Origin of the sequence: Amycolatopsis decaplanina DSM 44594 (assembly GCF_000342005.1) — a bacterium.
Taxonomy (GTDB): domain Bacteria; phylum Actinomycetota; class Actinomycetes; order Mycobacteriales; family Pseudonocardiaceae; genus Amycolatopsis; species Amycolatopsis decaplanina.
The window spans coordinates 171,789-229,459 of the sequence record NZ_AOHO01000074.1 but is presented as its reverse complement, the minus strand read 5'-3'; the positions used below and the strand labels follow the sequence as shown (position 1 = coordinate 229,459).

General features: G+C 69.0%; 43 protein-coding genes and 1 pseudogene (1 of these 44 only partly in view). 26 read left to right on the top strand and 18 right to left on the bottom strand.

Annotation, left to right across the window (positions count from 1 at the left end; genetic code table 11):
- Nucleotides 1-51 precede the first annotated feature (51 nt).
- From H074_RS41745 to H074_RS31215, 3 genes are read right to left on the bottom strand one after another with little or no spacing between them, the layout of a single operon-like run.
- Complete coding sequence (locus tag H074_RS41745) at nt 52-189, bottom strand: hypothetical protein (protein WP_235096916.1); 138 nt, start codon at nt 187-189, stop codon at nt 52-54.
- Complete coding sequence (locus H074_RS31220) at nt 179-2,530, bottom strand: helix-turn-helix transcriptional regulator (protein ID WP_007034076.1); 2,352 nt, start codon at nt 2,528-2,530, stop codon at nt 179-181. The genes H074_RS41745 and H074_RS31220 overlap by 11 nt, the downstream gene beginning before the upstream one ends.
- Nucleotides 2,527-3,669, bottom strand: coding sequence for an Hsp70 family protein (locus tag H074_RS31215; RefSeq protein ID WP_007034075.1), 1,143 nt, complete (start codon nt 3,667-3,669; stop codon nt 2,527-2,529). Before H074_RS31215 ends, H074_RS31220 begins: the two co-directional genes overlap by 4 nt.
- Nucleotides 3,670-3,964: 295 nt before the next feature.
- On the opposite strand from H074_RS31215, the gene H074_RS31210 reads away from it, so the two are divergent.
- The 3 genes from H074_RS31210 to H074_RS31200 all read left to right on the top strand — a co-directional run bounded on the left by H074_RS31210 (nt 3,965) and on the right by H074_RS31200 (nt 8,105).
- Nucleotides 3,965-5,020: an IniB N-terminal domain-containing protein gene (locus tag H074_RS31210; RefSeq protein WP_007034074.1), complete on the top strand. Its 1,056-nt coding sequence runs from the start codon at nt 3,965-3,967 to the stop codon at nt 5,018-5,020.
- 116 nt (nt 5,021-5,136) lie between these two features.
- Nucleotides 5,137-6,903, top strand: coding sequence for a dynamin family protein (locus H074_RS31205; protein ID WP_007034073.1), 1,767 nt, complete (start codon nt 5,137-5,139; stop codon nt 6,901-6,903).
- Nucleotides 6,900-8,105 carry a GTPase gene (locus H074_RS31200; protein ID WP_007034072.1) on the top strand — a complete coding sequence of 402 codons (1,206 nt, stop codon included), beginning with the start codon at nt 6,900-6,902 and terminating at the stop codon, nt 8,103-8,105. Before H074_RS31205 ends, H074_RS31200 begins: the two co-directional genes overlap by 4 nt.
- 65 nt (nt 8,106-8,170) lie before the next feature.
- Here H074_RS31200 and H074_RS31195 read toward each other — a convergent pair whose 3' ends face one another.
- A complete protein-coding gene (locus tag H074_RS31195) occupies nt 8,171-8,572 on the bottom strand; it encodes a PPOX class F420-dependent oxidoreductase (protein WP_007034071.1) in 402 nt (133 codons plus the stop codon).
- Between the two features lie 141 nt (nt 8,573-8,713).
- On the opposite strand from H074_RS31195, the gene H074_RS31190 reads away from it, so the two are divergent.
- The 5 genes from H074_RS31190 to H074_RS31170 all read left to right on the top strand — a co-directional run bounded on the left by H074_RS31190 (nt 8,714) and on the right by H074_RS31170 (nt 14,436).
- Nucleotides 8,714-9,931 carry a family 8 glycosyl hydrolase gene (locus H074_RS31190; protein WP_039923817.1) on the top strand — a complete coding sequence of 406 codons (1,218 nt, stop codon included), beginning with the start codon at nt 8,714-8,716 and terminating at the stop codon, nt 9,929-9,931.
- A gap of 148 nt (nt 9,932-10,079) precedes the next feature.
- Nucleotides 10,080-11,048, top strand: a complete 969-nt coding sequence (locus H074_RS31185; protein WP_007034069.1) for an ABC transporter substrate-binding protein — start codon at nt 10,080-10,082, stop codon at nt 11,046-11,048.
- A complete protein-coding gene (locus H074_RS31180) occupies nt 11,035-11,949 on the top strand; it encodes an amino acid ABC transporter permease (RefSeq protein ID WP_007034068.1) in 915 nt (304 codons plus the stop codon). The genes H074_RS31185 and H074_RS31180 overlap by 14 nt, the downstream gene beginning before the upstream one ends.
- Nucleotides 11,942-12,709: an amino acid ABC transporter ATP-binding protein gene (locus H074_RS31175; protein WP_007034067.1), complete on the top strand. Its 768-nt coding sequence runs from the start codon at nt 11,942-11,944 to the stop codon at nt 12,707-12,709. The genes H074_RS31180 and H074_RS31175 overlap by 8 nt, the downstream gene beginning before the upstream one ends.
- On the top strand, nt 12,706-14,436 hold the full coding sequence (locus tag H074_RS31170; protein ID WP_007034066.1) for an aminotransferase class V-fold PLP-dependent enzyme: 1,731 nt from the start codon (nt 12,706-12,708) through the stop codon (nt 14,434-14,436). The genes H074_RS31175 and H074_RS31170 overlap by 4 nt, the downstream gene beginning before the upstream one ends.
- Before the next feature lie 76 nt (nt 14,437-14,512).
- Here H074_RS31170 and H074_RS31165 read toward each other — a convergent pair whose 3' ends face one another.
- The gene (locus tag H074_RS31165; RefSeq protein ID WP_007034065.1) at nt 14,513-15,685 is read right to left on the bottom strand and encodes a macrolide family glycosyltransferase; all 1,173 of its coding nucleotides are present in this window, start codon (nt 15,683-15,685) and stop codon (nt 14,513-14,515) included.
- A gap of 290 nt (nt 15,686-15,975) precedes the next feature.
- On the opposite strand from H074_RS31165, the gene H074_RS31160 reads away from it, so the two are divergent.
- The 4 genes from H074_RS31160 (at nt 15,976) to H074_RS31150 (ending at nt 20,397) form a co-directional block, all read left to right on the top strand.
- Entirely contained in the window at nt 15,976-17,520 is a 1,545-nt protein-coding gene (locus tag H074_RS31160) for an alpha/beta hydrolase (protein WP_007034064.1), read from the top strand.
- 165 nt (nt 17,521-17,685) lie between these two features.
- Complete coding sequence (locus tag H074_RS39625) at nt 17,686-17,838, top strand: hypothetical protein (protein ID WP_476692308.1); 153 nt, start codon at nt 17,686-17,688, stop codon at nt 17,836-17,838.
- Nucleotides 17,825-19,141, top strand: coding sequence for a DNA polymerase IV (locus H074_RS31155; RefSeq protein WP_007034062.1), 1,317 nt, complete (start codon nt 17,825-17,827; stop codon nt 19,139-19,141). The genes H074_RS39625 and H074_RS31155 overlap by 14 nt, the downstream gene beginning before the upstream one ends.
- 125 nt (nt 19,142-19,266) lie before the next feature.
- Nucleotides 19,267-20,397: a CapA family protein gene (locus tag H074_RS31150; RefSeq protein ID WP_007034061.1), complete on the top strand. Its 1,131-nt coding sequence runs from the start codon at nt 19,267-19,269 to the stop codon at nt 20,395-20,397.
- Between the two features lie 75 nt (nt 20,398-20,472).
- Here the strand turns inward: H074_RS31150 and H074_RS31145 are convergent, their stop codons facing one another.
- On the bottom strand, nt 20,473-21,498 hold the full coding sequence (locus H074_RS31145; protein WP_007034060.1) for a family 2 encapsulin nanocompartment cargo protein polyprenyl transferase: 1,026 nt from the start codon (nt 21,496-21,498) through the stop codon (nt 20,473-20,475).
- A gap of 452 nt (nt 21,499-21,950) precedes the next feature.
- On the opposite strand from H074_RS31145, the gene H074_RS31140 reads away from it, so the two are divergent.
- Complete coding sequence (locus tag H074_RS31140) at nt 21,951-22,715, top strand: bestrophin-like domain (RefSeq protein WP_007034059.1); 765 nt, start codon at nt 21,951-21,953, stop codon at nt 22,713-22,715.
- Nucleotides 22,716-22,719: 4 nt separating this feature from the next.
- Nucleotides 22,720-23,916 (top strand): DUF6923 family protein, encoded by a 1,197-nt coding sequence (locus H074_RS31135; protein ID WP_007034058.1) that lies wholly within the window; start codon nt 22,720-22,722, stop codon nt 23,914-23,916.
- A 1-nt stretch (nt 23,917) separates the two neighbouring features.
- On the opposite strand, the gene H074_RS31130 is transcribed toward H074_RS31135, so the two are convergent.
- Nucleotides 23,918-24,934, bottom strand: a complete 1,017-nt coding sequence (locus tag H074_RS31130; protein WP_420805403.1) for an autoinducer 2 ABC transporter substrate-binding protein — start codon at nt 24,932-24,934, stop codon at nt 23,918-23,920.
- Between the two features lie 270 nt (nt 24,935-25,204).
- Here H074_RS31130 and H074_RS31125 point away from each other — a divergent pair.
- Nucleotides 25,205-25,621, top strand: a pseudogene (locus H074_RS31125) (DUF4396 domain-containing protein); the annotation flags it as partial.
- A 320-nt stretch (nt 25,622-25,941) separates the two neighbouring features.
- Here H074_RS31125 and H074_RS31120 read toward each other — a convergent pair.
- From H074_RS31120 to H074_RS31110, 3 genes are all read right to left on the bottom strand, one after another.
- Complete coding sequence (locus H074_RS31120; RefSeq protein WP_007034055.1) at nt 25,942-27,162, bottom strand: glycoside hydrolase family 88 protein; 1,221 nt, start codon at nt 27,160-27,162, stop codon at nt 25,942-25,944.
- 221 nt (nt 27,163-27,383) lie between these two features.
- Entirely contained in the window at nt 27,384-28,610 is a 1,227-nt protein-coding gene (locus H074_RS31115; protein ID WP_007034054.1) for a hypothetical protein, read from the bottom strand.
- A 133-nt stretch (nt 28,611-28,743) separates the two neighbouring features.
- Entirely contained in the window at nt 28,744-31,695 is a 2,952-nt protein-coding gene (locus H074_RS31110; RefSeq protein WP_085941043.1) for a BTAD domain-containing putative transcriptional regulator, read from the bottom strand.
- Between the two features lie 144 nt (nt 31,696-31,839).
- Here H074_RS31110 and H074_RS31105 point away from each other — a divergent pair, with 144 nt between their 5' ends.
- Entirely contained in the window at nt 31,840-32,496 is a 657-nt protein-coding gene (locus tag H074_RS31105) for an SH3 domain-containing protein (RefSeq protein ID WP_007034052.1), read from the top strand.
- 43 nt (nt 32,497-32,539) lie between these two features.
- Entirely contained in the window at nt 32,540-34,111 is a 1,572-nt protein-coding gene (locus H074_RS31100; protein ID WP_007034051.1) for an alkaline phosphatase D family protein, read from the top strand.
- A 49-nt stretch (nt 34,112-34,160) separates the two neighbouring features.
- On the opposite strand, the gene H074_RS31095 is transcribed toward H074_RS31100, so the two are convergent.
- On the bottom strand, nt 34,161-35,165 hold the full coding sequence (locus H074_RS31095; protein WP_007034050.1) for a winged helix-turn-helix domain-containing protein: 1,005 nt from the start codon (nt 35,163-35,165) through the stop codon (nt 34,161-34,163).
- A gap of 144 nt (nt 35,166-35,309) precedes the next feature.
- A complete protein-coding gene (locus tag H074_RS31090; protein WP_007034049.1) occupies nt 35,310-36,470 on the bottom strand; it encodes a glycoside hydrolase family 88/105 protein in 1,161 nt (386 codons plus the stop codon).
- 278 nt (nt 36,471-36,748) lie between these two features.
- Between H074_RS31090 and folP the strand changes: the two genes are divergently transcribed.
- Nucleotides 36,749-37,615 carry a dihydropteroate synthase gene (gene folP, locus H074_RS31085; protein ID WP_007034048.1) on the top strand — a complete coding sequence of 289 codons (867 nt, stop codon included), beginning with the start codon at nt 36,749-36,751 and terminating at the stop codon, nt 37,613-37,615.
- A gap of 66 nt (nt 37,616-37,681) precedes the next feature.
- Here folP and H074_RS31080 read toward each other — a convergent pair whose 3' ends face one another.
- Nucleotides 37,682-39,202: a sensor histidine kinase gene (locus H074_RS31080; protein WP_085941049.1), complete on the bottom strand. Its 1,521-nt coding sequence runs from the start codon at nt 39,200-39,202 to the stop codon at nt 37,682-37,684.
- A gap of 255 nt (nt 39,203-39,457) precedes the next feature.
- Between H074_RS31080 and H074_RS31075 the strand changes: the two genes are divergently transcribed.
- The 4 genes from H074_RS31075 to H074_RS31060 all read left to right on the top strand — a co-directional run bounded on the left by H074_RS31075 (nt 39,458) and on the right by H074_RS31060 (nt 43,645).
- Complete coding sequence (locus tag H074_RS31075; protein WP_007034046.1) at nt 39,458-40,516, top strand: ABC transporter substrate-binding protein; 1,059 nt, start codon at nt 39,458-39,460, stop codon at nt 40,514-40,516.
- A 16-nt stretch (nt 40,517-40,532) separates the two neighbouring features.
- Nucleotides 40,533-41,315: an ABC transporter ATP-binding protein gene (locus H074_RS31070; protein ID WP_007034045.1), complete on the top strand. Its 783-nt coding sequence runs from the start codon at nt 40,533-40,535 to the stop codon at nt 41,313-41,315.
- Nucleotides 41,302-42,213, top strand: a complete 912-nt coding sequence (locus tag H074_RS31065; protein WP_039923722.1) for an ABC transporter permease — start codon at nt 41,302-41,304, stop codon at nt 42,211-42,213. The genes H074_RS31070 and H074_RS31065 overlap by 14 nt, the downstream gene beginning before the upstream one ends.
- A gap of 499 nt (nt 42,214-42,712) precedes the next feature.
- Nucleotides 42,713-43,645 carry an acyl-ACP desaturase gene (locus tag H074_RS31060; protein ID WP_007034043.1) on the top strand — a complete coding sequence of 311 codons (933 nt, stop codon included), beginning with the start codon at nt 42,713-42,715 and terminating at the stop codon, nt 43,643-43,645.
- Between the two features lie 99 nt (nt 43,646-43,744).
- On the opposite strand, the gene H074_RS31055 is transcribed toward H074_RS31060, so the two are convergent.
- Entirely contained in the window at nt 43,745-45,400 is a 1,656-nt protein-coding gene (locus tag H074_RS31055) for a DEAD/DEAH box helicase (protein ID WP_007034042.1), read from the bottom strand.
- 313 nt (nt 45,401-45,713) lie between these two features.
- Here H074_RS31055 and H074_RS31050 point away from each other — a divergent pair, with 313 nt between their 5' ends.
- Together H074_RS31050 and H074_RS31045 are read left to right on the top strand one after the other, a co-directional pair.
- Nucleotides 45,714-47,051, top strand: coding sequence for a serine hydrolase domain-containing protein (locus H074_RS31050; protein WP_007034041.1), 1,338 nt, complete (start codon nt 45,714-45,716; stop codon nt 47,049-47,051).
- 25 nt (nt 47,052-47,076) lie between these two features.
- The gene (locus tag H074_RS31045) at nt 47,077-48,807 is read left to right on the top strand and encodes an acyl-CoA dehydrogenase family protein (protein ID WP_007034040.1); all 1,731 of its coding nucleotides are present in this window, start codon (nt 47,077-47,079) and stop codon (nt 48,805-48,807) included.
- A 69-nt stretch (nt 48,808-48,876) separates the two neighbouring features.
- Here the strand turns inward: H074_RS31045 and H074_RS31040 are convergent, their stop codons facing one another.
- Nucleotides 48,877-51,258 carry a Tex family protein gene (locus H074_RS31040; protein WP_007034039.1) on the bottom strand — a complete coding sequence of 794 codons (2,382 nt, stop codon included), beginning with the start codon at nt 51,256-51,258 and terminating at the stop codon, nt 48,877-48,879.
- 161 nt (nt 51,259-51,419) lie between these two features.
- On the opposite strand from H074_RS31040, the gene H074_RS31035 reads away from it, so the two are divergent.
- Nucleotides 51,420-52,928 carry a chitinase gene (locus H074_RS31035; RefSeq protein WP_007034038.1) on the top strand — a complete coding sequence of 503 codons (1,509 nt, stop codon included), beginning with the start codon at nt 51,420-51,422 and terminating at the stop codon, nt 52,926-52,928.
- A gap of 134 nt (nt 52,929-53,062) precedes the next feature.
- Here H074_RS31035 and H074_RS31030 read toward each other — a convergent pair whose 3' ends face one another.
- The 3 genes from H074_RS31030 to H074_RS31020 all read right to left on the bottom strand — a co-directional run bounded on the left by H074_RS31030 (nt 53,063) and on the right by H074_RS31020 (nt 57,417).
- The gene (locus H074_RS31030; protein ID WP_007034037.1) at nt 53,063-54,730 is read right to left on the bottom strand and encodes a GMC oxidoreductase; all 1,668 of its coding nucleotides are present in this window, start codon (nt 54,728-54,730) and stop codon (nt 53,063-53,065) included.
- Nucleotides 54,727-56,184 (bottom strand): flavin-containing monooxygenase, encoded by a 1,458-nt coding sequence (locus H074_RS31025; RefSeq protein ID WP_007034036.1) that lies wholly within the window; start codon nt 56,182-56,184, stop codon nt 54,727-54,729. Before H074_RS31025 ends, H074_RS31030 begins: the two co-directional genes overlap by 4 nt.
- A 129-nt stretch (nt 56,185-56,313) precedes the next feature.
- Nucleotides 56,314-57,417: a winged helix DNA-binding domain-containing protein gene (locus H074_RS31020; protein ID WP_007034035.1), complete on the bottom strand. Its 1,104-nt coding sequence runs from the start codon at nt 57,415-57,417 to the stop codon at nt 56,314-56,316.
- 78 nt (nt 57,418-57,495) lie between these two features.
- Here H074_RS31020 and H074_RS31015 point away from each other — a divergent pair, with 78 nt between their 5' ends.
- Nucleotides 57,496-57,671 carry the 5' end (the start) of an AraC family transcriptional regulator gene (locus H074_RS31015; protein ID WP_007034034.1) on the top strand. 853 nt of this gene lie beyond the right edge of the window, so 176 of the gene's 1,029 nt are visible here — the first part of the coding sequence; its start codon is at nt 57,496-57,498; the stop codon falls past the right edge of the window.

Genomic DNA, 57,671 nt, shown 5'->3' with positions numbered 1-57,671 from the left:
TTCCCGGCCGCGCGCACACCGAAGAACACGTTGTCCTTCGACAGATCCACTTTAGCCCTCGGTCGTGTCGCCGACCCCGACCGCGTGCGTCCAGTCGGCCGCCGCCGAACACGTCCTGCTCGACAGCGGCACCCGGTCACGGTCTGCGGCCGTCCAGTAGCCGAGGTGCGCACGCTGCTCAACCCTCACCAGAGGGAAGCAACTCCCGCAGCATGGCCAACAGTTCCCGCCGGTCACCGGCGCCCAGTTTCCCCCGGATCCGCGCCATATGGTGCTCCACGGTCTTCCCCGAGATGAACAGTTCGCTCCCGGCCTGTTTGTACGTCAGCCCGTCGACGACCAGCCGGGCGACTTCCAGCTCCCGTTCGCTCAAGGCGCTCAACCCGGTGGCCGCGACGGGTTCCGGGGCCCGCCCTTGGAACTGCCGGGCCGCTTCGAGCAGCTGGACCATCGCCTTCCGGTCCGAGGTCCGGATCGCCGCTTGCCCGGCCAGCCGGGAAGCGTCCCAGCAGAGCCCGAGTTCGTGCAGTTCCGACGAAGACGCGGTGATCGCCTCGGGGTCGACGGTCCCGGTCAAGACCGCGAGCCAGCCGCTCGCGGCGGCGGCGAGGGCCGCCGGATAGCGTCCGCACGGCGCGAAATCGTTCAGCGCGGCCAGATGTTCTCCCGCCGACGCGTGATCCTCGACGGTGATGGCGGCGTGCAGTTCGTGCCAGCGCAGTGTGGCTGTCCACAGTGGAGGGTTGCCCAGCTCGTCGAGCACGGCGTGCGCCCGTTCCAGCTGGCCTGCCAGCTTGGCGCCGGCACCGCCCCGTGCGGCCGCGATCGCGAGTTCTCCCAGCGGCAGCAGCGAATACAGGTCCGGCTGCTGCCGCATCGACGCCTGGTACGCCCGGTCCCAGGAACGTTGCAGGCCGGGAAGGTCGCTCGCGCGCCGTGCCAGGCCCAATTGCAGTGTGGCGGCGAAAAGTTCGTCGCGCGCTTCGAGGCCGTCCGGTGGCATCGAGGCCTCGGCGGCCGTCTTGAGATCGCCCGCGGTCATCGCGACCCAGCCGAGCAGCAGCCGGTGCCGTTTCGCGAGCAGGTCGCCGCCGATCCGCCCGTTCACCGCGCGGCTCAGCACCGACTCGGCCAGCGCGAGTTCGCCGGAATGCAGGCCCACCAACGCCGCGAGGGCCGCAGGGCTGTCCGGAAGAGGTGCGGGCGCGCCCGCCGATTCCAGCATCGAAGCCGCCCCCAGCAGGGCCGACAGCGTCTCCGCGCCGCAGCCCGACACGGAGTCGGTGATCGCCCGCGCCATCCGCGAGGCGGCGCCAGCGAACAGGGTCGGGACTTCCGGGGTCTCCAGTACGCCTCGGGCGGCTTCGAGCTTTCCTGTGCCCAGCAACGCGATCGCGGCGAACGCCTTCGATCCGGCCCGGCCGGACCACTGATAGAGCTCCGCGCTGTGCTCCAGTTCGCCGCGATGCGCCAGCACGGTCGCGGCCACTTCGGCGCCCGCGGCTCTGGCGTCCGTGTCCGACGTGCCGCCGAGCATGCCGTCGCCGAGCCGGAGCGCGGTGTCGAGATCCCCGGCCAGTGCCGCGGCGTGCGCCCAGCCGACGGTGAGCGCCGCGCCGCGCCCACCGGCCTCGGACGCGGCTTCGTAGAACCGCGCCGCGAGTTTCGTGTCGTCGGACATCGCCTCGCGTGCGGCCGCCTCGAAGGCCGCCGCCGCGCTCGCGCCCGAACTTCCCGTTCCGAGCAGGGATCGAGCGAGGTCCAGCACCGGAAGTCCGTCCCGCAACTGGAGTTCCACCAGCCGTTGCAGCACCGTCAGCCGTCGCCCTGGCGAACTCCAGGTCCGGATGGCTTCGGCGGCGATCGGCAGCAGGACGTCGTCCTCGCCGAGAAGACCTGTCGCCCTGGCACTGTCGAAAACCTCGGGCAGACCTTCGCGATCGCGGTTCAGCAGCGCCGCCAGGAGATCGAGATTCCGGCCCGCGCCCGCCTCCGCCGCGATCAGGTAGCGGTGCACGTCGTCGTCCAGTTGCTCCAGCTCACCGCGGAAGTCCGCGAGCCGGCCGGTGACCGCCCGCAGCACGAGCCCCGGCACACCACCGGTCCTGGCGTGGACATCCGCCGCGGTGGCCGCGTCACCGCCCGCGTGCTCGACGAGCCGCCGGACGTCGTCGACACCGAACGCGCCCAAAACCACCGATCTGCCGAAGGAATCGGCGAGCGTACGCAGCGTTTTCGTCCGCGCCGCCGGACGGAAGGCCAGGACGACGGGCGCCGTCGTTTCCTCCGCCCGAGCTTTGATCTTCGTGATCTCGTCATCGTCGAGCTGGTCGGCGTCGTCGACCAGCAGCGCCTCGATTCCGGCGTCCGAGTAGTGACGTCCGAGCAGGCCGAGCAGATGGGTCTTGCCGTGCCCGCCGGGGGCGACGACGGTGACCCGCACCGGGAGCTCCGGGGCGGTCGTCACCTCGTCGAGCAGGCGCCGGGCACCCGGATGGATGATGCCGGGCTTGTCGAGCAGTGCGTTCAACAGCGACCTTCGGGGGATGAGTGGGCACCGGGGGTGGGCGGCGCGCACGAGCTCGATGTGGTGGGAGGGGCTTCGGGACCCTTGTCCGCGGTGGCTTCTCGGGTGGTCAGGGTGAGCAGCAGGGTGGTCGCGGCCAGCACCACGACCGCGGCTCCGGCGACGAGGGGCTTGCGCCGGCTGAGCAGTTTCGCCCCCCCGGTGCGTTCTGGCAAGGGGAACGGGGTGATGTCGACCGGCGGCCGTTCGGGCCGCTCGGTGAGCTCTTCGGGCATGTCGACCCGGGGGAGCAGGGTGGTTTCGACGGTCGCGACGGCGTTCGATCCCGCGCCGCCGGGTTGCGGAAGGTCACGTCTCGCGGCGATGTTGGCAGCGCCGGTCGCCACCGTCAGCACCGGGTCGCTCGAAGCGAAGACGGGGCACGGTGTCCGGCCGGGAACCGGTGGTGCCTCGCCGCAGAGCACGATGCCCGCCAGCACCTGTGGCGGGACCCCCGCGCCGTGCGCGAGTTCGAAAACCTTGCCGACGGCCTCACCGGGGTCGACGCCTTCCACCGTTTTGACCGGCTGCCAGCCGTTGACCCCGGCGGCGGCGATCGTGACGACCGCGCCGTCCGGGCCGAATTCGCAGACGCCGGCGGTGACGTCGCCCTGCGGGGCGAGGTACGCGTGCAGTGCCGCGACGGGTGACGCCACCAGCGCGGCACGGGGGAATCCGGCTTCGGCCAGCGCCCGGCGCAGCAGGTCCCGGCGGAACGAACCCCAGCCGACGGGGTGCGTGAGCACGATGTGGCGGGGTTTCTCGCCGAAGCGTTCGGCCGCTTGATCCACCGCGGCGTCCACGAGGACCGCGCTGAGGGATTCGGCCGGGAACCGCTCGCCGCCGACGATCACGGGGACGTCGTCGCCGACCCGCTCGTGGAACCCGGTGAGCAGGCGGGCGGGCGCGGACCGGCCCGCTTCGACCGCGGCGTCCCCGGTGAGCAGGTAGCCGTCGTCGTCGAGGAACACCGCGGACGCCGCCGCCGGGCCGCGCGCGCCGAGCCACGACGGCTCGGGCACGCCCCAGCCGTCGCCGGAGTCCACGCAGGTTGCGGCGGTGGTGCGGGTCGAGGCGATATCGATGCCGAGGACGTAGGGCAACGAGCATCCTCCTTCGCTTGACCAGCCCCTAAGGACCAAATAGGGCCACTCACCTGAACGGCTTGACCCATCCGGGTGAGGGTTGGCATTAAACCCAACCTGATGCGTCTCGGTTAAGCCCCTAACGCCCTAACGATGTCATACCGATCCCCTATTGGCTGAGTGAGCGACGACCAGGAGTGATCCCCGATGTGCCCAGAGGCACCGGCTCACTAGCTTCGGTGACCTGCGCTCAGCCGTGCCCTCCGGCCGCTGAGCCAGCCCCACCGACCTAGACCCCCAGGAGAGTCCTTTCATGGGTTCCGTCCAGACCCTGCACGACTTCACGCTGAACCTGCTGAACGACACCGCGGCCCGCGCGGCGTTCGCCAACGACCCGCAGCAGGTCCTGGCCGACGCCGGCCTCGGTGACATCAACGCCGCCGACGTGCACGAGGTCGTCCCGCTGGTGCTCGACTTCGTCCCGGTCGACACCGCCACCGACCTCACCGGAACCACCGCGGCCACCGCCGACAACCTGGCGGGTTTCGGCGGCGTCACGAACGTCGTCAACGGCACCGACGGCGAGTGCGCCGACGGCGTCCAGGGCGCGATCGACCAGCTCACCGCGCTGACCGCGGGCCTGCCGGTCGCCGTCCCCGGTGCCGACGCACTGCCGGGGCTGCCCGAGGCCGGTCTCCCGGGTGTCCCGGCCGTGCCCGCCCTGGGCGACCTGCCGGTCGACGTCCCGGGTCTGCCCGCCGTCCCGGCCGTCTCCGACGTGACCGACGTGTCGAACGCCGCCGCCGGCGTGACCGCCCTCGCGCAGAACACCGTCGGCGGCTTCGGGCTGACCGACGACCTTTCGCGTGGCCTCGACGCCGCTTCCGTCGGCCAGGCCGGTGACCTCGCCACCGGTGCCGTCGACACCGCGACCGACCTCGCCCACGACGTCCCCGCCGTGGACGCCGCCGGTCTGCCCGCCGTCGACTCGGTTCCGGCCGTCGGTGACCTGTCCAGCGACCTGCCGCGCGCCGACGGTGTCGCGGGCGGTGCCCCCGACTTCCTGTCCACGGTCGGCGACCTGACCAGCGTCATCGGTCAGACGACGGGCGTCGCGGACGTCACCACCAAGGTGCACGACATCGCGGGCAAGGCGCACGACATCGGCAACGGCAACGTCGCGAACGACGTGACCGACAACGTCGCGACCGATGTCACCGACAACGTCGTGAACGACGTCGCGAACCACGCGGGCGTCAACGACGTGCACGACGTCGTCTCCGGGGTGGCCAACAACATCGGCCACGTGGGCGACCTCAACCTCGGTGCCGGCGACATCGCGTCGAACAACGACATCCACATCGGCTGACCTGAACGTCGCATCTGTGCCAGGGCCCCGCAACCGCACCAGGTCGCGGGGCCCGCACGGCATGTTGGCCCATGCCACATTGATTCCGCGCTTGGTTAAGGGAACACTGCATCCCCGTGACACCCCCCGCCTGGCTCGACGTGCTCAACGAGACCTTGGACGCCTGTGCCGCCCACGGTCGCGCCGACCTGGCCGAACGCCTCCGGCGCAGACGAGACCAGCGGACGCCGGGCACCCGGATCGCGGTGGTCGGTTTTCCCAAGCAGGGCAAGGGTTACCTGCTCAACGCGCTGCTGAACGCACCGGTCTGCGCGGTCGGGGACGCGAGCACGCCCGCCGTTCCCACGGAGATCGGGTACGCCGCCGATCCCGCCGCCACCCTGGTCGGGCACGCCAGGGAAAACGTGCCGGTCGGTCACCTCGCCAAGGAACTCGAGGTCCGGCCGCCCGGTTCACTGCGCCGGGTCGAAGTCGGCCTGCCGCGCGAACTGCTCGGCACGGGGCTGGTGCTGGTGGACACCCCGGCGATAGGGGATCCCCGGTCCCCGCGCACGGCGGCCACCCTCGACGTCGTCGCCGACGCGCACGCGGTGATCCTCGTCTCCGACGCGACGCAGGAACTCCAGCCCGCCGAACTCGCGCTGGCGAGGCACATCCGGACCTGGTGCCCGGCATTGGTGCTGGCGCTGACCAAGATCGACGTGAGCCCGGACTGGCGGGAACTCGCCGCCCGCAATCGCACCGCGCTCTCCGAGACCGGTGTCGTCGCCGACGTCTTCCCCGTGTCCGCGACCGTGCGTCAAGCCGCCGCGAAGGCCGGTGACGCCGTCCTCAACGGACGGTCCGGTTTCCCGGAACTCCTGAACTGGGTGGGAGAACAGGCCGCGCGCCCGATCGAACGCACCCGTGCGCTCGCCGCCGCCGTGAGTGTGCGGGCGGCGGCGGTCGAACTGGTCGAGACGCTGCAGACGCGGCTCAACGCCGTCTCGGAGGACAACGGGATCGACCAGGTCACCCTGCTGCACCAGGCGCAACGGCGCACCGAGGAACTGCGGCGGCAGAACGTCCGCTGGCAGAACATGTTGTCGGACGAGATCACCGATCTGATCTCCGACGCCGAATACGACCTGCGCGAGCGGACCCGGGTGATCGTGCGGCATATCGACCGCACCTTCGACGAAGGCGACCCGGTGCGGATCTGGCCGGATTTCCAGACCTGGCTGGAAGAGAACCTCGCCGAGGCCGTCGAGACGAACTACAACTGGGTGTCCGACCGGTCGACGTGGATCGCGCAAGCGGTCGCCTCGAGTTTCGGGCCGCACTACGGCCAGGCCCCGGAACTCCCGTTGACCGGGTCCGGAGTGGACTCGATCCCCGAGGTCGGTGCCCCCAGGATCGAGCGGTTCAAGATCGGGCAGAAACTCTTCACCGGATTGCGCGGTTCTTACGGCGGCGTGCTGATGTTCGGCCTGGTCACCAGTCTCGCCGGGCTGCCGCTGATCAACCCGGTGTCGCTCGGCGCCGGTGTCGCGTTCGCCACCAAGAGCGTGCGCGACGAAGGCGGGATGCGGCTGCAGCGGCGTCAAGCGCTGGCGAAGGCCGCGGCGCAGCGCCACGTCGACGACGTGTTCATCCGGTTCAGCAAGGAGATCAAGGACGAGATCCGTCAGGTGCAGCGGCGCCTGCGTGACCATTTCGCCGCGCTGTCCGACCGGCTCTCGGAAGAGCTGACACGGCAACGGGAACTCATCATCGCCGGATCCGCCGAACGGGACCGGCGCACCCAGCGGGTCAAGAAGGAGATCGACCGGCTGGCCGCCCTGCACCGCAAGGCCGGGGCGCTCGGCACCGGCGCCACGCCGCGCCGGGAGCTTTCGGCGTGACCGCCCTTGACGTCCGGGAACTGCTGAACGAGGCCGCGGCGCATTACCGGGACCGCCCGCGAGCGGTGGCGATGTTGCGGGAATGCCTGGAGCGGCTGGAAGAACCGCTGCGCGTCGGCTTCGTCGGCACGCCGGGCACCGGGAAGTCCACTTTGGTCTCCGCGCTGGCGGAATGGCCGACGCGGGCCTTGCGCGAACTCGATCTGTTCGACACCCCGGCACCCGCCGAACACGTCGACGCGACGGTGCGTCTGGTGCGCCATCTCGAGCCCGACGAGCTCGCCGGAACCCGGCCGGTGGGCGGTTCGGCGTTCGCACGGCAGACGGCGGTGAATTCGGTGCTGGTGCTCGGCAGGGCCGACGAGGTCGGCGCGGGCCGGATCGACGCCTTGCTCACCGCGAAACAGCTGGCGCGGCGGGCTTGGCGCGAGGACCCGGATTGCGCGGGTTTCCAGGGAGTCATCGCGGTCGCCGGGCAACTGGGCTATGCGGGACGTGCCCTGCGGGACGACGAATTCGAGGTGCTGCGCGCGCTGGCGTCGGTCTCCCGGCCGGAGCTGGAGCGGTATCTCCTGTCCGTGGATTCCTTCGTGGACGATCCATTCCCGGTGCGGGTCCCGCCGGAATCGAGGAAACACCTGGTGTCGCGGTTCGGGCTCTACGGGGTCCGGCTGGCGATCACCCTGATCCGCACCGGCTGCGCGAGCAGGCTGAAACTTTCGGCGGAACTCGTGCACCGCAGCGGCCTCGGCGACCTGAGGGACACGCTCGCGGGGTGCTTCGTCGCGAGGGCCGAAGCGTTGAAGGCGCGCACGGCGGTGCTGCGGCTGGAAGGTCTTCTCGCCGCGGAACCACTCCCGCATGGTGACCGGCTGGCCGCACGCGTGGAGCGGTTCGCCGCGGCCGCGCACGACTTCCGGGAACTGCGGCTCATCGCCGGCATCCGCGGTGGCCGTACGGCGTTGTCCGGGGAGGCCGCCGAGGAGGCCGTCCGGTTGCTCGGTGCGCAGGGGACGGCGCCCACCGAGCGGCTCGGCCTCGAACCCGACGCGGATCCGGCCGAGATCCACGCGGGCGCCGAAAGCGCGCTCGTCCGCTGGCGGCACGAGGCGGAACGGACCGACGCCGCGCACGCCGAACGCGCCGCCGCCCGGGTGATCGTGCGCTCAATCGAGGGACTGCTCAGCCTTTTCGTCGCGTGAGCGAGGTGGGCTGAAAGGGCCCTTCGCCGCGTGAGATGAGGGGAAAGTCCCCTTCAGCCCCCCGGTCAGGCGTTGCCGAGCACCCGGGTCACGGTGATCTCGATGACCACGCGTTCCGGGTTCGGCTTGGGCTGGCGGTAGCGCGCGGCGTAGCGGTTCTCGGCGTCGCGCACCGACTCCGGGTCTTCGCGCAGCACCGCGCGTCCCTCCAAAGTAGACCACCGGGGCCCGTCTATCTGGCACGCGGCGACCGGAATGCCCTTTTCGCCCGCTTCCTTGATCATGCGGGCCTTCTTGGACGAGCGGAACGTGATCACCCTGGCGATCCCGGTCGCGAAGTCCACCGTGACCCCGACCGCGACGACGTGCGGGGTCCCGTCGGGGCGGACGGTGGTCAGGGTGGCCAGATGTCGCTCGGTCCAGAATTCCCGGAAGGTTTCGCCGCGCTCGCTCAGGTCGCTCTTCATGGTGTCAACGCTAGGGCACCGTTCACATAGGCGTCATTTGAGGTAATAGTAAGGAAACTTTCTTAACTCTCTTGTTTTTGGCCGACCCGGGTGTCACTCTCGAAACGCGCCGCCGCCACCAACGACGTTTCCGGAGGAGCCATGAGAAAGACCGTTCGGACAGTGCTGGCCGCGGCCGCGCTGACCGCCGGGCTGGTCGCCACGACCGCCCCCGCCACCGCGGCCACCGCTCAAGGAACCCCTTACCTGCCGGGCGTTCTGCGCCCGTCGGTGTCGCAGGCGACGCAGGACGCGGCGCTCGCCAAGTACTACGACTTCTGGAAGAAGAACTTCCTGACCACCAAGTGCGGGACGGGCACCTACGCGGTCAAGGCGCCGGATGCCGACCACGCCTTCGTGGCCGAGGGCCAGGGCTACGGGATGACCATCGCCGCCATGATGGGCGACAAGGATTCGCAGGCTCGCGCCATCTTCGACGGCATCCTGAAGTTCGTGAAGGCGCACCCGTCGTCGATCGACAAGGACTTGCACGCCGCCGAGCAGGACGAGAGCTGCAAGAGCGTCAACGGAGTCGACTCGGCGACCGACGGCGACCTCGAAATCGCCTACGGCCTGCTCATCGCCGACAAGGTCTGGGGCAGCTCCGGTTCGGTGAACTACAAGTCCGAGGCGCTGCGGATCATCAAGGCGATCAAGCGCAGCGAGGTCAACTCCACCACCAAGTTCATGCGCCTCGCCGACTGGGCGAACGACGCCGAGTACACCAACAGCTCGCGCTCGTCCGACTGGATGCCGGGCCACCTTCGCGCGTTCGAGAAGGTCACTGGCGATTCGTTCTGGGGTCAGGTCCGTACCCGCCAGGAGCAGGCCGTCAGCCAGCTCCAGCAGCAGTACTCCCCGAAGACCGGGCTGATCCCGGACTTCGTCGTCAACACCAACTCCACGCCGAAGCCCGCTCCGGACGGCTTCCTCGAGGACCACGACCCGCACTACGCGTGGAACGCTTGCCGTGACCCGTGGCGGCTCGGCGTCGACGGCATCACCGTCTCCGGCAGCCCGGCGCAGGGTCAGGTGCGGAAGATGAACACCTGGATCCAGCAGTCGACCGGCGGCGACCCGGCCAAGATCACCACCGGCTACACGCTGTCGGGTTCCAAGCTCTCGGGCGAAACCGGCCAGCACCCCTGCTTCACCGCGTCGTTCGCCATCGCGGCGATGAACGACCCGGGCAGTCAGGCCTGGCTGGACAAGCTGTGGACCCGCGTCACCACCTGGACGCCGAACGCCACCGACTACTACGGCACCGGCATCACCGTGCAGGTCCTGCTGATCCTCTCGGGGAACTACATCGCGGTCTGACCGCTCTCGATCAAGGGCCGTTCCGGGCGAGGTTTGTCCGGAACGGCCCTTTTCTGTCGGTGATCGGACAAGATTTCAACTGTGTGTTGACCTCTTCAACAGCCAGTTGTAGCGTCGGCGACCACCCGAGGCACCGTGGAGGTCCGTCATGCCGTCGACGCCGCTCACCCTGACCCGAACCTGGCGCTTGGCCGTGCTCACCGGCGTGGCCGCGCTCGTCACCGCGGCCTGCGGAGGCGGGCCCGACGGCGCCGGCGGCCAGGAACCCGCGGCGTCGGGGGCGCCGTCCGCGATCCCGGACACGACCGCGTTGATCGAGTCCGTCCAGAAGGACGCCGCCGTCGCCGGCACCCTGCCCGCGAAGTACGCGCAGGCCGGGATGCTGCACCTGGCGTCGAACCTGCAATCCGCGCCCAACAACTTCTACGCCGCCGACGGCAAGACCCCGATCGGCTACGAGGTCGACCTCGCCAAGGCCATCGGCAAGAAGCTGGGCGTCACCGTGCACCACCAGGACATGGCGTTCGGTTCGCTGATCACGAGCCTCCAGTCCGGCCGCGTCGATCTCACGATGGCCGCGATGAACGACACCAAGACCCGCCAGGCGCAGATCGACTTCGTCGACTACTTCTCCTCCGGCATCACGATCATGGTCCGCAAGGGCAACCCCGATCAGATCTCCGGCCCGGACACGTTGTGCGGCAAGAACGTCGCGGTGGTGCAGGGGACGAGCCACCAGAAGTTCGCCGAAGAGCAGAACGGCGAATGCACGCGGGCGGGCAAGCCCGCGCTGACCGTGACCGCGACCGATTCCGACACCCAGAACCAGAACCAGCTCCGCACCGGCCGGGTCGCCGCCATCCTCAACGACCTGCCCAGTGCGGTCTACATCTCGCGGACCGCGGGTGAGGGCAAGTTCTTCGAGGTCGTCCCGGGCGAGCCGATCAACGGCGGACCGTACGGGATCGGCGTGAACAAGGAGAACAAGCCGCTCGCGGAGTCGATCCAGAAGGCACTGCAGTCCCTGATCGCCGACGGTGGCTACGGCAAGATCCTGCAGGCCTGGGGCGTCGAACAGGGCGCGCTCAAGGAGGCGAAGCTCAATGGCGGAAGCTAGGCGGTCAACCACCGAGCCGCTGCCGATCGTCCGGCTCAAGCACTGGGGCCGGTGGGTCAGCGCCGTCGTCATCCTCGCGCTGCTGGTCCTGCTCGGGATCGCGCTCGGGAACGCCCAGATCCAGTGGGACTCCGTCCCGGAATTCCTGTGGTACCGGGTGATGGCGGTCGGCCTGCTCAACACCGTGCTGCTCGCGGTGATCGCGCAGGGTTCGGCGATCGTCATCGGGATCGTGATCGCCCTGATGCGCCGTTCGGAGAATCCGGTGGCGCGCTGGTTCGCGGCGGGCTACATCTGGCTGTTCCGCGGGCTTCCGGTGCTGCTGCAGATCCTGATCTGGTACAACCTGGCGCTGGTCTTCGAGTTCATCTCGATCCCCTTGCCGTTCGGCGGCTACCTGCTGCACGAACAGACCAACGTGCTGATCACCGCGTTCACCGCCGCACTGCTCGGCTTGGCGCTCAACGAGAGCGCGTACATGGCGGAGATCGTCCGCGCCGGGCTGAACAGTGTCGACAGTGGACAGACGGAGGCGGCGAAGTCGATCGGGATGTCGCCGGGCGCGACACTGCGCCGTGTGGTGCTGCCGCAGGCGATGCGGGTGATCATCCCGCCGACCGGCAACGACTTCATCAACATGCTCAAGGGGACGTCGATGGCGTCGGTGATCGGCGTGACCGAACTGATCCACGCCGCCAACAACATCTCGTCGAACAACCTGCTGGTGATGGAGACGCTGCTGGCGGCCGCCGTCTGGTACATGGTCGTGGTGACCGTCGCCGGGGTCGGGCAGCACTATCTGGAGCGTGCCTTCGACGCCGAAGACCGGTCGCGCAGCCCGCTCTCCCGCGCCGCCAAGGCCTTGCGCACCGCGCCGCTGGTGAGGAGTGAACGTGTCTGAGCCACTGCTCAAGGCCGTCGGCGTCCGCAAGAGCTACGGTCACACCGAAGTGCTGGGCGGGATCGACCTCGAGGTCCACAAAGGACAGGTGGTCTGCCTGCTCGGTCCGTCGGGAGCCGGGAAGAGCACCTTCCTGCGCTGTGTCAACCATCTGGAGACGATCGACGCCGGACAGGTCTGGGTCGACGGCGAACCGATCGGGTTCCGGCTGCGCAACGGCAAGCTGTACGAACTCAAGGAACGCGAGGTCGCCCGGCAGCGGCGCGACATCGGCATGGTGTTCCAGCGGTTCAACCTGTTCGGGCACCGGACGGCGCTGCAGAACGTCGTCGAAGGGCCGGTGCGGGTGCTCGGGCTGGATCCCGAGGAGGCGCGCGTCCAGGCGCTCGATCTGCTCGACCGGGTCGGCCTCGCGCACCGGGCCGACGCCTATCCGGCGCAGCTGTCGGGCGGCCAGCAGCAGCGGGTCGCGATCGCCCGGTCGCTCGCGATGAAACCGAAGCTGATGCTGTTCGACGAGCCGACGTCGGCGCTCGACCCGGAACTCGTGGGCGAGGTGCTGGCGGTGATGGGTACGTTGGCCGCGGAGGGGATGACGATGGTCGTGGTGACGCACGAGATGGGGTTCGCGGCCGAGGCCGCGGACGAGGTGGTGTTCATGGCCGACGGCACGGTCGTCGAGACCGGCCCGCCGGGGGAGATCCTGAGTTCCCCGAAGCACGAGCGGACCAAGCAGTTCCTGGCACGGGTCCTCGCATGACGCGGATCTCCCCGCGGTACCTGCTGCAGTTCGGCGAACCGGCCGGGTACCTCGACTTCGCCCGGTTCGGTCCGCCGTCGCACGCCGTGCTCGACACGACGGCGAGCCTGCTCGACGCCTCGACCAAGGCAGGCCCGTCCACTGTGGACGATCTGATGCGGCAGGAGACCAGGGCCAAGGCCGCCGCCGCGCGACTTTCCGGCAGCGACACCGACCACACGGTGTTGCTGCCGCACACCAGTCTCGGGCTGTTCCAGGCGGCGTTCAACGCTCCCGGCGGTGAGGCGCTGGTGTCGGTGGCGGAGTTCCCGGCCAACACCTACCCGTGGGCGCGCGCGGAACAGGCGGGACGGCTGACCGTGCGGCGGCTGCCGCTGGGAAACGTCACCGCGGACGCGGTCAAGGCGGCGCTGACGCCGGAGACGTCGATGGTGAGCGTGAGCGCGGTCGACTTCCGCACCGGGTACCGCGCCGATCTGGCGGCCATCCGCGAGGTGGTGGGGGACAGGCTGCTCGTGGTCGACGGGATCCAGGGCTTCGGGGTGACCGAGGCGCCATGGGAGGTCGCGGACGTGCTCGTCGTCGGCGGGCAGAAGTGGCTGCGGGCGGGCTGGGGCACCGGCTTCGCAGTCCTGTCCGACCGCGCGCTGGAACGGATGGAACCGATCCTGTCCGGCTGGACCGGCGCCCGTGACCCGGGACTGTTCGACGACGAGATCCATCCGGCCGACGACACCGCGGCCGCGTGGTCGATCTCGAATCTGAGCCCGATCACCTCGGGCGCGTTCGCGGCCGCACTGGAACTGGTCGAGGAGGCGGGCGTCGGGGCCATCGCCGGGCGCGTCGCCGAACGCGTCGGTGAACTCGAAGAGGTCGTGAAGTCCGTCGGTGGAGAAGTGGTTTCGGCCGTCGACCGGCGGGCCGGGATCCTCGCCTTCACGCTGCCGGGGCACGCGGCCGAACAGGTGGGTTCCGCACTGGCGAACGCCGGGATCGCCGCGACCGTGCGGCCGGAACACGTCCGCCTGTCGCCGCACGCGTCCACTCCGGCGAGCGCGGCGGAACAGGTGCGGACGGCGTTGGAACGGCTGAAGAAACCGGTCGCCGTGGTCGCTTCCGGCGTTCCCGCCGTCGAAGTGGCGTCGACCGACCTGCTCACCGCGCTCGTCCCGGCGGTGCACGCGCTCGCGGCGATGCTGGGGCCGGGCAACGAAGTCCTGCTGCACGATCTGAGCAGGCTGCCGGACTCGATCGTCGCCATCGCGGGCGACCTCACCGGCCGGACGGTCGGCGGTCCGATGACGGATCTGCTGCTGGGCCTGGTCCGTCGCGGCACCACACAGGATCTGACGAACTACGAGACCCACGGTCCCGACGGGCGCGCGATCCGGTCCTCGACACTGTTCCTGCGGGACGCCGACGGCGTCGCGATCGGCTGCCTGTGCGTCAACCGGCTGACCGACGGCACGCCGAAGGCCGACGGGCACGAACCCGAGACGTTCCCGCCGGACGTCGACAGCCTGCAACGGTTCCTGATCGGGCGCGCGGTGACGAAGGCCGGGATCCCGGTGGACCTGATGAAGAAGCGGCACAAGGCGGCCGTGGTCCGGGAACTGGACGAGGCGGGGTTCTTCCTCATCAAGGACTCGGTGGACCACCTCGCCGGGGAACTCGACGTCACGCGGTACACGATCTACAACTACCTGAACGAGATCCGGGGCACCTGAAAGGCGGCGGTGACGGGATGGGTCAAGTCTCGTGAGTGGTGAGGACGGTTAGAACCGTCCTCACCACTCACGAGAGTCACGCGAGGAAGGACTCCACGGCATCGGCGGCCCGGTCGATCCCACCGTTCCCGCGCGTCTCGGCCCGCACCTCGGCGAGGCGCGCGGCCACCGAGGGTGACCCGGCCACCCGCTCGACCGCGGCCCGCAACGTCGAGGCCGTCACCTCGTCGGCCGGAAGCTGCTCACCGACGCCGAGTTCCGCCAGTTTCGCGGCGTTGCCGAAACCGTCGGTGGCCAGCGGGATCGCGACGGTCGGCACGCCGTACCACAGCGATTCCGTGCTGCCGCCCATGCCGGCGTGCGTGATGAACGCCGACGCGGCCTCCAGCACCGCGAGTTGCGGGACGAACGCGTGCACCTCGATGTGCTCGGGCAGCGGCCCGAGTGCGGCCGGATCGGTCTGGCCGACCGAGATGACCACGTGCCAGTCCGAGTCGCGGAACCCGTCCACGCAAGCGCGGAACAGGTCGAGCTGGTCGGTGAACGCCGTGCCGAGCGACATCAGCAGGACCTTCTTGCCGCCTCCCGGCGGGGTCCAGCTCCGGTCGGCGAGACGTTCCGGGTCCAGTGCCGGGCCGACGAACCGGACCGACGAGGGCACCCGTTCGACGTTCGGCTGCATCGCCCTCGGCAGCAGCGCCAGCACCTGCTTCGGGTGGGAGATCCAGTCCCAGGCGTCCGCCTCGATCCCGTTCTCGGTCAGCCACCTGGTGAACGTGGCGAAATAGTCCTTTCCGGAGGGTGAGGTCCGGATTTCGGTCAGGATCTCGCCCATGTCCTCTTCGTAGCCTTCCCAGGCGACGTAGGTCGGGGACAGCTGGACGGCAGGCACGTCGTAGCGCCTGGCCAGCAGCGGGGCCGGCAGCCCGCCGATGTCGTACAGCAGCAGGTCCGGGCGGTTCTCGTCGTAGAAATCGGTCAGCACCGGCATCGCCTGGATGCCCTCGTCGAGGAACACCCGCATCTGCGACGCCGGATCCTCCGGCCACGCCGACTGATCGCCGAGCGGAAGGATCGACGGGTGCGAGACGACCTCGGCCCCGGTCGGTTCGATCAACCCGGTGAGTGGTTCGCCCACGACGTAGCTGACCCGGTGCCCGCGAGCGACCAGCTCACGGATGATCGCCAGCGAGGGATAGATGTGGCTCGGCGCGGTGCAGCCGATCATGGCGATGTGCTTGTTCTGCATGATGTCCTGTCCGGATCCGTGAAGGGACGTCAGACGGCGCGCAGAAAAGGGGCCTCCCGGTCGCGGGCGGCCCTGCGGTCACGCCGTCTCAGGCGGTGCGCATGCGGATGTGGCAGATCATGATCGAGATCCTAGCGCGCCCCGCGAGGCCTCCCAACCGATTAACCTGTTGCCCGGTTTGCCGCGATCGGGACCCGCCGTTGGTAGGACCCTTCGCCGGAAGGCTTCCGCAGGTCACGGATGTGGATAGGGTTTCGGGGCTTTCACCTTTGGAGGGAAAGGGAGAAACCTTGAGACGTGTTCTCATCACCGCGCTGACCGTGGCCACGCTCGCGTCGGTCGCGGTGACTACTCCGGCCTTCGCCGCGGAAGAGGCGCAACCCGCGGAGACGATCACCTGGGGAGCGTGCACCGACCCGGCGTTGATCAACGCCGGCGCCGAATGCGGCTACCTGCCGGTTCCGCTGGACTATGCGAAACCGCGCGGCGAGAAGATCCAGCTCGCGCTCAGCCGCGTCAAGCACAAGACGCCCGAGGCGCAGTACCAGGGCGTCATGCTCACCAACCCCGGCGGTCCCGGTGGTTCCGGGCTGCTGCTCGCCACCCGCGGTACACGCGTGCCGAACCACGCCGGCGACGCCTACGACTGGGTCGGTTTCGACCCGCGCGGTGTCGGCTCCAGCAAGCCCGCGCTGTCGTGCATCCCGGACTACATGGACTACAACCGGCCGAACTACGTGCCGACGACGCGACAGCTGGAGAAGACCTGGCTGCGGCGCTCCAAGTCCTACGCCGACGCGTGCGCGGAGAAGAACAGCCGTGCGCTGCTGGAGAACATCAAGACGACCGACACGGTCAAGGACATGGACAGTATCCGCCAGGCGCTCCGCGTGGAGCAGCTGAACTTCTACGGGTACTCCTACGGCACCTATCTCGGCCAGGTCTACGGGACGCTGTTCCCGCAGCACGTCCGCCGGATGGTCCTCGATTCCACCGTGGACCCCCGCAACGTCTGGTACCAGGCCAATCTGAACCAGGACGTGGCCTTCGACGTCAACCTGAACATCTGGTTCGGCTGGGTCGCGCAGCACGACGACGTCTATCACCTCGGCAAGACGCAGGCCGCGGTGAAGCAGGTCTTCGACGAACAGTTGAAGAAGCTGGCCGCGGTCCCGGCCGGTGGCTACATCGGGCCGGACGAGTTCATCGACGTCTTCCAGCAGGCGTCGTACTACCAGCTGCGCTGGACACTGCTCGGTGACGCGCTCGCGAAGTTCGTCAACAAGGGCGACTGGCAGACGATGAAGGGCCTGTTCGAGGCCTTCGGCGGACGGGGCGACGACAACGGGTACGCCGTCTACCTCGCCGTCCAGTGCACGGACGTGAAGTGGCCGCAGAGCTGGCAGCAGTGGAAGCATGACAACTGGCGGACGTATGAGAAGGCGCCGTATTTCACGTGGCAGAACGCCTGGTTCAACGCGCCCTGCCTGTACTGGCCCGCGAAGCCGGGCAAGCCGGTCAAGGTCGACGGCGCGAAGGTGCCGAGTGTGCTGATGATCGGGGAGACGCTCGACGCGGCGACGCCGTACGAAGGCAGCCTCGAGGTGCGTAGCCGGTTCCCCGGTGCTCGCCTGATCGGTGAGCCGGGTGGCACGAGCCACGCCATCACCCCGCGCGGCAACGCGTGCGTCGACAACCGGATCGCCGACTACCTGGCGACCGGGGCCCTGCCCGATCGCAAGCCCGGGCGGACGGCCGACGTCGAATGCGCGCCGCTGCCGCTCCCGGTGCCTGCCCCGGCACCCGCCGCGGCTCTCTCCCGGGTGCCCGCCTAATCGAAGTACACGAAGGCCCCCTTCCTTGCGCCTAGGTACAGGAAGGGGGCCTTCATGTACTTCCGCGCCGGTGCTCGCGGCGTGGCTGGTGTTGCTTGCGATCGTGGCGATGGCGAGGTTCCGGCTTGACACGGCGGGACTGTGATCGCGTGTTAGCTTTCCGAGGTGCGGGAGGATCAGCGGGCGGTGCCTGAGCGGGACGACGACGAGCGGCCGGTGACGCTGGTCGAGCTGACCACCCGGGGTCGTGCCGCGTTCGAGGAGTACACGAAGGCCCTGCACCGTCTTCTCGAGGTGCCGGGCGATGGGCGGGTATGACCGGTGGGTCATCCACCTCGACATGGACGCGTTCTACGCCTCTTGTGAGCAGCTGACCCGGCCGACCCTGGCCCACCGTCCCGTCCTGGTCGGCGGCGCGGGCCCGCGCGGCGTGGTCGCCGGGGCGAGTTACCAGGCGCGCGAACACGGGATCAAATCGGCGATGCCGATGTCGCAGGCCCGGCGGCTGCTGCCGCCCAACGGGGTCATCCTGCCGCCGCGGTTCAAACTGTACGAACTGCTGAGCACCCAGGTGTTCGACCTCGTCGCCCAGTACGCGCCCGTGCTGGAACGGATCTCCCTCGATGAGGCCTTCGCGGAGCCACCTTCGCTGGCCAGGGCCTCGTCGGACGAGGTACGGGAGTTCGGTGCGCGTCTGCGGGAGCACATCCGGACCGAAATCGGCCTGGTGGCGTCGATCGGGGCGGCGTCCGGGAAGCAGGTGGCGAAGGTCGCGTCGGATCTGGCGAAACCGGACGGGCTGCTCGTCGTCGACCAGGGCACCGAACGCGACTTCCTCGCGCCGCTGCCGACCAGGGTGCTGTGGGGGATCGGCCCGGTGGCGGAAGGGAAACTGCGGGCGATCGGCGTCCGGACATTGGGCCAGCTGACCGCGCTCTCCGACGCCGACGCGGTGTCCACTTTGGGCAGTGTGGTCGGGCGGGACCTGCGTCGGCTGGCCACGGGCGTCGACGACCGGCCGGTGTCCGACCGCGCGGAACTCAAGCAGGTCAGCGCGGAGACGACCTTCGACCGGGACCTGATCGACCTGCCGAGCCTGCGGCGCGAGGTCCGCGACCTCGCCGTGCACGCGCACCGGCGGCTCGTCAACGCCGGCCGGGTGGCGCGGACGGTCGTGGTGAAACTGCGGCACACCGACTTCAGCACGGTGACGCGTTCGGAGACGATGGCCTCGCCCACCGACGAATTCGACCAGCTCGCCGCGATGGCGGAACGGCTGCTGATCGACCCGACCGAGTTCGGCGGGGTGCGGCTGGCCGGGGTCGCGTTCTCCGGGCTTTCGGTGCCGCATCAGGATCCGCTGTTCACGCTTTCCGTTCCGGCCGCCGATGTGCCCGCCCTCGAGCGAGCGCCGGCGCCGGTGGCCGTGGTCTCGTCGAGCTGGCGGCCCGGGGACGACGTCGTGCACGATTCGTTCGGAACCGGCTGGGTGCAGGGGGCGGGGCACGGGCGGGTGACCGTCCGGTTCGAGACGCGGTCCAGCGGGCCGGGTGTGGCGCGGACCTTCCAGCAGGAGGATCCGGCACTGCGCCGGGGAGAACCCGGTGACTGCCTGGCCTGACGGTGACGCCCCCTCGGACGGCGACAGGCCCCGGTGCCCAGGTGTCCTCGGTGACTTCGGTTGAGTGTCGCGTCTACTCGGCGTAAGGCAGGATGGAGCGGACTGTCACCCGATCGAGGGAACCGATGTTCAGCTCCCGTGCCCGTCAGACCACCGCCCTCGTCGGCATCGCCGTCCTGCTCGCCGCGTGCGGGGGCGCCCCTGAACAGCAGCGGCCACCGTCCGCCGCTTCCGAGGCGCCGCGGGAGAGCCAGGCGCCGGACGGGTCGTTCACCGTGGTCGCGACCGGCGACGTGCTGATCCACCCCGCGCTGACCGATCAGGCGAAGGAGGACGGCAACGGCAAGATCGACTACCGGCCGCTGCTGGCCGGGATCAAGCCGCTGATCTCCGGGGCCGACCTCGGCATCTGCCACCTCGAGACCCCGCTCGCGCCGAAGGGTGGGCCGTACAGCGGTTACCCGTCGTTCTCCGCGCCGCCCGAGATCGTCGACGCGCTCAAGGACACCGGGTACGACAACTGCTCGACGGCGTCCAACCACACGATCGACCAGGGCGTGGACGGCGCGACCCGGACCCTCGACAAACTCGACGAGGCGGGGATCAAGCACACCGGATCGGCGCGTTCGGCCGAAGAGGCGGAGAAGCCGCTGATCGTCGACGTCAACGGCGTCAAGGTCGCCCAGATCTCCTTCGCCTACGGATTCAACGGGATCAAGGTGCCCGCGGGCAAACCCTGGTTGGTCAACCAGATCGACGCCGAAGACGTGATCGCCGAGGCCAAGGCCGCGCGGAAGGCCGGCGCCCAGGTCGTCCTCGCGAGTCTGCACTGGGGCACCGAATACCAGCACGAGCCGACCGCCGAACAGCGCTCACTGGCGAAGAAACTCCTCGGCGACGACTCGATCGACCTGATCATCGGCCACCACGCGCATGTCGTGCAGCCTTTCGAGCAGATCAACGGCAAGTGGGTCGCCTACGGCCTCGGCAACAGCGTCGCACGGCATTCGGAGCCGAAGGGCTCGACCGAACAGGGTGCGGCCGCGCGGTTCCGGTTCGTGCGGGACGGCGAACGCTGGAAGGTCGGCAAGGCCGAATACGTCCCGACGCTGGTCCGGCTCGGCCCGCCGATCCGGCTGCTCGACCTGACCGCGGGGCAGGCCGGGAACGCCGGCGCGGAAGCACTCAAGGCCACCGACGAGGTCGTCCTCAGCCGCGGCGCCGGCGACCGGGGATTGACCCGTCCCGGACGCTGATTCCCTCTTCGGCCGACAGAGGTGGGCCGGGCTCTTCCCCTCCCCCGGCCCACCTCTGCCTTACCGCGCCCGCCTTCAATATCGTCGCCGCACCACCAGTTTCGCGAGGGCCGCGAGCTCGGCGCCCGGGCGGGGCGCCGGGTTCGCGACGGCGAGATGGTGCAGCGCGCCGGTCAGGAGCGCGTCGGCCTGCTCCTGACTCCAAGCCCGGCCGCCCGCTCGTTCCACCAGCTCCGCCGCGTGGGGCAACTCCGCGGCGTCGAGGTTTTCCTTGCGGTACAAGGCATCCAGTTGTCGCCCGGCATCCGTCCCCGAGTGGAGCGCGGCCACCACCGGCAGGGACTTCTTCCGGTTGGAAAGATCCGAGTGGATCGGTTTCCCGGTCACTTCCGGATCACCCCAGATCCCGAGTAGATCGTCGATGTGCTGGAACGCCAGCCCGAGTGCCCTCCCGTACTCGGTCAGCCGGTCGACTTGATCCTGCCTCCCTTCTCCGGCCAGGGCGCCGAGCGTGCACGACGCCCCGAGCAACGCCCCGGTCTTCCCCTCGGCCATGCGTACGCATTCGGCGGTGTCGACGTCACCGCGTTCTTCGAATTTCAGATCAGCGCTCTGCCCCTCCAGAAGATCGATCACGGCGGCGCTGAGCACCCGCAGCGCGGTCTGCCCGAACGGGGACAGCACCTCGAAGGCCCGGCAGAGCAGGGCGTCCCCGGCGAGGATCGCCGCGCCGGTGCCGAAAACGGTCCAGGCCGTCGGGCGGTGCCGCCGGGTGGTGTCGGAGTCCATGACGTCGTCGTGCAGCAGGGAGAAGTTGTGCACCATCTCCACCGCGACTCCCACCGGGACGGCGATCTCGGCGTCGCCGCCGACCGCCTGCGCCGACAGCAGCGCCAGCGCGGGCCGCAGGGCCTTTCCACTGTCCGAAGTGGACGGACGGCCGTGCTCGTCCCACCAGCCGAAGTGGTAGCCGGCGATGAGCCGCATCGATTCGGGCAGTCCGTCGACGGCGTCGCGCAGCGCCGGGTCGAGCAGATTCCGGCTCCAGGTCAGTACTTCGCCGGCGGGCCGGGCGCCGGTATGGGTCTCGATGGTCGTCAACGGACTCCCTTTCAGTCGACCCGGTGAACTGCTGTTTCGCAATTCGCGGATACCCATTCGAGCGGGGCGGGCGCAAAGTCAACATAGCAAGGGGCAATGCTCGGACAAACAACTCGATCGGGTCTCCGGAGAGGTTCACCTGTTTGCCGGACGGAGCCGGACGCGCGAACCGAGGCGGCCGTTCGGGTGCCGAAGCGGCGTGAAATTTCGGTATACGGTGTGGTCGGTGACGTCTCGTGGTGACTGCTCACTCGGTCGTGAAGCCGCGCTCTCCGACCGGTGATGGGCCTTTCCGGCGCGTATCGGAAATCGTTTCGCGGTATGAGAAATTGGGCCGAGCCGGTGATGATCGACTTGTGATTCGTCCGCCGCTGGTATGAATTGATTCATTCGGTCTTTTCCGCTTGTCGAAGCGTGAACTAGTTTCAGCAGTCTCCACGGGAAGGACTCGAATGGGCATTTACCTGACCGGCATCGCCTGGGTCGTCGGCGCGGCGGCCCTCGCGGGATTCGTCGGCTACCTCGTCCGCAAGTTCGGCTGGGACGAGGGACGACCCGACAACAACGACGCCGCCGGACAGGTGTTCACCATCGTCGGCGGGCTGCACGCCGTCCTGGTCGCGTTCGTCCTGATCTCCCTCTTCGACTCCGCGAGTGCGGCGCGCGAGGGCTCGTACCACGAGGCGGACAGTCTGGTCGCCGCCGTCTGGGCCGCCGATTCGCTGGGGACCGAGGTGAAGGCCGAGGTGCGGAAACTGAGCGCGGAGTACATCACCACGGTCGAGCAGAACGAGTGGCCGCGGATGGCAGGCGGTAAGGAGACCATTCCCGACACCGGCTGGACGCAGCTCGACCGGTTGCGCAAGGCGGTGGACAAGGCCTCCTCCGACGACGACTGGGTCCGCGAGCGCAAGGCCGAGGCATCCGCCCAGCTTTGGCAGGTCTACGAGGCCAGGCAGGAGAGGCTCAACGCGGTCGAAGGCGGCCGGGTCGGCGGCGTCGTCTGGTTCGCGCTGATCCTCGGCAGCCTCATCTCGGTGCTGCTGCCCAACCTGTTCGGCGGTACCCGGCTGGCCGCGCACCTGGTCATCGTGTCCACTCTGGCCGGCACGGTCACGTTGCTGCTGTTCGCGATCTACCAGCTGCAGAACCCGTTCGGTGGCGGCGTTCGGATCCCGCCGGACGCGTTCACCGCCGCGCTCGCGAGGGTCTCCTGAGCCGGTGACCGCTGTGGACCTGGTGACCCGGACGGCGGCGACGGCTGCCGTCGCGGGACTGGTGGGGGCGTCGGCGCTGCTGGCCCCGATGGCCGCGCGCGCCGCCGAATCCTGCCTGGTGGTGCAGGCGGAGACAGGGGCGTACGAAAAGTCGAAGCTGCGCTGGCTCGACGTCGGCTCGGGGACCACTTCGCGAGTGACCGATCCGGGCTATCGGCTCAACGCGCTCGGTTACTCCGCGACGCGGGACCTGGTCTTCGGCGTCGCCGAAGGACTCGGCCGGGGCGCGCACGCGGTGACGATCGACCGTGACGGGAACACCCAGGACCTCGGCCCGATCGCACGTGCCGGGAACCGGCTGCCGGTATGGAGCCCCGTCGCGGGGGTGACCGCCGGTGCGATCGGCGGGAATTCCTGGTACCTGCTCAGGAACGGCACACTTTACACAGTGGACTTGACGCCGGGGGAGCGGTACCTGCGGGTGATCGGGACGGTGTTCCTGCGGCCGATCACACTCGCCCACGACGTCAACGATTTCGCATACCACAACGGATTGCTCTACGGCGTTTCCACCACCTGGCGCGGAAAGGGCGCCGTGATCACCATCGACCCGGCGTCCGGCAAGGTCCTCGAAGCCGAAGACGCGCGTTTCCCGCCCGCCGACGTCTACGGCTCCGTCGTGCTCGGCCGCGACGGTGCCATGTACGCCACGGCGAACCGGATCGGCGGGCGCAGCGTGCTTTACCGCCTGGATCGAAGCGGGCAGGTGAGCGAGGTGCGTTCGGGGCCGCCGCTGGCGGGATCGGACGCCGCCGGCTGCCTCACCGCACCCGAGGTTCCCGAGCCGCCGAAGCCGAAACCGCCCAAGCCGACACCGACACCCACGCCTACGCCTACGCGGTCTCCCTCTCCGACGCCGTCGCCCACCCCTGCGCCCAGTCCGTCGTCTTCACCGAGCCCGGCACCGACTCCCTCTCCGGCACCGTCGTCGAGTCCGGTGCCCACTCCCGCTCCTCAGGTGATCCCGCCGCCCGTTCCCGCGCCGAAGCCGTCTCGTTCGGCCGCGCCCAAGGAACGGAAGGCGGCGGCGGAGACCGATTCCCATGCCCGCACCAAGGAGAAGCGGCGGTGGGGGCTGACCGCGCTGGTCCTCATCCTCGGCGGCGGCGCGGCGGCGGGTGCCGTCCGGCGGGCCCGGTGAATCAGTACTTGAACTGGTCGACGTTCTCGCGCGTGATCAGCAGCGGGTCGCCGAGCAGCACGGTCTTCGTGCCTTCCTCGTACTTGATCGCGGGGAGTTCGAGGTTGACCTTGTTCGACGGGCCGAGCCGTTTGCCCTCGGCGATCTGCTTGCCGGCCCAAGCGGTGAGGTAGCCGAGCGATTCGACGTTCCACAGCACCGAAAGCGACGCGGAACCGTCCAGCAGGTACGGCTTGATCGCCTGCGGCGTCCCGACTCCGACGGTGAAGACGCGGCCGATCTTCTGCTGCGACCGGACCGCCTCGGCGACGCCGGGCGCGGACGTCGTGCATTCGCCGACCAGACCGGTGAGGTCCGGGTACTTGGTCATCAGCTCTTTCGCCAGCGCGGTGGCGTTGTCCTTGTCCTCGCCGGCGTAGACCGTCTCGACGAGCTGTGCATGGGGGTACTCCGTAGCCGTATAGGCACGCTGAACGGCGATCCACGCGTTGAGGTTCTCGGCGGTCTCGCCGCAGGAGACGATCGCGTACTTGCCCGCGTTCCCCATCTTCTTCATCAGGGCGTCGGTGAGTGCCTTGCCGATGCCCTCCGGGGTCGCCTGGTTGACGAAGAGTTCGCGATCGGTGCCGGGCGCGTCGGTGTCCGAAGTGATCACATGGACGCCCTTGGCTCGCGCGTCGGTGATCGCGGGCGCGATGGCCCTGGGATCGTTCGGGGCGATCGCGATGACGTCCACCTGCTGGTCGACGAGGCCGCGCACGATCGAGACCTGCGCCGCGGGGTCCACCGTGAGCGGACCGGTCGAGGTCCATTCGATACCGAGCTGCTTGGCCGCGGCCTGCCCGCCGGTGTTCATCGCCTCGAAGTACGGGATGCCCGCGACCTTCGGCACGAACGCGATCCGGATCGGCTTGGCCGCCGTCTCCGCCGGTTCTTCGCTTCCGCAGCCGGTCAGCCCGAACACCATGCCCAAAGCGAGCACAGTGGCAACGACGAGCGTTTTCGTCGGCCCTCGCATCCCCACCCCATAGTCACGAACTACCTGAACCAGCCGATCGGTCTACGCACGGTGGAGACCTCCGGCGAAACTAGGGTCTCCGGTTACCCCGGTCAACCGGATGAGCGCAAAGGGTTACGAAAGTGAGTTGATCGAGCTGGGCCGATTACCAAGTCGGCCGGTGGATGTGACGCTGAGTCATCGAGAGAGATGGGGATCACTGCGCGATCTATACGGGTGGGGGGTATGGTTCCCCGCATGAACGAGACACGGCATGGAGCAAGCTGGTCGATGGCGGCGTCGGCGACCCTGCACTGCCTCACCGGCTGTGCGATCGGTGAGATCCTCGGCATGGTGATCGGCACGGCGCTCGGCCTCGGCAACCTGGCGACGATCATCCTCGCGGTGGCGCTCGCTTTCGTCTTCGGCTACGCGCTGACCATGCGCGGTGTCCTGAAGTCGGGCCTGCCGTTCGGCACCGCGCTCAAGGTGGCGCTTGCCGCCGACACCGTGTCGATCGCGGTCATGGAGATCGTCGACAACGGGGTCATGCTGGTGGTGCCGGGCGCCATGGAAGCCGGTCTCACGAGTCTGCTGTTCTGGGGCGCGCTGGCGTTCTCGCTGGCCGTCGCGTTCGTGCTGACGGTGCCGGTGAACAAGTGGATGATCGGACGCGGTCTTGGACACGCGAAGGTCCACGCGCACCACGGTGGACACGGTGGACATGAGGGGCACGAAGGTCACGGTGGACACGAGGGGCACGGTGGACATGAGGGGCACCACGCGCATTGAGTGCGGTCTCGTGAGTGGTAAGGACGGTTCTAACCGTCCTTACCACTCACGAGACCCACCACGGTCCGCCGCTCAGGTCGCCTGAAGTACGTGAAGGCCACCGCCAACGTCGCGAAAGCCACTTTCAGGACATCCAACGTCGCGAAAGTGGCTTTCGCGACACGCCCCGACACCACGAAGCCACCTTTGCCTTACCCCTCAATAGAACCGTCCTTACCACTCGCGACCGGCTCGAATCAGGCGCTCGACAGGTCGATGGCCTTGTCGATCTCCTTCGGCATCAGCACCCGCAGAATGCCCTCCAGCAGGTAATAGTCGGCGTAGGGCAACGAAACCTCGACGCCGTCCTCGGCCGGACGGTTTCGCGTGCCCCGCGCCACGATCGCCTCGGCGCGGGTGGATTTCGTGGTCAAGCAGGTGTCGCACAGCGCGGTGAGGATCCGGATCGCCGCCTCGCGGTACTGGGGCCGGTTCGCGACCTTCGCCAGGTCGAGCAGGCCGCACGCCATCACGGCGCCGGCGGAGGAGTCCTTGATGTCGTACGGTGCCTGCGGCGCGAGGTAGTCCCACACCGGCACGTTGTCCGGGGTGAGGGCATGCAGCGCGAAATCGGCCAGGCGTTGCGCGGTCCGCAGGAACAGCGGGTCGCCGGAGCGCCGGTACATCGTGGTGAATCCGTAGATCGCCCAGGCCTGGCCGCGGGACCAGCAGGACGTCGGGCTGTAACCCTGCACGGTGTTCGGGCCGATCTCGGCGCCCGTGGCCGGGTCGAAGTCGAACACGTGCGGGGTCGAACCGTCCGGGCGCAGGAAGACCCGCTCGGTGGTCTTCGCGTGTGAGACGGCGATGTCGAGGTACTTCCGGTCACCGGTCTGCTCGCTCGCGAAGGTCAGCAGGTCCAGGTTCATCATCGTGTCGACGATGACCCGGCCGGCGTTGTCCGGGGTGCCGAGTGCGCCCCATGCCCGGATGAACTTCCCTTTTTCGTTGTAGCGCTGGATGAGCGACGCGGCCGCGTTGAGCGCGCCGTCGCGCCACTTCTCGTCGCCGGTGAGCCGCCAGCCGGTCACCCACGACGGGTAGAACAGGAATCCGAGGTCGTGATCGCTCGTTTCGTACTGGCGTGGCGCGAGCTTTTCCGCCGACGCCGTCGCCAGGGTCCGGAATCGCGGATCGCCGCTGTAGATCGAGGCGAGCCACAATGTGCCCGGCCAGAAACCGCCGATCCAGCCGCCCTTGGCGGAATAGGTCCATTTCTCGAAACGGGTGATCTCCGGAAAGGAAGTCACGCCGGGCGCGACGGCGCGCAGCTTGGTCACCGCGTAGTCGGCCGTCCGGCGGAAAGTCCTAAGCCCGTCGGCTTCTTTCTCGGCCGCGCCGGCGGCCGGGGTGATCGTCGTCGCCGCGACGGCGGCACCGGCGGCGGTCGTCAACAGGGTTCGCCGGGAAACGCTCACAATGCCCGCCATTCGTCAGTGGGAAATGCGTCACGGGAGTTTCGCATGACGGTCGCGGGATTGTGAAGAACATTCATGGTTGTGAATAAAAGCCTCGCTCAGCGGGACGGATGTTCCCGTTGTGGTGAAACACGTTGTCCGGGTCGAGCGGAAGAACGGCGGCAGAAAAGGCGAAGGCCCGGCGCCGTGGGGTGCGCCGGGCCTTCGGGTTCAGTGTTCGCTCACGAGCACTTGGGTGCCACCGGCAGGTCCGAGCCGGTCTGCAGGTAGGTGTCGGAGACGTAGTGCCCCGGGCCGATCCGGTCCCAGATGTTGCTGGTGCCGAACTTGCCGGTGACGGTCTCGCCCTCGACGTAGCATTCGATGTTGACCTTCGCGTAGTTCGCCGCGAGACCCTTGATCGCCGCGGTGGTGCTCGCCGAGGCCCGGACGTTCATCGGGTCGCCGGCGGTGCTGATGACGCCGGTCGGGCCGGAGCCGGTCCACAGGTAGGAGACGTTGACCCAGCCGTTGTCCGTCATCTTGAGGCCGTCCCAGAAGGTGCCGTCCGCGAGGTCGATACCCGCCGGGTTGGCCACCTTGCGGCCGAACTCGTCCTTGCCGCCGTTGTAGCCGTCCTGGTACGCGGCCTGCGCTTCGGGCTTGCCCTGCGGCAGGTTCTTCCACATCTGGCGGGTGTCCGACGGGTTCCAGTAGTCGTCCTTGGTGTTCCACGGGCCGACGTCCCACACGGGCGCGTACTCGCAGCGGCTGTTGTCGGTGCGGCAGATGCGGACGGTGTAGTTGCCGGTGTTCTTGGGTGCCAGGCCACGGCCCGAGGGGAGGGCGACGAAGTGGTCGCGGGACTTGATCACGTGCCCGTTGGCGGTGGTGCCGCCGACGAGGCCTTCGCGGGTGCCGTAGACCTTGTACGTCAGCGGGGCCGCGGCCGCGCCGATCGCGTTGACCTGCGGGCCGAGTTCACCCTGGAGGGTGACGTCGCTGACCTTCGCGGTCACGCCGTCGTTCACCGTGCGCAGTCCGATGCGGACCTGGACCGTGGAGACCGAAGCGGACAGCTGGGCGGCACCGCCGTCGGTGGGCGTCCACTCGGTCCAGTCGTTGGCGTTGAGCTTGCCGCGGACGTCGACCTCGACCTCGGTGCCCTTCGGCGCGTCGGCGGTCACCTGAGCGGTGACGCGGTTGACCGGCTTCCCGAGCTTCTGCTCGGCCGGCAGCAGGTAACCCTGGCTGCCGATGGAGTCGGGTTTTCTGTGCCAGGTGGCGTTTTCCAGGCTGAGCACGCCGCCGTCACTGCGGACGTTGACGTCATCGCCATCCACAGTGGACAGATCGGCGCGCCAGCTGCCTTCGGGCGCCGCGTTCGCGGGGCTGGCGGCCAGCGCGGTGACCGCCCCCATGGCCAGCACGGCCGCCATCACCCGGCGGGCCTTCACGGTCCGGACCATTCCGGTCTCCCTTCGAGCACTCTCGGTTGCTACGAAGGGAGCTTCGCCGGGGCCTGTACACGATCGATACAAACGCAAGTCGGCACCTGATTGCGGTGGGTGAACCGCAATCAGGTGCCGAATTGCGAAAGGGTCAGGCGCTCGCGGAGTCGTTGTAGGACGCTTCGGCCGCCTCCTGCAGGCGCGAAGCGAGAGCGGATTCCTGTGGCCGCGCGGAGAGTTCCCGCCACAACGCCAGCGCGCGTTCCGAATACGTCCGTGACCGCTCGGGCTGGCTCAGCGCCTCGTGCAGCTCTCCGAGCAACTGCGACACCTCGGCCTCGGACCGGCGGTCCCCGTTGCGCCGGTGCACGCTCAGCGAATTGACCAGCAGCAGTTGCGCGTGGGCCAGATCGCCGCTGTGCAGATACAGCTCGCCGAGGTTCTGGTTCGCGTAGCCGATGCAATGGTCGTCGCCGAGCTCGTTGAAGATCGCGATGGCGCGGTCGACCCGCTCCCGTGCGCCCGCGAGGTTGCCCTGATGCTGGCGCAGCATCGCGAGCCGTTTCAACGCGTGCGCCTCGCGGTGCCGGTCGCCGATTCGAGCGGACTGTTCGAGCGCCTCCGTGAACCAGCGTTCCGCGTCGGCGAACCGGCGCCGGGCCAGCCACACCGCGCCGATCGCGATCCGCGCGACGGCCTCGCCGTGCGGGTCGCCGGCCGCCGAGAACTGGTCGAGCGCCGCGTGACAGTGCTCGAGCGCGATGGTGTCCTCGCCCTTGATACGCAGTACAGTGCCGAGCCCGGCCAGCGCGATCGCCGCGCCTCGCGCGTCGCCGATCTTGTCGAACAGCAGTTGCGACTGCTCGAACGCGACCAGGGCCTCCGCGTAGCTGTCCTGGTACAGCTGGATCTGCCCGAGGTTGCGCTGGATGATCGCCTCGCCGCGGACTTCGCCGGACCGCCGGGCGGCGGCCAGCGCGACGGCGTGCGTGTGCAGCCAGTCGTCCTGGTGACCGCGCTGGTCGAAGTACGGCGCCAGCGCGGCGGCGAGACGCCAGGCCAGCGCGTCGAAACCGAGGTCGGCCGCGAGTGAGACGGCGGCGACGCAGGTGTGCCGTTCGGCGGCGAACCACGCGGCCGGATCCTCGATCAGATGCGCGGTCCCCGGCGGGAGAGCGGGCTGGTCGGCCGTGTCGTCCCGGTAGAGCCCGAAGAAGTGGATCGGCATCCGGTCCGCGGCTTCGACCGCGAGCGCGAGGTAGCCCTCCAGCACCCGTTTCGTGGCTTCGTGCGCCTTCGCCGGGACGTCCTGCGCGCGGAGTTCAAGGGCGTAGCACCGCAACAGGTCGTGCAGGCGGTAGCGGGGCTCGCCGGTGGCGTCGGAGCCGCTGAGCTCGACCAGATGAGCGTCCACCAGCACGTCGAGGACGTCCTCCCCGTGCGTGCGGCCGAGCAGGGCCGCGACCACCCAGCCGGGGAACTGGACCGAGCCGAGTCCACCGAGGCCGCGGAAGGCGGTCGCCGCGGACATCGGCAGAAGGTCGTAGCTGAGCGTGACACTGGCCCGTACGGCGAGATCGCCGACGCGAAGTTCGTCCAATCTTCGTCTCTCGTCCCGCAGCCGGTCCGCCAGTACGCGCAGCGTCCAGCCCGGCCGGTGGGTCAGCTTCGCCCCGGCGACCCGGATCGCCAGCGGCAGGTACCCGCAGTGGCGCAGGATCGCGGTCGCGCACTCCGGCTCCGCGTTGACCCTCTCGGTGCCGACGATGCCTTCGAGCAGCTTCGCGGCCTCGGCTTCGGGCAGGAGTTCGACGTCGACCGGGGTGGCCCCGGCCAGATCCGGCATCCGCACCCGGCTGGTGATCAGCACCGCGCAGGAGCCCGCGCCGGGCAGCAGCGGCCGGACCTGCGCCGCGCCGCCGGCGTCGTCGAGGACGACGCACATCCGCATGGTCGCCAACCGGGACCGCAGCAACGCCGCGCGTTCGGGGAGATCACGTGGCAGTCCCGCGTCGGGGACGCCCAGCGCGCGGAGCAACTCGGCGAGCACGGTCATCGGAGGCCGGGGCGAGGACGACGTCCCGGCGAGGTCGACGTGCAGCTGACCGTCCGGGAAGTCGTCCCGGACCGCGTGCGCCACCCGGATCGCGACGGAGGACTTGCCGATCCCCGGCGCTCCCGAAAGTACCGCGATCGCGGGTTTTCCCTGTTCACGGCGGTCGCGGAAAAGGTCGACGAGTTCGCCGACCACCTCGTCGCGGCCGGTGAAGTCCGGCAGGTCCAGCGGCAGCTGGCAGACCGGCGCCATCGGCCGGGCGAGCGCGACGGCCACGGCGTCCTGGCTCGCCGACGGCGTCACGATCAGCGAGGCCCGCAGTTCCCTCAATCGCGGGCCCGGGTCGGTGCCGAGTTCCTCGGCCAGCACTTTCTCGGCCGTTTCATAGGCCTCGATCGCGTCGGCCGTGCGGCCGTCTGCCCGCAACGCGACGATCAGCTGCTGCCAGAGCTCCTCACGCAGGGGATGCTCGGTGACCAGACCGCGCAGTTCGGCGACGGCCTCGGCGGTCCGGCCTAGTGCGATCCTCGCCCGCAGCCGCTGTTCCTGGACCGCGAGCCGCAATTCCGTCAGCCGGGCCACGGTCGCGCCCCAGCCGTAGTCGTGGGGGAGGCCTTCGAGTACTTCTCCGCGCCACAGCGCTTCGGCTTGATCCAGCAGGTCGAGAGCGGTTTCGGCTTCCCCGTGGCCGAGCGCGTCCTGTGCGCGGGCGGCCAGTTCGCCGAAACGGATGTGGTCGATTTCCCCAGGTGTGGCTTTGAGGATGTATCCGGACGCCCGGCTGCCGATGCGCTCCCCGAGTTCGGGGTCGTGGTCGGCGAGGCGTTTGCGGAGCGAGTGGACGTAGGTGCGGATGTTCGCCGCCGCCGAACGGGGCGCCGACGAAGGCCACAGGACCTCGATCAGCAGTTCGGTGGAGACGACGACGTTGGGCTGGAGCAGGAGAGCGGCCAGCAGCAGACGGGGTTTGGGACCGCCGAGCGGCACCACCTGCCCGTCCACCGCCACTTCGAGCGGACCGAGAACGCGAAACCCGAGAATAGTCACCTAAACCGCCAATACGGCAGGAGCCCCATATCCGCCGATAATATTGCCGTCCCGCCATCGTTGGCTAGATCCATTCGCATGCATGTGCAGACAGCCGGTCGGCGTTTGTACGCGATGTGTACGACGCCGGTCGACGCTGCGGTCATGAAGCGTTCAAGTGTCCGGCGGCTCGCCGGTTTCTTTCTCGTGCTGGTGACGGCGGGCGCCATGGGCCTCGCCGGAGCCACTCCCGCACTGGCCGCGGCCACCGGGACCGTGAAGACGGCGGGTGACCCGCTGAACGTGCGCCGCGCCCCGAGCACCTCCTCGACCGCGGTGCGCACGGTGGCCAACGGCGCCACGGTGACCATCGACTGCCAGACGATCGGGACCTCGGTCGCCGGCCCGCTGGGCACGACGACGTTGTGGGACTACGTCCCCGCGCTCGGTGGCTACATCTCGGACGGCTACGTCTACACCGGCTCCGACCAGCGGATCGCACCCGACTGCGGAGTCGGCTCCGGCAGCGCCGAATGCTCCACCGGCGTCTGCGCGGGCGAGGGCCAGTTCCGTTCATCGGATGCTCATTTCCTCGTCTACGACAGGAACGCCGACGGTAAGTCCGCCGTGGTCGCTTACTGGCTGAAGGGCGGCGCCGGCCCGTTCTACGTCTGGGCCTCCGGCGGCAACGGCACGCACGTCGACAAGGCCGTGCCGGTCGCGAAGGGGTCGTGGGTCTATTACAAGGTCTGCGTCGCCGACGCCGCCGCGAATCCGACCCTCGAAGCCTGTAGCGGCGGCATCACCGATTACGCCGCGTGAAATCCCTCCCCGTTCTTTCCCCACTTCGAAAGGTTGAATTTTCATGGGCCAGGTGAATCGGCGGGCGGTACTCCTCGGTGGAGCCGCGGCGGTTTCGGCGGCGGCGTTATCGTCGACGGTGCCTTCGTGGGCGAACGCGAGAACGCTGGCGGCGGCGCCCGCGATCCACGACCCGTTCCAGCTCGGTGTCGCCTCGGGTGACCCGCTGCCGGACAGTGTCGTGCTGTGGACGCGGCTCGCTCCCGCCCCGCTGAACCCCGACGGTTTCGGCGGTATGCCGGACGCTTCGTACACAGTGGACTGGGAGATCGCGAACGACCAGGCGTTCTCCTCGGTGGTGCAGAAGGGCACCGCGACCGCGGCCCGCGATTCTGGGCACAGCGTGCACATCGAACCGGCCGGGCTCGAGGCGGGACGTGAATACTTCTACCGGTTCAAGACCAGCGGCTACATCTCGCCGGTCGGCCGGACCAGGACCGCTCCCGCCGCCGGCGCCGCCGTCGATCAGCTGAAGTACTGCTTCTCCTCCTGCCAGCACTGGGAGGAGGGCTGGTACCACTCGTACAAGGGCATGCTCGCCGACAACCCGGAACTCGTGCTGTTCCTCGGCGACTACATGTACGAGAAGAAGTCCGGCCGCGCCGCCGCCGAGCGGAATCCGCGCAAACTGGCCTTCACCGAGGACGTGACGACGCTCGCCCAGTACCGCGCCCGGCACGCCCAGCACAAGACCGACGCCGACCTCCAGAACGCGCACGCGATGGCGCCGTGGATCGTGGTCTTCGACGACCACGAGGTGATGAACAACTGGAACTCCACCACCAGCCCGGCGACGGACGCGCGCAAGGCCGCCGGATTCCAGGCGTTCTACGAGAACATGCCGATCCGGTCCACCGCCAAGCCGAGCGGCGCGTCGATCCGCCTGTACCGGCAGTTCGGCTGGGGCAACCTCGCCCGGTTCCACATGCTCGACACCCGTCAGTACCGCAACGCGCAGGTGCCCGACCCCTCCGGTTCGGCGGGACCGTCGTGCACCGACATGCGATCGACGTCGCGCAGCATCCTGGGCACCACACAGGAGGCGTGGCTGCTGAAGGCGCTGGAGACGCACCCGGCGAAGTGGGACTTCCTCGGCCAGCAGGTCTTCTTCGCCACCCGTGACGGCGACGGCAACAAGGCGACCTGTGAGAGCCCCGATTCCTGGCAGGGTTACGAGGCTTCCCGCGACCGGATCGCGAAGGGCATCGTGGACCGCAAGGTGCCGAACCCGATCGTGCTGACCGGCGACGTCCACCGGCACTGGGCGGCCGATCTGCGCCGCGACTACTTCAACCACAGCGACCCGGTGTTCGGTTCGGAACTGGTGACGACCTCGGTCACCAGCAACAGCGACACCGCGACCGATCCGTCGTCGACCTGGCTGTCGAACAACCCGCACATCAAGTACTGCCGGGGAAAGCGCGGTTATGTCCGGGTGACGGCGTCGCAGACGCAGCTGCGGGCGGACTTCATGACGGTTTCGGACACCACCGAGTACGACTTCTCGAAGGTGACCTTGGCCGCGGACCGTGGCTACGTCGTCGAGGCCGGGAAGCCGGGGTTGCAGCGGGTCTAGGGACTCGTGAGTGGTAAGGACGGTTAGAACCGTCTTTGCCACTCACGAGTCAGGAGAGCAGGTCCACCAGCGCGTCACCGCGGGGAGTCCGGACCACGAGGACGACCTGACCCTCGCGGTGCCGCTGGATCAAACCGGCCGAAACAAGCTGTTCGCAGTGATAGGTCGCGGTGCTCGCGGCGCAGGAGAGCAAATTCGCGATCTCGCCCATCCGGGCGGGCTTTCCCAGATGCCGCAACAGTTTCGCACGGTGAGCGCCGACCACCAGGTCGAGTCCGTCGACCCCGAGGGCCGGTTCGGGCCTGCCGCTGTCGAGCAGGCCGTCCAGCCCCGGCAGCGGGTAGCCGATCCAGATGGCGTCCTCTTCGTCGAAGTTGGACACCACCGAGCGGACGCCCGCGAGCATCGGGACGAGGATCAGTTTGCGGCCACGGGTGGTGTACTTCGCCGGTTCGGCGTCGGGGAGCAGCAGACAGCCGTTGCTGATGCGGAAATGGGGCCGCAGCAGGCCGAGTACCGCGTCGGTCCCTCCTCTGACGGAGGCGACGCCGATACGTTCGATCTCGCGGTCGAGCAGGGGACGGGCCTTGGTCCAGAGGTTTTCGGTCGCCAGCCTGGTCGCGGTGAAGGCGTCCGCGAGCGAGGCGACCCAGCGTCTCGGATGGTCGGCGGCCTGCCGCCATTGCGAGGGCAACCGGTCGCCGAAGACCTCTTCCAGGCCCTTCAGGACGTCGGTTTCCGTCAGTTCGCGCAGCATTTCCGCCTGAGCGGCGGCGGAAGAGTCCTCGCCGGGACTGATCGGGACGATGAAGTCCGGCTGCACCGAGGTGCCCCGGCGGGTGAGCGCGCTCGCCGCGCGGTATCCCTGCTCGGGGATCGCCGAACCCACCTGGCGGCGCCAAGCGGGTGGCAGGCCGCGGTCGTACCCGCCGACGACCTCGACGAGCATCGAAACCAGTGAGATGTGCGGGGAAACCGTCACACCGACCGGGATCGTGCTGGTGTCACCGAGTTCGAGCCGGGTATAAGAAGCCGGGGGCGGCGTCTCGCGCATCCGGTCGTCCCTCCTGGGAGTGGGCGTCGCAGCACGCGATGTTAGCGCCTCCGGTCAATACCCGGAACCTGCCGGGAAAACGATCGAAGGGCGCTTTCCCCAGGTCGGAAGTGGGGAAGGCGCCCTTCGGCCGGTGCGGTGACCTCAGCGGGCGAGTTGCTCATTCATGATGAGGAACGCGCCGAGACCGTGGAAATCGTTGGTGTTGCGTTTACGCGCGTAGTAATACGTGGTTTCGCCGACGTTGGTGCCTTCGGAGATGTTCTTGATATCGGTCAATCCGTCGGCGCCGGTCGAAACCTGGGACAAGACCCCGCGGTAACCCTTCGCGGCCACAGGTCCGTACTCCACGCCGACGTAGCCGCGTTCCACCGCGCGGGAGAGCAGGAAGGTGTACATCGCCGAAGCCGATGTCTCCAGCCAGTTGTCCTTGTCGCCGCCCCGGTCGACGATCTGGAACCAGCGACCCGAAGCCCGGTCCTGCCAGCGGGTGTAGCCCGCCGCGAGGAACTTGACGACGTCGACGAGACGCCGGCGTCGCGGATGGTCGCGCGGGAGGATCTCGAGGAGGTCGATCGCCGTCATCCCGAGCCAGCCGATCGCGCGGCCCCAGTGGTATTTCGAATGCCGCCCGGCGCCCGAAGCCCACGGTTCCGAGCCGTCCTCGTCGTAGGCGTGGTAGAGCAGGCCCTTGGCCGGCTCCTTGAGCCGGTCGAAGTAGACGCTGACGTTCTTCGCGGCCTCTTCGTAGCAGTAGCCGGGGTCGCCGAAGGTCTTGCCGTACAGGGCGAGGAACGGCTGTGCCATGTACACGCCGTCCGCCCACAGCTGGCCGACCCTGCTCGTGGCGTGGAACATCCCGCCGTCGGACGTCCGGGGATAGGACGGGAACCGGCCGCGCAGCTGCTCCGCCGCGGTCTTGTACTTCGCTTGTCCGGTTTCGGTGTACAGCAAGGGGAACATCTGCCCGGAGCGCATCGCGTCGAGGTTGGTGAACCCGTTCGAGATCCCGCTGTCGGTGACGAACCGGTCATACCAGGCGAGGATGTAGTCGAGGTAGGACTTCTCGCCGGTGCGCCGGTACACCAGGTACTGGCCGTAGAGGTAGAGACCGCGGGTGTAGCCCCAGCCGCCGAGGGTGGCCGGGGTGAAACGCTTCATCGTCGAGTCGACGACGGCCCGCGACCAGTCCACCGGAGCCGCGGTGGCCACGCCGGGAAGGGTGAGCGCGCCGAGGGCGCCCGCGGTTCCCGCCAGCACCGTGCGCCGCGAAAGCCGTGCCGCGCGAAGAGGATCCGATGACATTCGAGGCCCTTCCTGCGCCCGGGAAACCGGGGGAGTGAGTGGCCGGGATGCCGATCCGCCGTCCGTCGACATCCCGACCAGCCGTGGGGCGACCGGGTCGCCGGGCTGAACTTCCTTGTGGGACAACGTCTACCCGGGTGTTCGGCGGTGAGTCAAGAGAGATCCGATCTCTTACGTGATATATCAGATACACCACTCGGATGGGCGCTCCCGGTCTCCGGGACGGTCCCGATGGGCGGCACTCTCCGGGAAAGCGCCCGCTCGCCTACGATCGGTGCGTGAACGAGCTGACCTTCCGCGGGCGCCGCGTCGCCCGGGACCGCGCCCTGGTCATGGCGATCGTCAACCGTACCCCCGATTCCTTCTACGACAGGGGTGCGACCTTCTCGGATCCGGACGCGCTCGCCGCCGTCGCCAGGGCGGTTGAGGAGGGCGCCGACATCGTCGACATCGGCGGGGTCAAGGCCGGCCCCGGCGCGGAGGTCGACGTCGAGGAAGAGATCCGACGGGTGGTCCCGTTCGTCGAGCGGATCCGCGAACTGCACCCCGACCTGGTGATCAGCGTCGACACCTGGCGCCACGAGGTGGGCAGGCGCGCCGCGGAGGCGGGCGCGGACCTGATCAACGACACCTGGGCCGGTGCCGATCCGAAGCTGGCCGAGGTCGCGGCGGAGTTCGCCACCGGCTACGTCTGCTCGCACACCGGGAACGCCGTCCCGCGCACCCGCCCGTTCCGGGTGCGCTATCCGGACGTCGTCGCGGACGTCGTCGCGGAGACGACGGCGCACGCCGAAGCCGTCGTCGCGCTCGGTGTCCCGCGTGAAGGGGTGCTGATCGATCCGACCCACGACTTCGGCAAGAACACGTGGCACAGCCTGGCGCTTCTGCGGCACGCACGGGAACTGGCCGACACCGGCTGGCCGGTGCTGATGGCACTGTCCAATAAGGACTTCGTCGGCGAGACGCTCGGTGTGGAACTCGCGGAACGGGTCGACGGCACCCTCGCCGCGACGGCCTGGGCGGTGGCCGAGGGGGCGAAGGTCTTCCGGGTGCACGAGGTGCGGCGCACCCGGCAGGTGCTGGAGATGATCGCGTCGATCCAGGGGGTGCGGCCGCCCGCGCGCGCGATCCGCGGGCTGGCCTGACACGCCTCGCCCACGGATCGCTGTTCAGGATGGACGCGGACTCGCCGCGCTCATCGACCGGCGGTGTCAACCGTCCAACGGGATGACGGCCGAGATCGTGGTGCCCGAGCCGGGTTCGCTCGTGACGGTCAGTTCGCCGCCGAGCGCGCGGACCCGGTCACGGAGGCCGTGTAGCCCGGAGCCGCCGTCGATGTCGGCCGTGCCGGTGCCGTCGTCGTGGACGTCCACCCGCAGACCGTCCGGCTCGACGTCGATGCGAACGCGGACTTCCCCCGCCCGCGCGTGTTTCAGGGCGTTGGTGACCGCCTCCGAGACGACGAAGTACGCCGTCGCCTCGACGGCGCCGCTGAGCCGGGGGACGTCCGCCCCGGCGAGGTCGACGGCGAGCGGGACCCGGGCCAGCAGCGACCGCACCGCGGGGATCAGCCCGGCCTCGGTGAGGATCGCGGGCCGGAGTCCGCGCGCGAGTTCGCGCAGTTCGGTGACGGTGGCCTGCAGTTCGTCGGTGGTGCTCCTCAGCAGGGCCGCGACGGCGGGGGTGAGGTCGCTCCCGAGCCGTCGTTCCGCCATCCGCAGCAGCAGTACGACACTGACCAGGCGTTGCTGTGCTCCGTCGTGCAGATCCCGCTCGACACGCCTCCGCTCGTCGTCGGCGGCGGCCACGATGCGGGCACGGGAGGCCTGGACCTCGACGAGACGCTCTTCCAGTTCCGCGGCGAGCCGCTGGTTGTCCAGTACCAGCCCGGCGGCGGCGTTGAGCGCGTCGATCGATCGGCTGTCCTTCCACACCTCGTCGTCCTGCACGAGCGCGGCCAGCCCGGAGCCGTCGCGTTCCAGCAGGAGCCGGATCATCTCCGCGTTGCCGACCCGTGCCCGCAGCACCCCGATCAGGAACGTCAGCGGCCACAGGCAGAACGAGATCCGGTAGACGTCCAGCAGCGGTTCGGAGAACGGGTGGCCGGAGCCGAGCGCGCTGCCGACCGTGGTGCTCACCGCCCCGGCCACGGCGACCGCGAGGACGGGGGAGAGCAGCCGCCGCTGCGGAAGCCGCCCGGCGAGCCAGCGATAGAGCAGCACCACCACGACCCCGCCACCGATCAGCGCGCCGACCAGTTCCAGCAGCCGTTTGACCAGCTGCTCGGCCTCCGGCGAGGCGGCGACCGCGGCGAGGTTCTCCGGATCGTCGTTGACCAGCAGGCCGAGGACGGCCGCCCCGAAGACCACGGCGTAGGCGGAGAAGGCGAGCACACGCTCCCAGCGGGACCGGAGTCTCCCGTGGGGGAAGGCGAGCACGAGGTGCGCGATCACCGGGCTCGACGCGGCAGTCAGCGCCAAGCCGACGGTGTGCGCGAGCGGCTCTTCGGCGAATTGCAGGTCCTCGGCGAACAACGCGAGCCCGGCCAGCGCGATGAGCGGGCCGATGGGGTTCGAGGCGCGGCGCACGTGCGCGACGGCGCCGGCGAGGAGGAAGAGGAACCCTGTCGTGGTGGACAGGGTGGTGTCGAGCACGGTGTGCGTGCCGTCGGCGATCTTGAGCGTCGACGCGACGACGCCCATCACGATCCCGGCGATCAGCACTCCCGCCATCGCGACGGTCCGAGGGTGCGTCACCACTAAGCGTGATTCGCCCGTTCAGCCCGGACCGTTACACCGGGAGGGCGCCCGATCGGGGGCCGCGGCCATGGGACGACCGTCCTGAAATGTGGAACAGCTGTTCCGTCAGGTGTCAAGGTTTCTCGGCATCTTTCCCGTCATTCGGATGGCGATGCAGGCAGGTTGGTGAACATGCGACTCTCGCGCCACCACCCGAGCCGAGTCGTATCCTCCGAAAGGCGACCTTCCGTGCGCACCCACCACAGAGCCCGCTTGCTGGCCGCGGCCTTCGCCGCCTTGACCTTGGCCGGCGGGATCACGGGGTGTTCGCGGGCGGACAGGGGCACCCAGGTGGAGCAGAAGAGCCAGGGCGCCGCGGCCGAGGTACGCGTCGGGTACTTCCCCAACGTGACGCACGCGCCAGCGCTGATCGGGGCCAAGAACGGCTTCTTCGCCAAAGAACTCGGCTCGACCAAGCTCACCACCCAGACGTTCAACGCCGGACCCGAAGAGGTCAACGCGCTGCTCGGTGACTCGCTCGACATCGCCTTCATCGGCTCCGGGCCCGCGATCAACGCCTTCACCAAGTCCAAGGGTGCCATCCAGCTGGTCTCCGGCGCGGTCACCGGCGGCGCGCAACTGGTGGTGAAGCCCGAGATCACCGCGCCCGAGCAGCTCACCGGCAAGAACATCGCGACGCCGTCGCTGGCGAACACCCAGGACGTCGCGCTCAAGAAGTTCATCGCCGAGAAGAAGCTGCTCGACGTCAAGATCACCAACCTCGACAACCCGAAGACTTTCGACGCCTTCAAGAAGGGCGAACTCGACGGCGGCTGGCTGCCGGAACCGTGGTCCTCGCGGCTCGTGCTGGACGCGGGCGCGAAGGTCCTGCTGGACGAGAAGACCCTGTGGCCGGAAGGCAAGTTCCCGACCACGGTCGTGATCGTCCGCAGCGAGTTCCTGCAGCGGCACCCGGAGACCGTCACCGCCATCCTCAAGGGTGAACTCGCCGCCATCGACTGGGCGAAGACCAACCCCGCCGAGGCGAAGAAGGTGGTCAACGGAGAACTGAAGGCGCTCGCGGGCAGCACACTGAGCGAGGCCGTTCTCGACCGCGCGTTCTCCGGCATCGAACTCGGCATCGACCCGGTGGCGTCGACCTTCGGCCGGCTCGCGCAGGACTCGGTGACCGCGGGCGTGGTGAAGTCCGCGGTGGACCTCAAGGGGTTCGCCGATTTCGGCCCGCTCAACGCCGTGCTCAAAGAGCAGGGCAAGCCCGGCGTGGACGCGCCCGGGCTGACGAAGTGACCGGAGGGGATCAGCGATGACGACCACCTTGGAGCCCGGCCTGTCCACCGGCGTCGCCGTGCGGCTCGACGGGGTGCGGAAGGCGTTCGGCCCGACCGGCCGCGCCGTCGTGGCCCTCGACGGGATGGACCTCACGGTCGCCCCCGGCGAGTTCGTCTGCCTGCTCGGTGCTTCCGGCTGCGGCAAGAGCACCCTGCTGAACCTGGTCGCCGGCCTCGACCGGCCGACGTCGGGCACGATCACGCTGGAGACCTCCCGGCCCGCGGTGATGTTCCAGGAGGCCGCGCTCATGCCGTGGCTGACCGCGGCCCGCAACGTGGAACTGCCGCTGCGCCTCGCCGGTTTCAGCCGGACGGAGCGCCGCGAGAAGGCCGCCGAACTGCTCGAACTCGTCCGCCTCGGCGGCGCGGGGGACAAGCGGCCGCACGAGCTGTCCGGCGGGATGCGGCAGCGTGTCGCGCTCGCCAGGGCGCTGGCGGCGACGCTGCGGGTCGGCGACGACCCACAGCAGGCGCTGCTGCTGATGGACGAGCCGTTCGCCGCGCTCGACGCCATCACCCGCGACGTCCTGCAGGGTGAACTGCTGCGCGTCTACCGCAGCACCGGTACCTCGGTGCTGTTCGTGACCCACGACGTCCGCGAGGCCGTCCGGCTCGGCCAGCGGGTCGTGCTGCTCTCGTCGCGGCCGGGCCGGGTCGTGCGGGAATGGCGCGACGTCCAGACCGCCGACGCCGAAGAGCTGACCTTGGAGATCACCGGTCACCTCCGGGAGGTGATCAGTACCCATGCCGCGGCTTGACCGCCCTGGCGTGGAAGCGTCGGTGGCATCTGTGGCGGACGAGGCGGACGAAGCCGTCGGAGCGGGGCTCGACTCGCTCGACACCCCCACCGGTGAACGCCGGGAAAGCCGGGGGAAGCGGTTCCTGCGCGGCTTCGTGCCGCCAGTGGTCTTCCTGGCGTTGCTGGTCGCGCTGTGGCAGGCCCTGTGGGCCGCCGCGTTCTGGCCCGAGTCGATGCTGCCCGCGCCGCTCACGGTGTGGGACGAACTCGCCGGCATCACCGTCGACGGCGAGATCTTCGAGTTCGTCTGGACGTCGGTGCACCGGGCCGCGCTCGGCTTCCTGATCGGCGTGGTCATCGGGACCCCGCTCGGCCTGCTGGTGGCGAAGGTCCGGCTCGTCCGCGCCGCGGTCGGTCCGTTCCTGACCGGGTTGCAAAGCCTTCCGTCGGTGGCGTGGGTGCCCGCGGCGATCCTGTGGTTCGGGCTGAACGACGCTTCGATCTACTTCGTGGTCCTGCTGGGGTCGGTCCCTTCGATCGCGAACGGTCTCGTTTCGGGCATCGACCAGATCCCGCCGATCCTGCCACGGGTCGGCCAGGTGATGGGGGCGAACCGGCTTTCGTCGGCCCGGCACATCCTGCTGCCCGCCGCGCTGCCCGGTTTCCTGGCGGGGCTCAAACAGGGCTGGGCGTTCTCGTGGCGTTCGCTGATGGCCGCCGAGCTGATCGCGCTGTCCCCGGCGCTGGGCAAGGGGCTGGGCGCGTACCTGAACGAAGGTTCGTCGTTCAACAGCATGGAAGGCGTGATCTCGGCGATCTTCCTGATCCTGCTGGTCGGCGTCGGCATCGAGTTGCTGGTGTTCCGCCCGCTGGAACGTTCGGTCCTGCGGGCGCGGGGGCTGACGGCCTCGCTTTAGGACTCGTGAGTGGTGAGGACGGTTAGAACCGTCCTCACCACTCACGAGGCCCCCCACCACGAGACGCCACGATTGCCTTATCCCTCAATAACCGTCCTGTATTTGCCTACTGGCCTGCTGACCTGCGCGAGGGCGACGGTCCCAGCGGGTATCGGGATCGTCTATGAAGGAATTAGGACACTAAACGTCCCAATTCCTTCATAGACGCGACGTGGCGCCGGTCCCGGACCATGATCAACGGAAGATCCGGGACACTCAACGTCCCGAATCCTCCGTTGATCAAGGCTCTACCACTCAAACCCGGCGGCCGACACACCACGGCACCAAGACGAGGTCAGGCCCGGTAGGTAAGTGAATACCGGTCCACCGGAACCGTCCTCACCACTCACGAGCACCCTTCTTCGCAGCCGCACGTTCATCTGCCAGGTCTCGCTACCTACGACACCGTAAGTTACGGTGTCGTAGGTAGCGTTTTCCCTACCCTGGAAGGACGAAACGCATGACGGTCCCCGAAACCACCCGGTTGATGCTCGAGCTCGAGGGGACGGTCGAGGAGAACCTCAACCGGCATCTCGCGGCCGCCAAGGAGTGGATGCCGCACGAGTACGTGCCGTGGGACGAGGGCCGGAACTTCGCCGACCTCGGCGGGGAGGCGTGGGATCCCGAGCAGTCGCGGGTGTCGCCGATCGCGCGGACCTCGCTGGAGGTCAATCTCCTCACCGAGGACAACCTGCCGAGCTACCACCGCGAGATCGAGCGCGCCTTCGGCCGCGACGGCGCGTGGGGCACGTGGGTGCACCGGTGGACCGCCGAAGAAGGCCGCCACGGTATCTGCATCCGTGACTACCTGCTGGTGACGCGCGCGGTCGACCCGGTCGAGCTGGAGCGGGCGCGGATGCAGACCATGCAGGCCGGGTACGACAGCGGCGACAAGGCGCTGCTGAACGTCTTCGCGTACGTGTCGTTCCAGGAGCTGGCGACGCGGCTTTCGCACCGCAACACCGGTCGGTACACGCAGGATCCGTTGTGCGAGAAGCTGCTCGCGCGGGTCGCGACCGACGAGAACCTGCACATGGTCTTCTACCGCAATCTGGTGAAGGCGTCGCTGGAGCTTTCACCCGACGCGATGATGCGCGCCATCACCGACGAGGTCGTCCAGTTCCAGATGCCGGGCGCGGTGATCCCGAGCTTCGTGCGGAAGGCCGCGCTGATCGCGAAGGCGGGCATCTACGACTTGCGGATCCACCACGACGAGGTGATCTGGCCGTTGCTGCGGCAGTGGAAGATCTTCGAGCTCGAAGGGCTCGGCGAGGTGGGGGAGAAGGCGCGGGACGAACTCGATCAGTTCCTGAAGGCTCTCGACACCCAGGCGTCGCGCTTCGTAGAGCGTCGCGCCGCCGCTGAAGCCCGCTCCGCCGCCCGACACGCGTGATTCGCGTGCCTGAACCCCGCACTAGCGTGATTGAGGCCGTAACTCACGAGTTACGGCCTCAATCACGCGAATCACGTCAGTAATCACGCGAGTCCGGAGTTAGCGCGAGCGGCGCGAGCCGGCGCGGGTCCCCGAGGAGAACGCGGCGGCGCCGCCCCGGCGGGCCGGAGCCCCACCGGACTGGTTCCGCGAGGACTGCGCTCGGCCTGATTGGGACTTGGCGGCACCGGAGCCCCGGCGCGGCTGCGACTCGGCGGCACCGCGACGACCCTGGCCGCTCTTGGCCACGCCTTCGTGACGTCCGGTGCTCTCGGCCGCACGACGGCCCTGGCCCGCGCCGGCGCCGCGGCGGTCGCCCTCGGCGCGGGGCTGACGCGAACGGCCGTCCGAGGAGCCCCCGCGGCGGGCGCCGCCATCGGAAGCACCACGGCCACCGGCGGACGGGCCTCGGCCACGACCGCCGCGGCCGCCGCGTCCGCGGCCTGCCGGACGGTCCTCGTCTTCGCCCTTGGCAGGGATGGCTTCGCCGCTGGCGGTGACCCTCTTCGGCCGCGTGTCCACGATCGGCCGCCGCGGCGACGCGGTGAACGAACGCTCGCCGGGCGCCAGCTCCGACAGCAGCGGGTGGCCGGGGCCGAGCTGCGTCGTGGTCGGCTTGATCCCGGCCTTGCGGGTGAGGTCGCGGACGTCGCCGATCTGCGCGTCGGTCATCAGCGTGACGACGGTGCCGGACGCCCCGGCCCGTGCCGTCCGGCCGGACCGGTGCAGGTACGCCTTGTGCTCGACCGGCGGGTCGGCGTGGATGACCAGCGTGACGTCGTCGACGTGGATACCGCGCGCGGCGATGTCTGTCGCGACCAGCGTCTTCGCCGCACCGGAGGCGAACGCCTCCAGGTTGCGGGTCCGCGCCGTCTGGCCGAGGTTGCCGTGCAGTTCGACCGCCGGCACACCGGAGGCCATGAGCTTGCGCGTCAGCTGCTTGGCGCGATGCTTCGTCCGGGTGAACACCAGCGTGCGGCCCGGCGCGGCGGTGAGGTCGATCAGCACCGGCAGCCGATGGGTCTCCTCCAGGTGCAGCACGTGGTGCCGCATGGTCGAGACCGGCGACTGGGCCGAGTCGACGCTGTGCGTGACCGGGTCGTGCATGAAGCGTTTGACCAGCACGTCGACGCCCGCGTCGAGGGTCGCGGAGAACAGCAGCCGCTGCCCGCGCTCGGGGGTCTCGGCCATGATGCGCCGGACGTCGGGCAGGAAGCCGAGGTCGGCCATGTGGTCGGCCTCGTCCAGCACGGTGATCTCGACATGGTCGAGCTTCGCCTCGCCCGCGCGCATGTGGTCGGCGAGCCTGCCGGGACAGGCGACGACGATGTCGACGCCGTCACGCAGCCGGGTGATCTGCGGGTTGGGGCTGACGCCGCCGAAGATCGTGGTGACCTTGAGGCCGAGCGGCTTGGCCAGCGGCAGGAACGACGCCTCGATCTGGGTGGCCAGTTCGCGCGTCGGCGCCAGGACCAGCGCACGCGGGCGGCCCGGGCGGCGCCGGGTCGGGCCCTCGGCGAGCCGGGCGAGAACGGGCAGCACGAAGCCGTAGGTCTTGCCGGAGCCGGTGCGGCCGCGGCCGAGGACGTCCCGGCCGGCCAGCGAATGCGGCAGCGTGGCGGCCTGGATCGGGAACGGGCTGGTGACGCCCTGTTCGGCGAGCGTGTCGACCAGTGTCTTGGGCAGGCCGAGTTCGGTGAAGGTAGGTGTGCTCATAAGCGTGTGGGCGCACGGGCGCCCTGGTATCTCCGTAAGAGTAGAAACGAGGTTCGAAGCGAGTTTCCCCGCTGAGAACCCCTGGTTGCTGTCCTGCCCGGCGCAGACCTCGGGGGCCGCGGCGCGTGGTCTTCGACAACGAAACGCGGCCCGAGGCAGAACTGAGCGGACCGCGCCGTCCAGTGTACTGGGTCGTGATCTCCCGGGCTACGTGATATCGCCCGCACCGGCCCGGCGATGTTCGTCGGTTCGTACGAGCCGGACGCGGCTTCGCGGTGAAACGCTGGCACGACCGGATCGAAAGGGGAAACGGGTGTCGAAGGTGCGGGAACTGCAAGGGATGCTCGACGAGGAGGCGCGTCGCGCGGGCGTCCCCGGAGCCGTGGCGGGGGTGACGTACCGGGGCGAGGAGTCGGTGTTCGCCACCGGGGTGTCCAGTGTGGACACCGGACTTCCGGTCGATCCCGGCACCCTGTTCATGATCGGCTCCACCAGCAAGACCTTCGCCGCGGCCGCCGTGCTGGCCCTGGTCGAAGACGGGGTGCTGGACCTGGACAGGCCGGTCGTCGAGTACCTTCCCGATCTCCCGCTGGCGGATCCGGTGGCGCGGAAGACGGGGACCCCGCGGCATCTGCTCACTCACTCGGCCGGGTTTCTCGGCGACGTGGACTTCTCCACCGGATGGGGCGACGACGCGCTGGCGCTCGCGATCGGGAGGTTCGCCGACCTGCCGCAGAACTTCCCGCCCGGCGAGGTGTTCTCCTACTGCAACGCCGGGTTCCAGCTGGCCGGACGGGTCGTCGAGGTGGTGACGGGCGAGGCCTTCGAGGACGTGGTCCGCGCCCGGCTGCTCGAACCGCTGGGCATGACCGAGTCGTATTACCTGCCGTGGGAGGTGCTCACCCGCCGTCACGCCGTCGGTCACGTGCTGCGCGACGGTGAACCGGCGGTCGAGCACACCGTGGGCCTGAGCCGCGCGGACAGTGCGAGCGGCGGGCTGTGGTCCACAGCGGGTGACCAGCTGAAATGGGCTCGGTTCTTCCTGACCGGCGAGGCCGAGGTCAGGCCGCCGATCAGTGAGGCCACCCGTGACCTCATGCGCGCGCCGCAGCGCAAGGCGGCGCTGCGCTTCGAAGAGGTCGGGCTGAGCTGGCTGCACACGACCCACGGCACGGCCCGCCTGGTCCGGCACGGTGGCAACGTGAGCAACCTGCAACTGTCGGAGTTCGTGACCGTGCCGGAGGCCGACTTCGCCGTCACGGTGCTGACCAACAGCGCGGGCGGGTCCGCGCTGGGCGCGAAGATCGTCGACTGGTGCCTGGAACACGTGGTCGGGCTGCCCCCGCTCGCGAGCCCGCCGCCGGTACCCCAGCCGGACATCGCGGAGTACCTGGGCCGCTACCAGACCGGTGACCTGGCGTTCGTGGTCAGTGACCGGGACGGCGCCCTCTGGGCACAGCTGGTCGCCGACATCGAGGACTTCCCGTCGCCGCCGCCGTTCGAGGCCGTTTTCGTGGGCGGGGACGCCATCGCCCCGGCCGCCGACACCCGCAAGCCCACCGCGCGCTTCCTGCGCGACGAGCGTGGACGGGTGACTTCGATCGAGTTCGGTGGCCGGACGGCGAAGCGAGGCGCTACGGTTACCGGGTAGTAACTTCGGCTGACCAGGAGTGACCATGAGCGAAAAGGCGACCGCGTTGTTGCTGAACCCGGGTGGGTACGACCCACGGCAGTTCGACCCGGAGACGCGTCGCCTGCTGCGTGCCACCATCGAGTGGTTCGAACAGCGTGGCAAGCGCAAGCTCGTCGAGGACTACCACGATCGGACCTTCTACGCGGACTTCATCGAGTTCGCGGGCAAGGAAGGCCTGTTCTCCACGTTCCTCACTCCTGGCGCCGACGCCGAGGGGAACCCCGACAAGCGCTGGGACACCGCGCGGGTCGCGGCCCTGTCGGAAATCCTCGGTTTCTACGGCTTGAACTACTGGTACCCGTGGCAGGTCACCATCCTCGGCCTGGGCCCGGTGTGGCAGAGCGCGAACGAGGCCGCCCGCAAACGCGCGGCGGACTCGCTCGCGGCCGGCGGCGTCGCCGCGTTCGGTCTGTCCGAAAAGGACCACGGCGCCGACATCTACTCGTCGGACCTCGTGCTCACCCCGGACGTCGAGGGCGGCTATCGCGCGAACGGGTCGAAGTACTACATCGGCAACGGCAACTGCGCGCGGACCGTGTCGGTGTTCGGCCGCATCGACGGTGTCGAGGGCCCGGACCAGTACGTGTTCTTCTACGCGGACTCGGAACACCCGAACTACCGCGTGGTGAAGAACGTCGTGCCGTCGCAGATGTACGTCGCCGAGTTCGAGCTCGACGACTACCCCGTGTCCGAAGAGGACATTCTGCATGTCGGCGGCGAGGCGTTCTCCGCGGCGCTGAACACGGTCAACATCGGCAAGTTCAACCTGTGCTTCGGCGGCATCGGGATGTCGACGCACTCGCTGTACGAGGCGATCACGCACGCGCACAACCGGGTGCTCTACGGCAAGAAGGTCACCGATTTCCCGCACGTGCGCCGGGAATTCGTCGAGGCGTACACGCGGCTCGTCGCGATGAAGCTGTTCTCCGACCGCGCCGTGGACTACTTCCGCAGCGCGAACGCGGACGACCGCCGGTACCTGCTGTTCAACCCGATCACCAAGATGAAGGTGACCACCGAGGCGCAGAAGGTCATCGGCCTGGTCGCGGACGTGGTGGCGGCCAAGGGATTCGAGGCCGACACCTATCTCGCGATGGCCAAGAACGACATCGACGGCCTGCCGAAGCTGGAAGGCACGGTGGCGGTGAACCTCGCGCTGATCGCGAAGTTCGTGCCCGCGTACCTGTTCGCGCCGCAGGACTACGAGCCCGTGCCGACTCGCTCCGACGCGGCCGATGACGAGTTCCTGTTCCGCCAAGGCCCCGCTCGTGGACTGTCCAAGGTGCGGTTCCACGACTGGCGTGAGGCCTACGCCAAGGCGTCCGCGATCCCGAACGTCGCGCGGTTCACCGAGCAGGCCGAGGCGCTGGTGAAGCTGTTCACCGACGCGGCCCCGGACGAGGCGCAGCAGCAGGACCTCGACTTCGGCCTCGCGCTGACCGAGCTGTTCACGCTGGTCGTCTATGGGCAGCTGGTGCTGGAGCAGGCGGAGATCACCGGTATCGAGACCGAGGTCGTCGACCAGATCTTCGCCGTGCTGGTGCAGGACTTCAGCGTCGCGGCGATCGACCTGCACGGGAAGTCGTCCTCGACCGATGCGCAGCAGGCGCTCGCGCTCGCCTCGATCCGCAAGCCGGTCGTGGACGCGGCCCGCTTCGACCACGTGTGGTCCCTTGTCCGCGATCTCTCCGGCGCCTACGCGATGAACCCCTGACCCAAGTACATGAAGGCCCCCATCCTTGCGCCTAGGTACAGGATGGGGGCCTTCATGTACTTCTGAGCCTTACTTGCCGAAGCCGGCCTTCCGGAGCGCGTCCGCCATGGCACCGCCGCCACCGGAGTTCCCGCCGCGGTCGCGTCCGCCGCGATTACCCTGGCCGCCGCGCTGGCCGCCACCCTGGCGCTGACCGCCGCCCTGGCCGCGGTCACGGCCACCGCCACCGCCGCCGCCCTGCTCGCGAGCGGGGCGGCCGGGCTCGTCGTCCAGCCGCAGGGTCAGCGAGATCCGCTTGCGCGGCACGTCGACCTCCAGGACCTTCACCTTGACGATGTCGCCGGGCTTCACGACCTCACGCGGGTCCTTCACGAAGTTCTTCGACAGCGCCGAGACGTGCGCCAGCCCGTCCTGGTGCACGCCGACGTCGATGAACGCGCCGAACGCGGCCACGTTCGTCACGACGCCTTCCAGGCGCATACCCGGCTTGAGGTCACCGATCTTCTCGACACCGTCGGCGAAGGTCGCGGTCTTGAACGCCGGACGCGGGTCGCGGCCCGGCTTGTCGAGTTCGGCGAGGATGTCGGTCACCGTCGGGAGACCGAAGGTGTCGTCGACGAATTCCGACGGCTTGAGCGCCTGCAGCGTCCGCGTGTTGCCGATCAGCGAGCGGATGTCGGTGCCGGTCGAGCTCAGGATCCGCCGCACCACCGGATAGGCCTCAGGGTGCACCGAGGACGAGTCGAGCGGGTCGTCGCCGTCCGGGATCCGGAGGAAGCCCGCGCACTGCTCGAAGGCCTTCGGGCCGAGCCGCGCGACCTCCTTGAGCCCGCTGCGCGTCTTGAACGGCCCGTTCTCGTCGCGGTGCGCGACGATGTTCTCCGCCAGGGTCGTCGTGATGCCCGAGACACGGGTCAGCAGCGGCGCCGACGCGGTGTTGACGTCCACGCCGACGGCGTTCACGCAGTCTTCGACCACCGCGTCGAGCGAACGCGACAGCGAGATCTCCGACAGGTCGTGCTGGTACTGCCCGACACCGATCGACTTCGGGTCGATCTTCACCAGTTCCGCCAGCGGGTCCTGCAGCCGCCGCGCGATGGAGACCGCGCCGCGCAGCGAGACGTCCATGCCCGGCAGTTCCTGCGAAGCGAACGCCGACGCCGAGTAGACCGACGCGCCCGCCTCGGAGACGACGGCCTTCGTGAGCTTCAGCTCCGGGTGCTTCTTGATCAGCTCGCCGGCGAGCTTGTCGGTCTCGCGCGACGCGGTGCCGTTGCCGATCGAGATGAGGTCCACCTTGTGCCGGGCGCACAGCGCGGCCAGTTCGGCGATGGACTGGTCCCACTTGTTCGCGGGCTGGTGCGGGTAGATCACGTGGGTGCCGACGACCTTGCCGGTCGCGTCGACGACGGCGACCTTGACGCCGGTGCGGAAGCCCGGGTCGAGGCCCATCGTGGCGCGGGTGCCGGCCGGGGCGGCGAGCAGCAGGTCGCGCAGGTTCGCGGCGAACACGCGGACGGCGTCGTCCTCGGCCGACTGGCGCAGCCGCATCCGCAGGTCGATCCCCAGGTGCAGCAGGATCTTCGTGCGCCACGCCCAGCGGACGGTGTCGCCGAGCCACTTGTCGCCGGGACGGCCTTCGTTGGCGATGCCGAACTTGTGCGCGATGCGGTTCTCGTACTCGGTCGGCCCGGTCTTGGGCTCTTCGGAAGGCTCCTCGGACTCCATCGAGAGATCGAGGATCTCTTCCTTCTCGCCGCGCAGCATCGCGAGGATCCGGTGCGAGGGGAGCTTGGTGTAGGGCTCGGAGAAGTCGAAGTAGTCGGAGAACTTCGCGCCCTCTTCGGCCTTGCCTTCGCGTACCTTCGACGCGAGGCGGCCTTCCGTCCACATCTTCTCGCGCAGTTCGCCGATCAGGTCGGCGTCCTCGGCGAAGCGCTCGACGAGGATCGCGCGGGCGCCGTCGAGCGCGGCCTGCGCGTCCGCGACACCCTTGTCGGCGTCGACGAACACCGCGGCGGCGGCCTGCGGGTCGGTGTTCGGGTCGTTCAGCAGCCCGTCGGCGAGCGGCTCCAGGCCGGCCTCGCGGGCGATCATCGCCTTCGTCCGCCGCTTGGGCTTGTACGGCAGGTAGATGTCCTCGAGACGGGACTTGGTGTCCGCCGCCATGATCGACGCTTCGAGCGCCTCGTCCAGCTTGCCCTGGCTGCGGATCGACTCCAGTACCGCGACCCGGCGCTCGCCGAGTTCCCGCAGGTAGCGGAGGCGTTCTTCGAGCGTGCGCAGCTGGGCGTCGTCCAGCATCCCGGTGACCTCTTTGCGGTACCGGGCGATGAACGGCACGGTCGAACCGCCGTCCAGCAGGTCGACGGCCGCCTTGACCTGCCCCTCGCGCACGCCGAGTTCTTCGGCGATCTTCTGCTCGACTGTCTGCAGGCCCTGCACGCTCACTCCCACGCTCCTGAATCCGCCCTCGGGTGCTCTCGGACCCTGCATTCTGCCGCTCGCGCCGAGCCGACTTTCGTATGGCCTCCCCTAACCGAAACCTTGACAGGCGTATTGGTCTGTACCATTTTGATGTGGCCGACATCACCCGTTCGTGGAGGCCAGTCGTGAAAGTGAAGCCGAAACACGCGTTCCTCGCCCTGCTGTCGTCACTGGCCGTGTGCCTGGGGGTGACTTTCGCGGTCTCGGGCAGCGCCTCGGCCGCCAACATCCTGACCAACCCGGGCTTCGAACTCGGGACCACGAGCGGCTGGACCTGCACCGGAGCGTCCTCGGTGGTCACCACGCCGGTCCACTCGGGCAGTAGCGCGCTCAGCGCCACCCCCGCCGGACAGGACAACGCCCGTTGCTCGCAGAGCGTGCCGGTCAAGGCCAACACCGCGTACACGCTTTCGGCGTGGGTGCAGGGCAGCTACACCTACTTGGGTGTCACCGGCACCGGGACGGGTGACAAGAACACCTGGACCCCGGGCGGTGGCAGCTGGTCGCAGCTCTCGCTGAGCTTCACCACCGGCGCGTCCACCACCAGCGTCGAGATCTACCTGCACGGCTGGTACGGCCAGCCCGCGTACTTCGCCGACGACGTGAACCTCGACGGCCCCGGCGGTTCGCCGACGACGACACCGACCACGCCGACCACGCCGACCACCACCACGAGCAACCCGCCGACCACGACCACCACGTCGAACCCGCCGACGACCACGACGAGCACCCCGCCGACCGGGAACCTGCCGAAGCACGTCATCACCGGCTACTGGCAGAACTTCTACAACGGCGCGAAGGCGCTCAAGCTCGCCGATGTCCCGACGAAGTACAACATCATCGCGGTGTCCTTCGCGGACGCGACGACCACACCGGGCGCGGTCACCTTCACCCTCGACTCCGGTCTGTCGAGCCAGCTCGGCGGTTACACCGACGCGCAGTTCAAGGCCGACATCAAGACGGCGCAGGCGCGCGGGCAGAAGGTCATCCTGTCCGTCGGCGGTGAGAAGGGCACGATCCGCGTCGACTCTTCGGCCGCGGCGACGAACTTCTCCAACAGCATGAAGTCGCTCATCGCGAACTACGGCTTCGACGGCGTCGACATCGACCTCGAGAACGGCGTCAACGCGACGTACATGGCGCAGGCGCTGCGCAGCATCCACGCGGCGGGCGGCACGGTCATCACCATGGCGCCGCAGACGATCGACATGCAGAGCCCGGCGGCCGAGTACTTCAAGCTGGCGCTGAACGTCAAGGACATCCTGACGATCGTCAACATGCAGTACTACAACAGCGGCTCGATGCTCGGCTGCGACCAGAAGGTCTACTCGCAGGGCACGGTCGACTTCCTCACCGCGCTGGCCTGCATCCAGCTGCAGAGCGGCCTGCGCGCCGACCAGGTCGGTCTCGGCCTGCCGGCCTCCGGCTCGGCCGCGGGCGGCGGCTACCAGGCGCCCGGCAACACGGTCAACGCGCTGAACTGCCTGGCGAAGGGCACGAACTGTGGCTCGTTCAAGCCCTCGACGACGTACCCGGCGATCCGGGGCGCGATGACCTGGTCGATCAACTGGGACGCCTCGCAGGGGTACGCGTGGTCGAACACGGTGAGCGCGGGCCTGGCCGGCCTCCCGTGATGATCCGCTAGACCGGGGCGGGGCACCGTCGTCGCGCGGGCGACGGTGCTTCGCCCCTTCCACTTCGCGATTCGGCACCTGGTTGCGATATTTGCGCTACGCAAACATCGCAACCAGGTGCCGAATCGCGTGGGTCAGAGCGGGGTGAGGGGGAGACGCAGGGCGGCCGGGGCCTCCGGCGGCACCACGGGCCTGATCGGGGCGACGGGGGACAGGCGCCGGTAGGCGGAGCCGAGCGGCGGCCGCGGGTCCGCCTCGCCCTTGTTGGGCCACAACGACATCGCGCGCTCCGCCTGAGCGGTGATGGTCAGCGACGGGTTCACCCCGAGGTTCGCCGAGATCGTCGAACCGTCGGCGATGTGCAGGCCGGGGTAGCCGTGCACTCGCTGGTATGGGTCGACGACGCCGGTCTCGGCGCTGTCGCCGATCGCGCAGCCGCCGATGAAATGCCCGGTGATCGGGATGTTCGCCATGTCCGTCCACGCGCCCTGCGCCAGCCCGCCGATCTTGTCCGCCACCCGCCGGGTGATCTCGTGCCCGGCCGGGATCCACTCGGGGTTCGGCTCGCCGATGCCCTGTTTCGTGGTCATCCGGCGGCCGAAGAGCCCGCGTTTCGTGTACGTGGTCACGGAATTGTCGAGCGTCTGCATCACCAGCAGCCCGACCATCCGCTCCGACCACCGCCGTGGGTTGTGCAGCCGCGCCAGGTGCCGCCGGTTCCGCCACAGCTCGCGGAAACCCAGGGCCCAACGGCGTTTGCCCGGTTCGGCGTCGACGAGCACGGTCGTCAGCAGGCCCATGAAGTTGCTGCCCTTGCCGTAGCGCACCGGTTCGACATGGGTGACGGCGTCGGGATGGATCGACGAGGTGATCGCGACGCCACGGGTGAAGTCCGTGTCCTTCCGCAGGGATCGCGCGGCGAGCACGGCCTCGGAGTTCGTCCTGGCGAGCAGGCCCAGGCGCGGCGACAGCTCCGGGAGGGTGCCGGATTCCTTCAACGAATGCAGAAGTCGTTGCGTGCCCAGGGAAGCGGCGGCGAACACGACCTGCTCGGCGGTGAACGTCCGCCGCCCCTTGCGCGCCCACCGTCCCGTTCGGACGGTGTCGACCGCGTAGCCGCCGTCGATCGGCCGGACCGACACGGCGGTGGTCAGCGGATGGACCTCCGCACCCGCCTTCTCCGCCAGGTACAGGTAGTTCTTGACGGTCGTGTTCTTCGCGCCGACCCGGCAGCCGGTCATGCATTCGCCGCAGTGCGTGCACGGCTTCCGCAGCGGGCCTTCGCCGCCGAAGAACGGGTCGACGTCGCGTTTGCCGAAGTGGACGCCGACCGGGGTCGGCCGGTAGGTGTCGACGATGCCCATGTCCTCCGCGACCTCGCGCAGCACGCGGTCGGCCGGGGTGACAAGCGGGTTCTCCACCACACCCAGCATCCGTTTCGCCTGGTCGTAATGCGGGGCGAGTTCGGCCTTCCAATCGGTGATGTGCGCCCACTGCGGGTCTTCGTAGAAGGTGTCCGGAGGTTCGTAGAGCGTGTTCGCGTAGACGAGCGAGCCGCCGCCGACACCCGCGCCGCTCAGCACGAAGGTGTTCTTCAGCAAGGTCAGCCGTTGAATGCCGTAGCAGCCCAGTTTCGGCGCCCACAGGTACTTCCGCAGCCGCCACGAGGTCTTCGCGAACTCGTCGTCGGCGAACCGGCGGCCGGTCTCCAGCACGCCGACGCGATAGCCCTTCTCGGTGAGCCGCAACGCGGTCACGCTGCCGCCGAAACCGGAGCCGATCACCAGTACGTCGTAGTTCATCGCGGTCCCGCCGTCCGGTAGTCGCCGAGGTCGAGTTTCTTCGTCCGGCGGTCGTATTCGGTCACCAGACCCGGCCAGTTCGTGCTCACGCGGCCGTTCTCCTGGCGGTACCAGCTGGCGCAGGTCGTCCAGACACTGCGGGCGAGCCGCCGCTGGATCTCCTCGTCGTACCGCTGCTCGACCTCCGGGACGACGTCCATATAGGACACTCCGGGCCGGGCGAGGTGTTCGACGGCCTGGCGGATGTAGCGGGCCTGTCGTTCGATCATGTAGATGATGGAGCCCGCGCCGAGGTTCGTGTTGGGGCCGTAGACGCAGAACAGGTTCGGGAAACCTGGCACGGTCATGCCGAGGTACGCCCGCGCGCCGCCCTTCCACGCGTCGGACAGCGACCTGCCGCCGAGACCTTCCACCTTCAGTTCGCCGAGGAAGTCGGTCGCCGCGAAACCCGTCCCGTAGACGATGACGTCGGCCTCGTGCTCGACGCCGTCCTCGGTGAGCACGCCGGACGGCGTGATCGCGCTGATGCGCCGTGTCTCCACGGCGACGTTGTGCTGCGCCAGCGCGGGCAGGTACTCGTTGGTGAACAGGATCCGTTTGCAGCCCAGCGGATAGTCCGGGGTGAGTTTCTCGCGCAGCGTCCGGTCCTTGATGTGACGGCGGCGCAGCTGAGCCGTCCGCAGTTCGAAGACCTTGGCCAGCAACGGATACCTGGTCATCGCGTAGGTCGCGTACTCGGCGAGCAGGAAGATCCGCAGCCTGCCGAGCAGCTGCGTGGCCGGAAGATGCCGGAACAACCGTTGCTGCCAGCGCCGGTAACGGGTGTCCCGTTTGGCCATGATGTAGGGCGCGGTGCGCTGGAACACCGTCAGTTCGCCCGCCCGGCGCTGGAGTTCGGGCACGAACTGGATTGCGCTCGCGCCGGTGCCGATCACCGCGACCTTCTTTCCGCGCAGGTCGACGTCGTGGTCCCAGCGCGCGGAGTGGAAACTGGCGCCTTTGAAGGTTTCCTGGCCGGGGATGTCTGGCTGGACCGGCCGCGAGAGCTGGCCGACGGCGGGGACGAAGACGCCTCCCTCGAACGTCTCGCCGCCCGCGGTCTCCACCCGCCAGAGCCCGCGTTCCTCGTCGAAGGCCGCGGCGGTGACGCGGATGCCGAACCGGATGTGCGGTTCGAGCCCGTAGCGGCGCACCACGCGTTTGAGGTAGGAGTGGATGTCCGGTTGCAGCGAGAACCGCTTCGGCCAGTCGGGGTTGGGCTCGTAGGAGAACGAGTACAGCGGCGACGGGACGTCGCAGCCCGCGCCGGGGTACGTGTTCTCCCGCCACACGCCGCCCGGTTCGCCGGCGCTCTCCAGGATGGTGAAGTCGTCGAATCCGGCGCGTTTGAGCTCGATCGCCGTCCCGACCCCGCCGAAACCCGTCCCCACGATCAGCACGCTCGTATCGCCCATGCCGATCGAAGTTACGCAGCGGTCACCCCGCTAGGAAGTACACGAGCGGCCACTCAATCGAGATTTCCGGCCACGCGCTCCCGCAATTCGGCACCTGGTTGCGGTAGTCGGCGGCGCGAACTATCGCAATCAGGTGCCGAATTGCACCGAGTAGGACTCCGCGGTGGGGTGCGCCCAGGTCAGGAGGCGGTGGGCCGAGCTTTCGAGAGTGTCCAGATCGCGTTTCGGGACGCGCTCGAACGGCGTGATCACCACCGACGCGGCCTTCTTCACCGTCTTGATCTCCCAGAAGCCCTTCACGAACCCGCCGACCAGGATGGTGCCCTTGACCAGGCCGTTCTGCGTGATGACGACCTTGCGGTACTCGTCGCTGATCACCCGGGTGCGGTCGGCGTAGGACAGGACGGTCTGGTCGAACGGTCCCAGCAGCCGGGCGGGCGCGGGGGTGTCCGGATCCGGGCGCGGGGCGTCCTCGAAGTCGAAGAGCTCGCGGCCGTTCTCGTCACGGAACGTACGCAGTTCCGGCCGCAGCCGTTCGGCGACGTCACCGAGTTTCGTGATCCCGGCCCACGCCTGCGCGTCCTGCACACTGGCCGGTCCGAACGCGGCCAGATAGCGCCGGAACATCGCTTCGGGCGACAGCGACTCGTCCGGTTCGGCGCCGAGCCAGTCCCCGGTGGTCTGATACGTCGGCTGCCCCGACCTGCCCCAGACACCGCGCGGCGGGACCTGCACCAGCGGCAGCAGCGCCCGCGAGACGTGCACCAGCGACGAGGGTGCCACGCCCTCCCAGCGCTTCGCGAGTTCCGCACCGAGTTCGGCCGACGAAAGCGGCCGTTCGCCGAGCAGTTTGCGGGCGGTGCGGGCGATCTCCTGGTGGTCGAGGCCCTTGATGTCGGGGCCGAACTGGGTGTTGCCGGTCACCGAGCGGTCGTAGAGGGGCTGCACGATCGGCCGCCACGCCAGCGCGTCCTCTCGTGTGACCAGGTGCACCGTGCCGCGCATGAGCGCGATCCGCACGACGCTCTTGTCCAGCAGGAGGTTCGCCAGGTCGGCCTGGCGGAAGCCGTGCAGCCGCGTCCACAGCGCGAAGTACGGCGGGTTCGGCGCCTGCGCCTGCAATCCGGCCAGGTGCTCGACCGCTTGGAGCGCGGTCATCTTCGAACGCCGGAGCAGCAGCTGCCGGTCCAGCATGGCGCGGTTCAGCGCGCGCCTGCTCAACGTGTCGGACATGCGGTTCACCCTAATCGGGATCAAGGACAGCTATGGTCCTCAATGCGCCGATCGGTGCCGGGATCCATAATCCCGGCCATGGAACTACCGCCGCCGGTGATCCGGGACTGGGACTATCCGCGCGGCACGGCGAGCATCGTGCTCATGGCCCGCTTCGCCGCCGAGAACGGCGTCGCGGGACTGGAGTCCTACGAGCATGCCCCCGTGGACGGCCAGGTCGACGCGCGACAGGAGCTCGCGGTGGTCCGGGCCCT

Coding starts and splice junctions, on each gene's coding strand:
- H074_RS31210 (WP_007034074.1), top strand. CDS start 3,965: ATGGGTTCCGTCCAGACCCTGCACGACTTCACGCTGAACCTGCTGAAC.
- H074_RS31195 (WP_007034071.1), bottom strand. CDS start 8,572: ATGAAGAGCGACCTGAGCGAGCGCGGCGAAACCTTCCGGGAATTCTGG.
- H074_RS31190 (WP_039923817.1), top strand. CDS start 8,714: ATGAGAAAGACCGTTCGGACAGTGCTGGCCGCGGCCGCGCTGACCGCC.
- H074_RS31185 (WP_007034069.1), top strand. CDS start 10,080: ATGCCGTCGACGCCGCTCACCCTGACCCGAACCTGGCGCTTGGCCGTG.
- H074_RS31180 (WP_007034068.1), top strand. CDS start 11,035: ATGGCGGAAGCTAGGCGGTCAACCACCGAGCCGCTGCCGATCGTCCGG.
- H074_RS31170 (WP_007034066.1), top strand. CDS start 12,706: ATGACGCGGATCTCCCCGCGGTACCTGCTGCAGTTCGGCGAACCGGCC.
- H074_RS31165 (WP_007034065.1), bottom strand. CDS start 15,685: ATGCAGAACAAGCACATCGCCATGATCGGCTGCACCGCGCCGAGCCAC.
- H074_RS31155 (WP_007034062.1), top strand. CDS start 17,825: ATGGGCGGGTATGACCGGTGGGTCATCCACCTCGACATGGACGCGTTC.
- H074_RS31150 (WP_007034061.1), top strand. CDS start 19,267: ATGTTCAGCTCCCGTGCCCGTCAGACCACCGCCCTCGTCGGCATCGCC.
- H074_RS31140 (WP_007034059.1), top strand. CDS start 21,951: ATGGGCATTTACCTGACCGGCATCGCCTGGGTCGTCGGCGCGGCGGCC.
- H074_RS31130 (WP_420805403.1), bottom strand. CDS start 24,934: ATGCGAGGGCCGACGAAAACGCTCGTCGTTGCCACTGTGCTCGCTTTG.
- H074_RS31115 (WP_007034054.1), bottom strand. CDS start 28,610: ATGGTCCGGACCGTGAAGGCCCGCCGGGTGATGGCGGCCGTGCTGGCC.
- H074_RS31105 (WP_007034052.1), top strand. CDS start 31,840: ATGAAGCGTTCAAGTGTCCGGCGGCTCGCCGGTTTCTTTCTCGTGCTG.
- H074_RS31100 (WP_007034051.1), top strand. CDS start 32,540: ATGGGCCAGGTGAATCGGCGGGCGGTACTCCTCGGTGGAGCCGCGGCG.
- H074_RS31095 (WP_007034050.1), bottom strand. CDS start 35,165: ATGCGCGAGACGCCGCCCCCGGCTTCTTATACCCGGCTCGAACTCGGT.
- H074_RS31090 (WP_007034049.1), bottom strand. CDS start 36,470: ATGTCATCGGATCCTCTTCGCGCGGCACGGCTTTCGCGGCGCACGGTG.
- H074_RS31080 (WP_085941049.1), bottom strand. CDS start 39,202: ATGGCGGGAGTGCTGATCGCCGGGATCGTGATGGGCGTCGTCGCGTCG.
- H074_RS31070 (WP_007034045.1), top strand. CDS start 40,533: ATGACGACCACCTTGGAGCCCGGCCTGTCCACCGGCGTCGCCGTGCGG.
- H074_RS31065 (WP_039923722.1), top strand. CDS start 41,302: ATGCCGCGGCTTGACCGCCCTGGCGTGGAAGCGTCGGTGGCATCTGTG.
- H074_RS31060 (WP_007034043.1), top strand. CDS start 42,713: ATGACGGTCCCCGAAACCACCCGGTTGATGCTCGAGCTCGAGGGGACG.
- H074_RS31055 (WP_007034042.1), bottom strand. CDS start 45,400: ATGAGCACACCTACCTTCACCGAACTCGGCCTGCCCAAGACACTGGTC.
- H074_RS31045 (WP_007034040.1), top strand. CDS start 47,077: ATGAGCGAAAAGGCGACCGCGTTGTTGCTGAACCCGGGTGGGTACGAC.
- H074_RS31030 (WP_007034037.1), bottom strand. CDS start 54,730: ATGAACTACGACGTACTGGTGATCGGCTCCGGTTTCGGCGGCAGCGTG.
- H074_RS31025 (WP_007034036.1), bottom strand. CDS start 56,184: ATGGGCGATACGAGCGTGCTGATCGTGGGGACGGGTTTCGGCGGGGTC.
- H074_RS31020 (WP_007034035.1), bottom strand. CDS start 57,417: ATGTCCGACACGTTGAGCAGGCGCGCGCTGAACCGCGCCATGCTGGAC.